Source organism: Nonomuraea salmonea (genome assembly GCF_042428605.1).
Classification (GTDB): domain Bacteria; phylum Actinomycetota; class Actinomycetes; order Streptosporangiales; family Streptosporangiaceae; genus Nonomuraea; species Nonomuraea salmonea.
This window is the reverse complement of sequence record NZ_JBHMCF010000040.1, coordinates 388,348-441,928: the sequence shown is the minus strand read 5'-3', so window position 1 is coordinate 441,928 and position 53,581 is coordinate 388,348. Positions and strand designations below refer to the sequence as shown.

Here is a 53,581-nt window from a genome sequence, read left to right as displayed (position 1 = left end):
AGGTCGTCCACCACCTCGTCGGGGATGGCCTTGAGCGCGGCCTGCCGGTCGCCCGCGGCCCACGCCTCGTGCATCGGGCGCAGCACCTCGCCGCGGCCCAGCCAGTCGTGGAAGGCCGCGTAGACGGGGACGGTGAGGTAGCTCGCGAGCATCCATCTGGCGGTCTCGCGGACCCGCTCGGTGTCCTCGTCCACGCAGACGAACAGGCGGGCGATCAGCTCGGTGTCGGGGCCGATCTCGGCGCGGACCTTCTGGACGTCGGCGGGCGCGAGCCAGTTCGTGATCGCGCCGTCGGCCTCCTCGGCGGCCAGCCGCAGCATCCGCGGCCGCAGCGCGGCCAGCACGATTTTCGGTGGCGTCTTGGGCGCGCGTTCCAGCTTGAAGCCCTTGACCTCGAACGTCTCGTACGCCTCCGAGACCTTCTCCCCCGCCAGCGCCCGCTTCAGGAAGCGCAGGGTGTCACGGGTGCGCGCGTACGGCTTGGCGAACGTGCCCGCGTTCCACCGCTCGACGATCGCCGGCGACGACGCCCCGATGCCCAGCACGAACCGGCCGGGCGCGAGGTCGGCCAGCGTCGCGGCCGACATCGCGAGCAGCCCGGGGCCGCGCGTCGAGACGGGCACGATCGCGCTGCCCAGCCGCACCTGCGGCGCCCACTGCGCGGCCAGCGCCAGCGGCACGAACCCGTCGGTGCCGTTGACCTCGGCGGACCACACGTCGGTGTAGCCGAGCGCGGGCAGCTCGGCTATGAGGTCCTGCGCCTTGGACAGCGAGCGATCGTAGAAGGGGATCGTCATGCCCCAGTTCTGCGTCATACACGGCCTCCCAGATGCCACATCAGGAGGACCATACCAACCGCTCGGTATGTCGCCCTAGGCCCGCAGCTCGTGCACCGCCGCGATGAAGTCCTTCGTGATGCCCCGCAACCCCGGCAGGTGCGACAGCCCGACCAGCCGGTCCACCAGCGGCACCGTCACCTCGATCAGCCGGTACGTCCGCGCGCACCCCTCCGAGGTGTCGTGCACCCAGAACAGCACCATGCCCATCGACAGCAGCCACAGCAGCTCGGGCAGCTCCTCGCGCAGCTCGGCGTTCATGCGGTCGCGCGAGCCCTCGACGACCTCCCGGTAGATGGCGATCGACGCCTCACGCGCGGGCGAGGACTGCTTGCTGAACGGGCTGAGCGGATTGGTCGGCTCGGCCGCGTGCTTGAAGAACTTCACGGCGAACTCGTGGTAGGGCTCGGAAACCCGCACCCACTCCCGCAGCACCCCGCTCAACCTGGCCGCGAACGACTCCTCCGTGGCGAGGAACTCCCGGCACGCGGCTTCGTGCTCGGCCTGCGCCCGGTCGTAATAAGCCTGGATCAACGCCTCCTTGCTGTCGAAGTAGTAGTAAGCGTTGCCCACGGACACACCGGCCTCGGCCGCGATGGCCCGCATGGTGGTCGCGTCGAAGCCGCGCTCCCTGAACAGTCGCAAGGCCGTCTCGACGATGACCTCTCGAGTGCTCTCCGCTCCTCTGTTTCGGGCTTCGGACACGCACGTCACTTTACGTCGTCGAACACGGTTAGGTCATGGAGCCGCACGGTGATCACCGCCACAAGGCAAAGTTGCACTCGCGGTGCGAGTTATCTCCAGTGAATGGTGGGATTGTCGTTTCAGGCGGAAGGGCTATTTCCGCGAAAAGGCATCGACATGTGGATACGTGGAACAGTGCGGCTCCTGATAGTCGCGCTCCTCGGCATTCAGATCACCATAATCGCGCTGGCCACCGCTGCCGCGGCCGCCACCTACCCCGAAAAGGTGCCGGCACCGAGCGGCCTGCACGGGCCCGGCGGCTGGGAGCACAGCCCGGCCGTGCTGAGCGCGGTCTTCTCCGACGCGTACCAGATCGGGCCGCGCATCGCCTGGGCGCACCGGCGGCTGATCGAGGCCCGCGCGGAGCTCGGCGCGATGAGCGAGTGGCCGTCGTGGGACGAGAGCGACGACACCCAGGAACCCGCGTGGGAAGAGGCGTCCGACCTCGTGGAGCCGGCCAGGCCGGCCGCCGTCGAGGCGGTCAGGACCGGCGTCGCGGAGACCAAGGCCAAGCCGGTCAAGCCCAAGGCGCGCCCCAAGGCGCTGCCAGGGGCCAGGAAGGCGCACAAGCAGCGCGTCCACACCAGGGCCGCCACGATGCCTCGTATGCGGGCACACGCCGCGCAGCGGCACGCTCAGGTCGATCTGACCCGGGTCCTGCCCAGGACGGCCGCGGTGACGATGTCCCACACGACCGCCGCCCACTGGCTCAGGCACGCCGGGCTGAAGACGAAGTCCACCGGCCGCTGCACCAGCAAGCACATGCGCCACTGTACGTCGCTGGAGCGCGTACGGACCGGCACGATCGCTGAGATCATCCGGCTGAAGCACAAGAGCGGCTGCCCGATCCTGGTGACCGGCGGCACCGAGCACGGCCACGCGCCCGGCCACTACAGCCACGGCAACGGCTACAAGCTGGACATCGCCCACAACGCCTGCATCGACCGGCACATCCACAAGCACTACGACAAGGCCGGCGTACGCAGCGACGGAGCCCGGCTCTACAAGGGCTCAGGCAAGGTCTTCGCCGACGAGGGCGACCACTGGGACATCCTCTTCCGGTGACAGGGCCGCGGCTCACGCAGCCGCCGGAAAAGAAAGTGACGCCGCACGAAGACGTACGGCGCCACCTCGAAGAACGGCTTACCGGAACACGGCTTACCGGAACTCGGCCGCCACCAGCTCGGCGATCTCCGCCGCGTTGAGCGCCGCGCCCTTGCGCAGGTTGTCACCGCAGACGAACAGGTCGAGCGTGTTGGGGAAGTCGATCGCCTGACGGACACGACCGACGTAGGTCGGATCGGTGCCCACCACGTCGACGGGCGTCGGCCAGACACCGTTGGCCGGGTCGTCCATCAGCACCACCGTCGGCGCCGCCTCAAGCACGCGGTGCGCCTCGGCGACCGTGATCTCGCGCTCGAAGCGCGCGTGCACGGCCAGCGAGTGGGTGGTGATCACCGGCACGCGCACGCAGGTCGCGGAGACCTTCAGGTCGGGGATGCCGAGGATCTTGCGGGACTCGTTGCGGAGCTTGAGCTCCTCGGAGGCCCAGCCGTCACCCTTGTCGGAGCCCGCCCACGGCACCACGTTGAACGCGATGGGTGCGGGGAACGGCGAGTCGGCCGGCAGCTTGTCGACCAGCGCCTTGCGGACGTCGCCCGCGCTCTGCCCCACCGTACGGTCACCGGCCAGCGCCTCGATCTCGTCGTAGAGCCGCGCGGAACCCGCCACGCCGGCCCCGGACACCGCCTGGTAGGAGGCGACGACCAGCTCCTTGAGCGTGAACTCGGCGTGCAGCGCCCCCATGGCCGCCATCATCGACAGCGTCGTGCAGTTGGGGGTCGAGACGATGCCCCGGGGCCGCTCACGCGCGTCGAGCGGGTTGACCTCGGGCACCACCAGCGGAACGTCGGGCTCCATGCGGAACGTGCCCGACTTGTCGATGGCGATCGCGCCGCGCTCGGCCGCGATCGGCACCCACACGGCCGACACCTCGTCGGGGACGTCGAAGATGGCGATGTCGATGCCGTCGAACACCTCGGGGGCCAGCGCCTGCACCACGACGTCCTCGCCGCGTACGGACAGCACCTTGCCCGCCGAACGGGCCGAGGCGACGAGACGGATCTCGCCCCAGATGTCCTCGCGCGTCGACACGATGTCGCGCATGACGGTGCCCACGGCGCCGGTCGCGCCGATCAGGGCCAGATTGGGCCTCTTGCTCATCGTCCTGAACCTCCGTACACCACGGCTTCGACCTGGTCGGCGTCGAGGTCGAAGGCGCGGTGGGCGGCCGCCACGGCCGCGTCGACACCGTCCTGCCCGACCACAACAGAGATGCGGATCTCCGAGGTGGAGATCATCTCGATGTTGACCCCCGCGTCGGCGAGGGCCGCGAAGAACGTCGCGGTGACGCCCGGGTGCGAGCGCATGCCCGCGCCGATCAGCGACACCTTCCCGATCTGGTCGTCGAACAGCAGCGACTCGAAACCGATCCGGGGCTGGATCTTCTTCAGCGACCCCAGCGCCGTCTGGCTGTCGGCCGTAGGAAGCGTGAAGGAGATGTCGGTGCGGCCCGTGGCCGCGGCCGAGACGTTCTGCACGATCATGTCAATGTTGATCTCGGCGTCGGCCAGCGTTTTGAAGATCGTCGCAGCCTCGCCGACCTTGTCGGGCACCCCGACAACAGTGATCTTGGCCTCGCTCCGGTCGTGCGCCACGCCGGAGATGATCGGCTGCTCCATCTCGGTTCCTTCGGTGTAAGGGTCGGCTACGACCCACGTGCCTTCCTTGGTGCTGAACGAACTACGTACGTGGATCGGCAGGGAGAAGCGGCGCGCGTATTCGACGCACCGCAGGTGCAGGATCTTCGCGCCGCAGGCCGCCATCTCCATCATCTCGTCGTACGAGATCCGCGGAATCTGGCGAGCCGCGGGCACGATGCGCGGATCGGCGGTGAAGATGCCGTCGACGTCGGTGTAGATCTCGCAGACGTCGGCCTCGAGCGCCGCCGCCAGGGCGACCGCCGTGGTGTCGGAGCCGCCCCTGCCGAGCGTCGTGATGTCTTTGGTGTCCTGCGAGACGCCCTGGAACCCGGCCACGATCGCGATGTGGCCCTGGTCGATCGCCTCCTTGATGCGGCTCGGCGTCACGTCGATGATGCGCGCCTTGCCGTGCGTGGAGTCGGTGATCACGCCCGCCTGCGAACCGGTGAACGAGCGGGCCTCGTGGCCGAGGTTGGCGATCGCCATCGCCAGCAGCGCCATCGAGATGCGCTCGCCCGAGGTCAGCAGCATGTCGAGCTCGCGTGCAGGAGGCAGCGGCGACACCTGCTCGGCCAGGTCGAGCAGCTCGTCCGTCGTGTCGCCCATCGCGGAGACGATCACGACCACGTCGTTGCCGGCTTTTTTCGTCGCGACGATCCGCTGCGCGACCCGCTTGATGCAGGACGCGTCGGCGACGGACGAACCACCGTACTTTTGCACAACGAGCGCCACGAGAGTCTCCCGGTTTGGACTGTGAGCTGCCAGTCTATCCGGGGCGTCTCGTGCGGCTGGTGGGTCGTACCAGTATGTGGATACTCAGACCGAGGTCGTTTCCTCCGCCACGTCGAGACGGGAATGCGCCGCGAGGGCCTGCAGCGCGCGCATCGCGGCGCCCGCGTGGTTGCCCCACGTGTTGAAGTAGGAGTATTGCCACCACCACAGCGCCTCGTGCGGCCGGCCCGCGTGATAGTGGCGCAGCCCGTGGATGAGGTCGGCGGCGACCGCGGTCAGGTCGTCGGAGAGCCGGTACGGCGTGACGGCCGTGTCCTTGTACGGGTCGAACACCTCGACGTAGTCGTCGACCGCCTCCAGCCGCTCGGCCAGCGCCGTGCGCACCCCGTCGATGTCGGGGTCCTCGCTCATCGGCGGCTCGTAGTTTCCCGACAGGATCACGTCGCGGTTCGCGCCCAGCTTGGCGCCCGCGAGGCTCACCTGGGCGACCTCCACCAGCAGGATCGACCAGATGGCGTCGCCGCCCTCGCCGCCCGCCATCCTGGTCAGACCGTCCACGTAGTTCTGCGCGTGCCCGGAGATCTCTTCCGCCAGAGCACTCCACTGGTCAGACATCCAGCAGCCTCCGTCCTTCGAACGCGCGGCCCAAGGTGACCTCGTCGGCGTACTCGAGATCACCGCCCACAGGCAGACCGCTGGCCAGTCGTGTCACTTTGACGCCCATCGGCTTGACCAGACGGGCGAGGTAGGTAGCCGTCGCCTCGCCCTCGAGGTTGGGGTCGGTGGCGAGAATGAGCTCGGTGACCCGGCCGTCGGCCAGGCGCGTCATGAGCTCACGGATGCGCAGGTCGTCGGGGCCGACCCCGTCGATGGGGCTGATGGCGCCGCCCAGCACGTGGTAGGTGCCGCGGAACTCGCGCGTCTTCTCGATCGCCACGACGTCCTTCGACTCCTCGACGACGCAGATGACGTGGGTGTCGCGGCGGGCGTCGCGGCAGATGCGGCACTCCTCCTCGGAGGCCACGTTGCCGCACACGCGGCAGAAGCGCACCTTCTCCTTGACCTCCAGCAACGCGTGCGCCAGCCGCTTGACGTCGGCTGGATCGGCCGCCAGCAGGTGGAACGCGATCCGCTGCGCGCTCTTGGGACCGACGCCGGGCAGCAGCCCCAGCTCGTCGATCAGGTTCTGGACGACCCCTTCGTACATGCCTAGAACCCTGGCAACTGTCCGAGGCCGCCGCCGCCCAGCCCCTGCGCGAGCGGGCCGAGCTTTTCCTGCTGCAGGTCGGCGGCCGCGCGTACGGCGTCGCGGACGGCCGCGATCACCAGGTCGGCGATCGTGTCGGCGGTGTCCTGCGCGTCGCTCGCGTCGATCACACTCGGGTCGATCTTGAGCTCCAGCAGCTCGCCCGAGCCGTTGACGACGGCCGTGACCAGGCCGCCGCCGGCCGAGCCCTCGATCTGCGCGTCGTTGAGCTCCTGCTGGGCGCTCACGAGCTGCTGCTGCATGAGCTGGGCCTGCTCCAGCAGCTGCTGCAGGTTGACATCCCCTGGGTTCACCGTCGTGCGCTCCTCGTGGCTCCGCGTTCTTGACTGCCACGAGCCTACGGTGTTTGGGCGGCGTCATGTACTGGGGTGTCCCCTTGTTTCGTGGCCTTTTCCCCGTACGAGATGCGAATTGCGCTCCTCGATGCCCCTCATGGCGGGCTTTTCCGGTGTAGAAGCGCCGTCCTGACCAGGCCCTCATGACCATGTTCTGTCGTGTGTCGGCGTGTTCTGGCCGGATCTCGGCCCCCCTCCAGCGTCCGAGACCCGGCCACCACGTCGGCGGAGCGGCCGCACCACGCCGACGCGTTGGTCAAGAAGGCTAGCGGGGGCAACGTTGCACACACGTTGCGTTCATTCAATCACCCTCCGCAATCCCCCGAACGACTTGCGCTTATGGCTCATAAGACGGATGCTCTACTTGACTACTTGGAGTGACCGATGAGTTACCCCCATCTCGACGCGTACTCCCGCCTGCTGCGCGGGGCCTACGAAGCCGTCGCCGCCGGCCAGAGCTGGCCGCACGCGCCCCGCCGCCTGATCAAGGCATCCTGGCTCCGCTCGCTCGACGCCGGCATCGATCTCGAAGGCACGAGCGCGCCGCTCGTCATCGACCCCTCCCACATCAGGGACCTGCGCGACGACCACCCGCTGCGCCCGCTGCTCCCGCTGCTCGCCCAGACCCTGGCCGGGCTCGCCGACGCCAGCGGCCACGTCATGATCGTCACCGACGGTGACGGGCACGTGCTGTGGCGCGAGGGAAACCACACCACGCTGTCGCGCGCCGACGGCATCGGCCTGGCCGACGGTCACCAGTGGAGCGAGCAGCACGTCGGCACCAACGGCATCGGCACCGCGCTCGCCACCGGCCGGCCCGTCCACGTCTTCTCCGAAGAGCACCTCATGCGGGTGCTGCACGTCTGGTCCTGCAGCGCCGCCCCCATCACCGACCCCGACTCCGGCCGGGTCATCGGCTGCGTCGACATCAGCGGCACCTCCCGCAGCCTCCACCCCGCCACCGTCGCCCTCGTCGCCACCACGGCCAAGCTCGCCGAGACGCAGCTCGCGCTGCGCATGCACGAGCGCGACGAACGCCTGCGCCGCCGCTACGAGTCGCTGCGCAGCCGGCCAGGGGTCCTGCTGTCGGCCACCGGCCGCGTCATCTCCGGCGACCCGGCCGGCGACCTCGGCGAGCGCGTCCACCTCGACGAGCGCACCCACTTCGCCGGGCGGCGCATGATCCTCAGGGACGGCAGCGTCGCCCTGCTCGAGCCCTTCTCCGACGGCTACCTCCTGCGGCCCGCTCTGCCCACCGCCCCACCCCTGCTCACGCTGTCCTTCCTCGGCGAGCGCCCGCCCTCCGCCTCCTACGGCGACCGCGACCGCCCCCTGTCGCTGCGGCACGCCGAGATCCTCACGCTCCTCGCCCTCCACCCCCACGGCCTGACCGCCGAGCAGCTCTCCTTCCACCTCTACGGCGACGACGGCAACCCCGTCACCATCCGGGCCGAGATCCACCGGCTCCGCGCCCAGCTCGGCGACGCCATCGCGGCGAAGCCGTACCGGCTGACCTGCCCCGTCGAGGCCGACTTCCTCGCGCTGCGCCGCATGCTGCCCGCCGGCGACCCCGCCAGCCTCGCCCGCTCCTACCCCGGCCCACTGCTGCCCCGCTCGGAGTCACCGGAGATCCGCCGCGAACGCGACGAACTCGAAGCCCAGGTCCGCGCCTGCCTCCTGCGGCACGGGACACCCGAGGACTTGTGGACGTACGCACAGACCTGCAACGGCCGCGACGACTACGAGATCTTGGAACGCCTCGCCGCCCTCCCCCCGACCGACCCCCGCAGCGCCGCCGCCCGCTCCCGCCTGCTCTCCTGACCCCGCCCACCACCGGCTACGCGAAACCCCGCCGCGCTCAGCCGACCCGCCTCCGGCCTAGGAGCCACTCCTCTATACGGCAGCCACCTGCGGCCCCGGCCGCCCGACCGAGCTACCAGACGGACCGCGCCCCTCCTACCGGGCAGTCGCCTGCCGGCTCGGCCGCCCGCTGCGGCCCGCAGTCACCCTCCCCCTCTTCTCAAGACGCCCGCCGAAGCGCCCGGCGAGGGTCAGGGGTGATCGATCTCGCCGATGACCTTGGCGCCCAGTTCGCGTTCGAGGAGGGCCATGCCTGAGAGGGCGACCGTGTCGGCGTCGGCGTCGTTGAGTGGGTCGACGTCGTCGGAGTCGGTGGCCTTGGTGCCGCGGCCGGGGATCGCGCTCGGCCACGCGGACGTCGACATGGACGTGGACGCGCCGCCCCTGGCGCCCGGGGCACGGGGACCGGCCGCGGCCGCGGCCTTGGCGGCCGAACGGGCGGCGGCGAGACCGCTGCCCGGACCGCTGGAGACGCGCTGCCCGGCGGGGACGGTCTGCGTCAGGTCAGGCCCGGGTGGGGAGCCGGGGCCCGGGTCGTCGTCGGGGGCGTCGGGCCAGGACTCGTCGGTGGTCGCGGGGGCCGCCGCCGATGGGCCGGCCGGAGGCTGGTCGGCGTCTTGCCCGCCGCCGTCGTCGGAGGACCCGTGTGAGGCCGTACGTCCCTGAGAGCCGGACGCGCCCTGCCCGCCGCCCTGAGCGGCGTCCGAGGCCCCGGGCGAACCGGCGGACCCCTGCGCGCTCTGGACGTTCGGCCCGTGCCCGCCGGAGGGCCCGTGACCACCCTGAGCACCGTTCGCCTGACCGCCCGGCGCACCCTGATGACCGCTCGCCTGACCACCGGACGCACCCTGATGGCCGTTCGCCTGACCGCCGGGCGTGCCCTGAGGACCCCCTTGCGCAGGGGGACGGGCGGGGCCACGGGACGCCTGCGGCATCGGGGAGCCCCCGACCACGGCCTCGACCCGCCACGTGCCGCCGAGCACGTCGCCCAGCGCGGCGGCCACGACGGCGTCCTTGCCACCGCCGGTGAAGTTCTTCATCGCACCGACCTGGGTGAAGCCGAGCGTGACGAGGTTGCCCTCCACGCCGACCACCTGAGCGTTGGTGCTCACGTTGGCCCAGACGACGATGCTGCGCTGCTTGAGCGCGGCCAGCACGGCGGGCCACTGCGACTGGAGACCACCGGCTCCGCCGGCGCTCGGGGCCGCGGCCGGAGGCGTACCGCCGGAAGGAGCCGCACTGGCGGCGGCGCTCGATGGAGCGGTCCCTGCGGACGCCGCACCGGCCCCCGGACGAACCGCCTCGGGCCAGTCATCACCGGAAGCCTGCCCGGCGCCCTTCGCGTCTCCGTCCGACCCGCCGGGACCCGCCACCTGAGCCCGCGCACCCGCCCCCGGCCCCTGCGCACCGGCAGCGACGGGAGCGTGCGCAGCGGAGGCGCCAGGCGTGGCAGAGGGGGCGGAGGAGGCAGGAGCCGTCGCGGCCGCCGCGGGGGCGTGAGCCACGGGCGCGGCGGAAGGAGCGGGGACGGCCGGGGCGGCTGCGGCGCGGGCCGCCATCTGGGCCACGGTGCCACCGCGTTCGAGCCGCTCGAGCCGCGCGAGCAACGCCCCTTCACCCTGCTCGGCGCCGGGCAGCAGCACGCGCGCGCACATCAGCTCGAGCAGCAGCCGCGGCGAGGTGGCGCCGCGCATCTCGGTGAGGCCCGCGTTGAAGACCTCGGCCGCGCGGGTCAGCTCGGCCGGGCCCATGGAGGACGCCTGCTGGACCAGGCGTTCGAGCTCGTCGGCCGGCCGGTCGAGCAGCCCGCTGGTGGCCGCCTCTGGGACGTTCGCCAGGATCACCAGGTCGCGGAAGCGTTCGAGCAGGTCGGAGGCGAAGCGGCGGGGGTCGTGGCCGCCCTCGATGACCCGGTTGACCGTGTGGAAGACCCGTCCGCCGTCACGGGCCGCGAACGCGCCGACGACCTCGTCGAGCAGGTCGCCGTCGGTGTAGCCGAGCAGGGAGACGGCCTTGGCGTAGGTGATGCCGTCGTCGTCGGCCCCGGCGAGCAGCTGGTCGAGGATCGACAGGGAGTCGCGGGCCGAGCCGGCGCCGGCGCGTACGACGAGGGGCAGCGCGGTGGGCTCGAAGGGCACGTTCTCGGAGGTGAGGATCTCCTCCAGCAGCCCCCGGAGCGTCGCGGGCGGCATGAGCCTGAACGGATAGTGGTGGGTACGCGACTTGATGGTGCCGATGACCTTTTCCGGCTCCGTCGTCGCGAAGATGAACTTCAGGTGCGGCGGGGGCTCCTCGACGAGCTTGAGCAGCGCGTTGAAACCCTCGCGGGTCACCATGTGCGCCTCGTCGATGATGTAGATCTTGTAGCGCGCGGACACGGGGGCGAAGAAGGCCCGCTCACGCAGGTCGCGCGCGTCGTCGACGCCACCGTGCGATGCGGCGTCGATCTCGATGACGTCGAGGTGGCCGGGGCCGGTGGGGGCGAGCGCGACGCACGACTCGCACTCGCCGCAGGGGTCGGGCGTCGGGCCCTGCTCGCAGTTGAGCGAACGCGCCAGGATGCGCGCGCTGGAGGTCTTGCCACACCCTCGGGGGCCGCTGAAGAGGAAAGCGTGGTTGATGCGGCCCGTACGCAACGCCTGCCGCAGCGGGTCGGTGACGTGTTCCTGACCCTTGACCTCGGCGAAGGTCCCGGGTCGGTACTTGCGGTAAAGCGCAAGGCTCATGCGACCATCCCGCCTGCGAGGGGGCTCTCAACGAAGAGACCCCCCGCACACCCGCCAGAGCCCGCTTATCCTTGCTGCCTTCCGGCCCTGGGGAGGTTCACAGGATGACGCCGCGCGAGGGGTCCCTGGACAGTCTAGCCGGATGCCGCAGTGCTCGCTCCACCCCGCGCGAACCCGCCCGGCCGGAAATTCATGGTCTTGGCACCCCTGGAAGTCCGGTAAGCTCGTCGGCGGAGGATTCGCCTAGTGGCCGAGGGCGCACGCTTGGAAAGCGTGTATAGGGCAACCTATCGGGGGTTCAAATCCCCCATCCTCCGCGCCTGGTTGAGGCAGTAACGCGAAGGGGCCGACCCCATCCAAGTCGGCCCCTTCGTCGTTCCCGGCCTCGGCCGCATGCAGCGGAGCCGGCGCTCGATCCGCTCGGCGCCGACCACTTCACCGACGGCTCCCGGCCGTGAACGATCTGCCGGCGAACTCCAGCTGAAGTACCGCGTGACGAACTGCAGGACCGCCCCCCGGGGGGTGGTGTCATGATCTCGGTGGCGCCTCGTCGATGGGATCCCCGATGCCTGCTCGCTCGCTCGTGCTGCTGATCGCCGCGCTCTTATTGGGCGGCCTCGCGGCCTTCGTATACGTCCAGGACTCGAGCCTGGTGCTCCTGCGGGAGCATCTCAATCATCCGTTCGCGTTCAGCGTGCTGGCCTGCACGCTGGTCGTGCTGGCCGCGCTCGGGCTCCGGTGGAAGTGGCTACGGGCACTGGTCATCATCCTCGCCGGGCTGGCCGGGAGTGGGGCGCTGCTCATCGGCCTGTTCCTCGCCGCACTCGGCTCGCAGGAGGACATCGGCTTCGTGGACGGCCCTGACCCGTACCGGGTCCGGCTCCAGCAGTCGATGGCCGGGCTCGGGCCGGACAGCATCACGTGGCTCAGCCTGCGCAGGGACGACGGGCTCCTCAGCAGGGAGTGGCACGTCGCCTGCTTCAACGGTGACGACCCGGCCGACGCCTACGAGTCGGTCAGGTGGACGGGGACGAGTTCATTCGAGATCAGGGTGAACGATGAGCGGACGTTCCCCGTGTCCCTGGATCCCGCATCCGGCCGACCCAAGACCACGGTCGCGGTCAACTGCTGACAGCGGGCCGGACGACGCCGTCCGCTGAGCCCCTGACACCATGATCCGCAGCCGAGACGAACGCCACTGGGAGGTGCCCCCGTGCACAACCACGCACCCGCCGACTACGACTGCCCGTTCTGCGACCTCCCCTCGGAGCGCGAGCCCGACGTGGTCTACCGCGACGAGCGGGTCTTCGCGATGATCTGTCCGCGCTGGTGGCCGCGGAACCCGGGGCACCTGCTGATCATCCCCGTCGCCCACCACGAGAATCTGTACGACCTCCCCGCCGCCGACGGCCACGCCATCTTCGACGCCACTCAGCTGCTGGCCCGCGCCATGCGCACCGCGTACGACTGTGCCGGCGTCTCCACCCGCCAGCACAACGAGCCCGCGGGCAACCAGGACGTCTGGCACTTCCACCAGCACCTCTTCCCCCGCTACCCGGGCGACGACCTCTACCGCACACCCCCGCAGCCCGGCTGGCTCCCCGCCGACCGCCGCCGCGCCTACGCCGACCTGCTGCGCGCGGCACTCGCCTCGTGAGCGTTCAGGAGGCCACGATGGCCTTGGAGCGGTCGGTGGCCATGGTGACGGCGAAGACGCCGAGCACCGTGCCGGTGAGGTAGCGCTGGACGCGGACCCAGACGGGGCGGCGGGCGAGGAACGCGGCGAGGCTGCCGGCCGTGATCACGATCAGGCCGTTGACCAGGGTGCCGATGGCCACCTGGACCGAGCCGAGCGCGATGCTCTGCAGCAGGACGTGTCCCATCGACGGGTCGACGAACTGCGGGAGCAACGACAGGTACAGGATGGCGATCTTGGGGTTGAGCAGGCAGGTCAGCAGGCCCATCGTGAACAGCTTGCCGGGGCGTTCGACGGGCAGCTCGCGCGGCTCGAAGGCGGAGGCGCCGCCCGGGCGGACGGCGTTCCAGGCCAGCCAGAGCAGGTACGCGGCGCCGGCGAGCTTGAGCGCGGTGTAGGCGGCCGGTACGTACGCGAAGACCGCCGTCAGTCCGAGGCAGGTCGCGATGAGGTACGTCGTGAACCCGAGGAACACCCCGACCAGCGAGATGAACCCCGATTTGCGGCCCTGGGTGATCGAGCGCGACACCAGGTAGATCATGTTGGGCCCGGGCGTCAGCACCATGCCCAATGAGACCAGCGCGATCCCGATCATGCCAGCAGTCATAGCGGCAGAGTAACTGACATATCGGGAAAAATCGCATCCGTACAGATTGCTCTGCGTAATCATTCCACTACGGGGCAGGACTGCGGCCGGAGGCTTCGATGCAGTTCGACGACGACAAACCGCTCGACCCGTCGCAGGTCGAGGACGCCCGCGCGTCGGGCCCCCGGCCCGGCGGCGGGTTCGGCAGGATGCCCGGCGGCTGCATGTTGCCGATCAGCGGCCGGGGCGGCGGGTGCCTGCTGCTCATCCTGGCGGTGGGGGCGATGTTCCTGTTCGGCATCATCCCGACGTCCTTCACCGGAGATCCTGGCGAGCAGGGCGATCCGGGCGGGCAGGGCGGCGGGCAGGCGCCGAGCGCCCCCGCCACCGGCAACCTGGCCGAGCGCTGCAAGACCGGCGCCGACGCCGACCAGTCGGAGGACTGCCGGGTGGTCGGGACGGTCAACAGCATCCAGACGTACTGGCGGCGGGCGCTGCGCGACGGCGGGGAGACGTACCGGCCGGCCAAGACCGTGCTGTTCACCAGGGCCATCGAGACGGGCTGCGGCGCGGCGGACTCGGCGGTGGGGCCGTTCTACTGCCCGGCCGACCGCCGGGTCTACCTCGACCTGACCTTCTTCGACACGCTCCAGCGCGACTTCGGGGCCGAGGGCGGGCCTTTCGCGCAGGCGTACGTGATCGCCCATGAGTACGGACACCACGTACAGAACCTGCTCGGCACCATGGACCAGCGGGGCCGCGACAGCCGGCCCGGCGCCGACAGCCCTTCCGTACGTCTGGAGCTCCAGGCCGACTGCTACGCCGGCGTCTGGGCCCGCAACGCGGTCAAGACCGGCTTCTACGAGCAGCCGTTCTCGCAGAACGACATCCAGCAGGCGCTCAGCGCGGCGGCGGCCGTCGGCGACGACAGCATCCAGCGGCGCTCCCAGGGCCGCGTGACGCCGGACGCGTTCACGCACGGCACGTCGGAGCAGCGCGAGAAGTGGTTCAGCACCGGGTACGACAGCGGCGACCCCCAGCGGTGCGACACGTTCTCCGGGCGGATCTGAGCCTGGCTCGATAGAGAGGTCCTGGTTCGGGGCAGTCTGTCCTGCGGGCAATACCCCAGAAAGGGATGTCAGCATGGACTTCAGGGACCAGGCGGACCTCGACGCCTCGCAGGTGGAGGACGCGGGAGGAGGCGGCGGCTTCTCCGGCTTCTCCGGTTTCCCCGGGGGTGTGGTGGTCGGCGGTGGCGGGATCGTCGGCCTGATCGTGCTGGTGCTGGTGTTCGTCCTCAACAACGTGAGCGCCGAGCCGGGGCAGGGCAGGCCGCCCGCCGATCTGTCGGCGCGGTGTCAGAAGGGCAAGGACGCGGACCAGTCGGAGAAGTGCCGGGTGGTGGGCGTGGTCAACAGCATCCAGGACTACTGGAAGCAGGACATTTCGGAATATCGGGCGGCGAAGACCGTCCTCTACTCGGGACGGTTAAGGACCGCCTGCGGCTCCGCGAGTTCCTCCGCCGGCCCCTTCTACTGCCCCGGCGACCAGCGCGTCTACCTCGACCTCAGCTTCTTCGACCAGCTCCGATCCCAGTTCGGCGCCAAGGGCGGGCCCTTCGCGCAGGCGTACGTGATCGCCCACGAGTACGGACACCACGTACAGAATCTCCTCGGCGCCCTCGACGGCGGGAGCTCGGTCGCGGTCGAGCTGCAGGCCGACTGCTACGCCGGCGTCTGGGCCCGCAACGCGGTCAGCACCGGCTTCTACGAGCAGCCCTTCACCTCCGCCGAGATCTCCGAGGCGCTCGACGCCGCCGCGGCGGTCGGCGACGACAGCATCCAGCGGCGCACGACCGGAAGAATCGATCCTGAATCGTTCACCCACGGCAGCTCAGGGCAGCGCGTGGCCGCGTTCAAGCGCGGATACGAAAACGGCGCCCCCACCGACTGCGATCTCCAGAACCCGGCCTGACGCGACCGGACAACGCGAGGAATCGGATTCTCTCCTAAAATCGGGGGGGTGATCTTCAAGCTGGTCGGCGACGGACGCCCTTATCCCAACCACGGTCTGACGAACCGCGATTGGGCCCAAATCCCTCCACGGCAGGTCCGGCTCGACTCGTTGATCACCACGAAGGCCATGCTGGACCTGCACTCGCTGCTCGCGGCCGACTCCACGTTCTACGGGGATCTCTTCCCGCACGTGGTGCAGTGGCAGGGCGAGCTCTATCTGGAGGACGGCCTGCACCGAGCGTTGCGGGCCGCGCTGCACCAACGATCGATCCTGCACGCCAGGGTCCTCGAACTGCCCAACTGAGAAAGGGGGGCGCCGCGAATCTCGCGGCGCCCCCTTTGATTTTTTTTCCGCCAACATCATTTTCCGGCCGTGAACGACCGGTGAACACGATTACGGTTGTCGCCCGCCGCATGGTCCTCGGACATGCGAAAGGGCCCCCGAGATCTCGGAGGCCCTTCGGCGTGGCGGTGGTGGTGGGATTTGAACCCACGGATGAGTTGCCCCATCACACGCTTTCGAGGCGTGCGCCCTCGGCCACTAGGCGACACCACCGCGGAAGAGCTTACCGGATCCTGCGCGTAGCGAAGAACCGCTTTAGGGCCGCACCGCACTCTTCTGCGAGCACGCCCATGACGACCTCGGGCCGATGATTGAGCCTGCGGTCGCGTACGACGTCCCAGAGCGAGCCCACGGCGCCGCCCTTCTCGTCCGTGGCGCCGTACACGATCCGCTCCACCCTGGCCAGCACCGCGGCGCCCGCGCACATCGTGCACGGCTCCAGCGTCACCACGAGCGTGCAGCCCCCGAGCCGCCACTCGCCGCGCCGTGCGGCGGCCGCGCGCAGCGCGAGCACCTCGGCGTGGGCCGTCGGGTCCGCCGTGGACTCGCGATCGTTGCCCGCCCTGGCCAGCACCTCGCCGTGCTCGTCGAGCACGACCGCGCCGACGGGGATCTCACCCCTCGCGGCGGCCGAACCGGCCTCCGCCAGGGCCAGACGCATGGCGTCCTCGTACGTCACCGCAACCGGTCGAGCTCGTCCGCGAACGACAGCCGCTCGGCGATCACCGACAGGATGTCGGCCGGCAGCATGCCCTCCTCCATGCTCAGCTCAAGCAGCTCCTCGGAGCTCACTCCCAGGTCGCTGAGCAGCTCGAAGTCGCCCGCCGGGCGTACGCCGAGCCCGTTGCCCTCCTTGTCGGGCGCCACCCCGGCGAACTCGGCGAACAGCTCGCCGAGATTGTCGGCCACGACGGCGTGCACGTCGGACAGGAAGACCCGCGGCTCCTCGATGCCGTGATAGCGGGCGATCGCGAACCACTCGTCCTCGACCTCGACGCACAGCAGGGCTAGCTCGTCGCCGGAGAGTCCCAGCGTCTCCGTGACGGCGTCACCGAAGTCGTCGACGATCTCGGCGTCCCCGAGATCGACCTCGGCACCGTTCCAGCCGTCAGAGGTCCTGACGAAGGCCGCAGAGAAGGTGTTGGACGCCATGTCCGCGCTCCAGGGGGGTCAGCCGAAGACCGATTCGATGGCACGCTCGAACGGCTCGGAGAACCCCAGCCGCGCGGCGATGCTGGACAGCACATCTTCGGGAAGCAGGTCAATGTCGCCGGAGAGGATGCCCAGCTCCATCTCGTCCAACCCGAGATCGGCGAAGATCGACAGATCTCCTGCGGGGAGCACGGTCTCCTCGTCCTGGAGGATCTCGTCGAGCTCCTCCTCGTCCGGCACGGGGACGTCGAGGTAGTGAAGGACCTGACGGGCCAGCGGGAAGTCCCACGAGGCGGCGATGTCGGACAGGAACACGTCGACCCGGTCGCCGATGACCCTGAGCGCCACGAAGAACTCGTCGCCGACCGCGATCAGCCCGATCGTGCCGCTCTCGCTCGGCTGCTGCTTCAGGGCATGGATGAGCCCGTGCAGGTCGGACGTGAGCGTGACCGGCAGGAGCTCGGCCTGCCAGCACTCGTCCTCGCGATAAACCACGATGGCGAAGTCGAGAGCGTCTTCGTCTGTCATCGCCATCCCCACCCGACCTCTGACACGGCAGATATCACCAGGACCCAATCGTTCCAGAACCGGCCACCGGGCGTGTGCCTCTCCGACCAAATTGTGATCAAAACCAAAGATGTGATGCCCCCGCACCCCTCCCGTCACGTTCGACCCTCCCCGCCGCGCCGGTTCCCGGCCTTCGGGGGGAGGGAGGAGGAAGCGCAGCCCAGCGCCCCCACCCGCACGCCCGCCACTCCCCGGCCGCGAGACTTCCCGTCCTTTGAGAAGGAGAGGAGGTGACCGTCGCTCCCCCGGGCACGCGGCTCTCCGTCCCTTGGAGAGGAGGGCCACTCTCCCGGACGCGGGCCTTCCGTCCTCTAGGAAGGAGAGGAGGCCGCTCCCCAGATGCGGGGCTCTCCGTCCCTTGGAAGGAGAGGTGACCGCTCCCCCCCCGGACATGGGGCTCTCCATCCCTTGGGGAGGAGAGCCGCTCTCGCGGACGCAGGACTTCCGTCCTCTAGGAGGGAGAGGAGGCCGCTCCCCCGAACACGGGACTCTCCGTCCCTTGAAGGGAGGGCCGCTCGTCCGGACGTAGGACTTCCGTCCTTTGGGCAGAAGAGGAGGCCGCTCCCCCGAACACGGGACTCTCCGTCCCTTGAAGGGAGGGCCGCTTGTCCGGACGTAGGACTTCCGTTCTCTAGGGAGGAGAGGCAGGCCGCTTCCCCGGAACGGGGGACCTTCCGGCCTCCAAGGAGGGGCGGAGGCTGGTCTTTCCCGTGCTGCTGGCATGGCGGGTTGAGGGGCTGGTGGGGGGTCGATAGCAGGGTTGGGCAGGAGATAGCGTTGGGTGCCATGGAGACCCTCGTCGTCGATCATCCGCTCGTGGCCCACAAACTCACCACGTTGCGTGATGTCCGCACCGACTCGCCCACCTTCCGCAGGCTCGCGGACGAGCTGGTGACGTTGCTCGCCTACGAGGCCACGCGCGACGTCCGGGTCAGCGAGGTCACCGTGCAGACGCCGGTGGCGCAGGCCGAGGGGGTGCGGATGGCGAAGCCGTACCCGCTGGTGGTGCCCATCCTGCGGGCCGGGCTGGGCATGCTCGACGGCATGATGCGGCTGCTGCCGACGGCCGAGGTCGGGTTCCTCGGCATGATCCGCAACGAGTCGACGCTGCAGGCCGAGACGTACGCGACGCGCCTGCCCGACGACCTGTCCGGGCGCCAGTGCTACGTCGTCGACCCCATGCTGGCCACCGGTGGCACGCTGGCGGCGGCGGTGCAGTTCCTGTTCGACCGGGGCGCGGTCGACGTCACGGCCCTGTGCCTGCTGGCGGCCCCCGAGGGGCTGGCGCACATGGACAAGGTGTTCGCCAACTCCGGCAAGCCGATCCGGGTGGTCACGGCGGCCCTGGACGAGCGGCTCAACGAGAACGGTTACATCGTTCCCGGGCTCGGTGACGCCGGCGACCGGCTCTACGGCGTCGTCTGACGTACTCTCCGAGCCTCACCCCCACGTCCGAACCCCCGCCCCCACGAGCCTCCCCACGCGCCGCCCTCTCCGGAGCGGCGCCCATCCGCCCCGGGAAAGTTCTCTCGGAAAAGTCCACGACCCGTCACGACACGTCATCACTTCGTTACATACTGTGGTTGGGTGGGTACGAAGAGACTGGAAGACATCTTCCGCATGCGCGTGGGGGCACGATGAGCGAGCACACCGAGGCGGACCCGACTCCGTACGCCGACGTGGAGACGGTGCTGTGCGACGAGTTCGCCGGCATCCACTCCGCGACCACGGTAACGCGCTGCGTGGAGGCGGCGCACTACGGCGCGCTGGAGGTCACCGGCTACGCCCATCCGAGCCTCGTGGAGCGCATCGCGCGTAAACATCTACACGTCCTGGCTCTGGTGGCCAGCGACCGCGGCTAAGCAAGATCAGAACTTACCTGCCAAGTTACCTTTACCCCGGCATCCGGGTGGGTAATGTATAGGGCGGGTGGAGTGGGTAAGTGGGTACGGAGGCGACGGTGCAGGTCAAAAAGGTCCTCACATACGGTGGTATCGCATTTGTTGCGTACTACCTGTTCGCGCGACCAGCTGACGCCGCAGACGCGGTGAAGGGAGCGTTCGACACGGTGTTCAACGCGGCCGACTCGCTGGCCCAATTCGTGAACAGCCTCTCATGAGACTTGTGACCCACGGGGACTCTGCTCCATCGTCGGTCAACCGCTACCTCCTCCCCCAGGAACAACAGGTCATCATGGTGCGGCGGCATCCCGCCATTCTGCTGCGCCCGGTCGCCGAGGTGCTCGGCGGCCTCATCGTCGCCGGGCTCCTCAGCAGATTCTTCGGCGGTGGCGAGGCGGGCGGCACGGCCCTGGTCGTCGTCTGGTGGTTGTGGCTGCTGTTGCTGATCCGTTTCGTGTGGAAAGTCGCGGAGTGGTCGGTCGATTACTTTGTGGTGACATCCAAGCGAATGCTGCTCACCACCGGCCTCATCACGCGCAAGGTCGCGATGATGCCATTGGGCAAGGTCACCGACATGAGCTTCCAGAGATCTCTGCTTGGGCGCATGCTCGGTTACGGTGAGTTCATCCTCGAATCGGCCGGTCAGGATCAGGCTCTGTCAACGGTCGAATACATTCCGTATCCGGAGACGCTCTACCTAGAGGTCTGCCAGATGCTTTTCCCCGGCAAGGACGACGGGGACGATTAATCTCGACGTGGCAAATTCTTCACGCGGGGATACCAGATTCGGGTACTTCATGCAATCATTGCGTGTTGTTGACCCTTCCCCGCCTTGAGAGATGAGATGCCGAGTCAGGGAACCATCGGTGACCGCGTCCGTGGATTGCGGCTGAACAGGCGGATGTCTCAGGCCCAGCTGGCCGGACCCGACCTGTCGGACAGTTATGTCTCGCTCATTGAGTCGGGTAAGCGTACGCCGACTCCTGTGGTTGCCCGGCTCCTGGCCGAGCGGCTCGGATGCACGACGGAGTTCCTCCTTCACGGGATCGAGCCTCGCCAGCGCATCGACACCGAGCTCGGCCTGCGCCATGCCGAGCTAGAACTCCAGCACGGCGACCCCGCCACCGCCGCGGACCGGTTCACGGAGATCGTGAAGGCCGCGGACGAGGAGAACGCGATGCTGACCGCGCAGGCGCGGTTCGGCAGGGCGCGTGCCCTTGAGGCCCAGGGGCGGCTCGGGCAGGCGGTGGAGGCGTTCGAGAGGCTGCGCAGAGAGGCGGCGGCTCATCCTGAGCGGCTGGCCGACCTGCCGCTCACGATCGCGTTGAGCCGCTGCTACCAGCAGGCCGGCGACCGGCTGCGGGCCCGCGACCTCGCGGCCACGGCGCTGGCGCAGGCCGAACGGCTGCGGATCACCCAGGGCGAGCTGGCCGTCGAGCTGGCCGCGGCCCTTGTCGAGGCGCGTGGTGAGAGCGAGACCGACTCCCCCGCGCTGGCCTACGTCAAGCAGGTGCTCGACACGGCGGGCGTGCCTCAGGTTGTGGACCGTTCCGCCGAGATCCGGGCTCTGTGGCACGCGAGTGCCGCCGCCGCGGCGGGCGAGGACTCCGCGCTGGCCGTCGCGCTGGCCGACGACGCCATCATGGCCGGGCGGCCGACCCGGCTCGCGCTGGTGCTGGCCGGGGCCGCCATGCACTGGGCCAGGATGGGCGTGGGACCGATCGAAGAGGCCGAGCGGCTGGCCGGCGAGGCCGTCAGCGCGTTCTCCGTCTTCCCCGCCACGGCGCGCGAATACGGCGAGAGCCTGATCGTCCACGCGCGGGTGAGGCTGCGTGCCGGCGACCTGGTGGGCGCGGGCGAGCTGGCCGTCAAGGCGTCCGGGCTCGACCACGACGGCAGCGGCACCACCGCGGCCGAGGCGCACCTGGTGCTGGCCACCGTCGCCTTCGAGCAGGCGGGCGACGCCTCCGGTCAGCTGCGCGACGCGTACGAGCTGCTCGACACCCTCGACCGGCCGGTGTTCGGCTCCGATCGGCAGGCCGCGCGGTGCTGGCGTGAGCTGGGCGACCTTTATGGCAGGGGCGAGTCCAGGGCACTTCAGACGGCGGCATATCGTAAAGCCCTCGAAGCTGCCGGAGTTCGCTCCGCCATGGCAGGGGTGACGATTGACGCCACAGTTTCTCGCTGACCCTCCGGGAGCTCCAGATTTGGCCTATTGAGTCTGGAATAATTAGGGTCTACCAGTCATTGACTCATAGGATGATTGGCTTTCCCGGAGGAGGCGGACTGTGAGTCTGCGTACGGCGCAGCGGGCTTCGCTCGTCGACCAGGTGATCGATCAGCTCAAAGAGCAGATCACCTCAGGGTCGTGGCCGATGAACGGCAAGATCCCGACCGAGACCGCGCTCGCCGAGCAGCTCGGAGTGGGTCGCAACACCGTTCGGGAGGCCGTGCGCGCGCTCACGCACGCCGGATTGCTCGAGTGCCGTCAGGGGGACGGCACTTACGTCCGCGCGACGAGCGAGCTGTCCGGCGCGATGCTGCGGCGGCTGCGCCAGGCGGAGCAGCTGGAGATCCTCGAAGTACGCCGTGCGCTGGAGGTCGAGTCCGCCCGGCTGGCCGCCACCCGGCGTACGGATGAGGACATCCGGCGCATCGAGGCGGCGCTGGCCGAGCGGGAGCGGGCCTGGGAGCTCGACGACCCCGACTTCTTCGTGGAGGCCGACCTGGCCTTCCACATGGCGGTCGCGCACGCGACCCACAACCTCGTGCTGATCGACCTCTACGAGGACTTCTCGGCGGCCCTGCGGGCCAGCATCACGGCCGCGGGGACGTCGCTGAACAAGAACTACATCCCCCACGAGGCCATCGCCAGGGCCATCGCGGCCGGCGACGCCGCGGCGGCGGAGCGGGCCGGTCACGCCTGCATGGAGCACATCCTCATCGCGCTCACCGAGTCCTGAGCCGCTCGCGGGGAGCGCGGGGAGCATGGACAGGAGCCGGCGCACCCAGGAGGACCCCGATCTGGGGATGCTGAGCGGGCGCACGTTGTTCGGGCTGCAGCGGGAGCTGTTCGCCGCGCTGGCCGAGCAGGGGCATCCGGGGCTGCGGCCGCGCCACGGCGCCGTGCTGGCCTATCTCGACGACGACGGCAGCCGCGCGACGGACCTCGCCGCGCGCTCGGGCCGGCACAAGCAGGTGATCGGCACGCTGGTGGACGAGCTGGTCGAGCTCGGCTACGTGGAGCGCCGGCGCGACCCCGCCGACCGGCGCGCCAAGCTGATCGTGCCCACCGAGAGGGGGCGCGACTTCATCGCGCGCTCCGACGCCATCCTGGCCGAGCTGGAGGCGGCCCACGCGCGGGCCGTGGGCGAGCAGGCGTACGCGGAGTTCAAGCGGGTCTTCAGGCTGGTCGCCGCCCGTCAGGCGGCGCTCACGTCTGACGCAGGGACATGACGAGGTAGCGGAAGGCCGGCTGGGCGTCGCCCGGCACGTCTTGGATGAGCGCGGGCCTGGTGGGCGACTCGAGGTTGATGCGGGCCAGCTCGGTCTCGATGCCGGTGAGCCCGTCGAGCAGGAACTGCGACTGGAAGGCGATCTGGATGTCGTCGCCGCGCAGCTCGCACGGCACGACTTCGGTGCCGCGGCCGATGTCGCCGCCGCCCGCCTGGATCAGCACCTGCCCCTGGCTGAACGACAGCCGCACCGCGGTGTTGCGCTCGGCCACGAGGGCCACCCGCTTGATCGCGTTGACGAACGGCGCCACCGCGATGTCGGCCCTGATCGACCACTCGGACGTGAGCCGCGCGCGGTAGTCGATGAACTGCTCGTCGAGCAGCCGCACGGTGGTGCTGCGGCCGACGCTCTCGAACCCGGCGACCCCGTCGCCCATGGCCACGGAGACCTCGCCGCCGCGCAGCGACTTGGCCACCTCGACGAGCACCCGGGCGGGCACCATGGCGGAGACGGCGACGTCGGGGGCGGCCGGACGCCAGGTGAAGTCGCGGGCGGCGATGCGGTAGCGGTCGGTGGCGGCCATGGCCACCGACTCGCCCTCGATGTCGACCCTGATGCCGGTGAGCATGGGCAGCGTGTCGTCGCGGCTGGCGGCCGGCGCGACCTGGCCGACCGCGGAGGCGAACACGCCGCCGCCGATGGCGCCGATGGCCGGCGGCATGGCGGGCAGGGCGGGGAAGTCTTCGACCGGCATGGTGATGAGGCCGAACTCGGCGCTGCCGCAGGTGAGCACCGCCTCGGCGCCCTCGGTGACCAGCTCGACGTCGTCGGCGGGCAGGCTGCGGCTGATCTCGGCGAGCAGCTTGCCGGGGATGAGCACGCGGCCCTCCTCGGACACCTCGGCCTCGATCGCGGCGCGCGCGGAGACGTCGTAGTCGAACGCCGACAGGGTGAGCTCGTCGGTCGCCTCCAGCAGCAGCCCGGACAGCACGGGCACCACGGGACGGCTGGGCAGGACTCGGGCAGCCCATGCCACCGCATCTGCCAGAACATCGCGGTTAACCCGGATTTTCACCTCATACCACCTTCTCGTCGCCGCCTGCCCTATGAAAATAGCCGGTGCCACCGACAACTCAGCGCAGTTCGGGGACAGGCGGTCAGCGGCTGTTGAGGTAGGCGAGCACGGCGAGCACCCGCCGGTTGTCGTCGTCGGACGGCGCCAGGCCGAGCTTGGCGAAGATGGAGGCCGTGTGCTTGGCCACGGCGCTCTCGCTCAGATAGAGGCGCTGGGAGATCGCCGCGTTCGAGCGTCCCTCTGCCATGGCCTCCAGGACCTCGCGCTCGCGTGGGGTGAGGCCGCCGAGCGGCTCCCGCTTGGCGTTGCTGGCCAGCAGCTTCGCGATCACCTCCGGGTCCATGGCGGTGCCGCCTGCGGCGACCCGGCGTACGGCGTCGATGAACTGCTCGGCGTTGAAGACGCGGTCCTTCAGCAGGTAGCCGATGCCGCCTGAGCCGTCGGCCAGCAGCTCGCGGGCGTAGAGCTGCTCGACGTGCTGGGACAGCACGAGGATGGGCAGCCCGGGTACCTGCCGCCTGGCCGTGAGCGAGGCCTGCAGGCCCTCGTCGGTGAGGGTGGGCGGCAGCCGTACGTCGACGATGGAGACGTCGGGGCGCAGCTCCAGCAGGCCCTTGAGCAGCTCGGGCCCGCTCTCGACGGCGGCGACGACGGTGAATCCGTGGGCCTGCAGCAGGTGGACGAGGCCGTCACGGAGCAGGTAGAGGTCTTCTGCGACGAGGACGCGGTTCATGGTTTCCAGGGCTTGACGAGCGTGAGCGGGGAGAAGTCTTGCATGAGACGCCCGTGGTCGTGGGTCGCCGGGATGCGGATGGCCATGACGTGCATGAAGACACCTACCGCGATCATGCCGATGATCGTCGGCCACTGCCAGGGCAGCGGCAGGTGCAGGGCGAGGAACCAGGTCTTCTCCTCGACGCCGAAGATCTTGAAGACGGCCGCCACGATCCCCTGGGGGAAGGTGGGGCACCAGGCCGTGGCCCAGAGGGCCGTCACGACGACCATCTTCCAGCGCGGCATCTTGCGGGCCGCGGCCTCGGGCACCGGCAGCACGCGAGGCAGCTCCATGGTGACCGTGGTCGGGCCGCCCGGCGGGCTGTGCAGGGCGAGCACGCCGTCGAAGGCCGCGATCCGCCGCTCGATGCCGGACAGGCCGCTGCCCTTGGACGGGTCGGCGCCGCCCATGCCGTCGTCCATGACCGTGACGCGCAGGTCGGCGCCGTGGGCGCTGATGTCCACGCTGACCTTCTGGGCGTCGCCGTGCCTGGCGGCGTTGGTCAGCAGCTCGCTGATCGCGAAGTAGACCGCCGCCTCCACCGGCGCCTCCGCCCGTTTCGGCAGGTCGGCGTCCACGGTGACGTGCATCGGGTGGTCCATGGCGAGGGCGCGTACGGCGTCGATCAGGCCGCGCTCGGCCAGCACCGGCGGGTGGATGCCGCGGATGACCCTGCGCAGCTCGGTGAGCGTCTCCGACGAGGCGTCCCTGGCTCTGGCCAGCAGCGCCTTGGCCGCGGCCGGGTCCTTTTCCACGAGCTCCTCGACCGCGCCCAGCGTCATGCCGATGGCGACGAGCCTGGCCTGCGTGCCGTCGTGCAGGTCGCGCTCGATCCTGCGCATCTCGGCCGCCTGGGAGTCGGCGGCCAGGTTGCGGGTGCGCGTGAGATGGCTGACCTGGCCGGCCAGGCGGCTGGCGGCGGTGGCGTCCAGCAGCAGCCGGCACCAGCGGGCGTAGATCGCCAGGCCGCGCCTCGGCACCAGCAGGAGCGCCGGGAGGAGCAGCAGCTTGACCAGCGGGTCGAGCAGCATCCAGCTCTGGTCGCGCCAGGTGCCCGGGTCGCCGAGCAGCCACTTGAACCGGTTGTTCCACTCGGGCACGCGGGGCGTCTTGTAGAGCGTACGGTCGGCGCGGTAGAAGCCGTCGGGCTGCGGCACGGGAGGCGGGGGCGCGGGCAGGTAGGGCGACTCGATGGTGACGCCGAGCCGTTCGGTGACCAGCCTGCGGTGCAGCTCGGCCATCCGCCTGACCAGCATCACCTGCGTCGGATACAGGAACACCATGCCGAGCGCGAACGACAGCATCAGCAGGAAACCGCTCACGACGATCATGGGCACCTGCAGGACACCGAGTGCCAGCAGCGTGACGACGTGACCGTACCTCTTGAGCATGACATCAGTCTGCGGCACCAGGAGGGGTCAGGTCACTGCACCTAAGTACACCCTTGCCGGGCATCTAGCGAGATTCCGCCCTCTTGTCCGCGTCCCTAGCGTCAATGGCATGAAAATCATCGAGGTCAGGAACCTGCGCAAGCAGTACCCCGATCACCTCGCGGTGGACGACGTGTCGTTCGAGGTGGCGGAGGGCGAGATCTTCGGCATCCTCGGGCCCAACGGGGCCGGCAAGACGACGACCGTCGAGTGCGTCGCCGGTCTGCGGCAGCGCGACGGCGGTACCGTACGCGTGGCCGGCCTCGACCCGGCGACCGACCGCGACGAGCTGCGCCGCGTGATCGGCATGCAGCTCCAGAGCGCCGCGCTGCCGGAGAAGATCAAAGTACGCGAGGCGCTCGACCTGTACGCCTCCTTCTACCCCGACCCCGCCGACTGGCACGAGCTGATCGACCGGGTGGGACTCGGCGGCAAGCGCGATACCACGTTCAGGAACCTGTCGGGCGGGCAGCGGCAGCGGCTCTCCGTGGCGCTGGCCCTGGTGGGCAGGCCGCGCGTGGCCGTGCTCGACGAGCTGACCACCGGGCTCGACCCGCAGGCCCGCAGGGACACCTGGGAGCTGATCGAGCAGGTACGCGCATCCGGCGTGACCATCGTGCTGGTCACCCACTTCATGGAGGAGGCCGAGCGGCTCTGCGACCGTCTCGCCCTCATCGACGCCGGCCGCGTCGTCGCCACCGACACCCCCGAGGGGCTCATCGCCCAGGTGGGCGGCGACCAGCGGCTGCGCTTCCGCCCGTCCGCGCCGGTGGACGACGCCGTCCTGCTGGCGCTGCCCGAGGTGCGCGAGGTCACGCGGAGCGGCGAACAGGTCATCGTCAGCGGCTCGGGCAACCTCGCGCCCGCCGTCACCCTCGCCCTGGCCCACCACCAGATCGTCCCGGGAGACCTGCGCATCGAGCAGGCCACGCTGGACGACGCGTTCCTCGCGCTGACCGGAAGGAAGCTGTCATGAAGCTGCTCGTCACGGAGACCAGGCTGCACCTGAGGGAGTGGCCGCTGCTGTTCTTCACCATCGGGCTGCCGCTCGGGCTGCTGATCGTGCTGGGGCTCAGCATCCCGTTCTTCACCGAGGCGGGCGCGGGCGGTGAGCGGTACGTGGACGCGCAGTGGCCCAGCATGATGGTGCTGCTCGCGCTGCTGACGCTGGCCTGCAGCGTGCTGCCCGCGACGCTGTCCACGTACCGGGAGCAGGGGGTGCTCAGGCGGATGTCCACCACCCCGGTCGGTCCCGCCCGGATGCTGGGGGTGCAGCTGCTGATCAACCTGGGCATCGGCGTGGTCACCACGGCGCTGCTGATCGTCGCGGGGGCGGCGGTGTTCGGCTCGGCGCCGCCGCGGCAGCTCGCCTGGTTCGTGCTGGTGTTCCTGCTCGGCACCGCGGCGCTGCTCGCCATGGGGCTGGTCATCGCCTCCCTGGCGCCCAACGCCAAGGTCGCGCCCGGCATCGGGTCCGCGGTGATGTTCCCGCTGATGTTCCTCGCCGGGATGTGGGTGCCGCGCGACGTCATGCCGGACGTGCTGCGCACGATCAGCGACTACTCGGTGGCCGGGCCGTTCGCCGCGGCGCTCAGGGACACCTGGGCCGGGCACCCGCCGCAGGTCCTCCACCTGGTGGTGGTGACGGCAGGGCTGGTCGTCTTCGGCGGTCTCGCCGTACGGCTCTTCCGATGGGAGTGAGCCGCGCACCCGCCGTCGCGGGGGCGCGGCGGGAGGAGTCAGCGCCCGGTGGCCCACACCGGGCGCGCTCCTGTGACGTTGGTCAGCAGGGAGTACAGCGAGGTCGCGGACGCGATGAACAGCCGGTTGCGCTTGGGGCCGCCGAACACCAGGTTCGCGGTCGGCTCGGGCAGGCGCAGGCGGCCGAGCAGCGTGCCGTCGGGGTCGTAGCAGAGCAGGGCCTTGCCGGCCGCGGCCCACACCCGGCCCTTGTCGTCGAGGCGCAGGCCGTCGTACGCGTCCGGCTCGCCGCCCGTCGCGAACACCTTGCCGCCGGCGAGGCTGCCGTCGTCCTGGACCTCGAACACGCGGATGTGCCTGGCCCGCGTGTCGGCCACGTAGAGGTGCCGCTCGTCCAGCGAGAACGCCAGGCCGTTGGGGCGGTCGAAGTCGTCGGCCACCCGCCGCACCTCGCCCGTCACCGGGTCGGCGCGGTAGACGTGGCAACCGCCGATCTCCTGCTCGGCGGCCACGCCCTCGTAGTCGCTGAGGATCCCGTACGGGGGGTCGGTGAACCAGATGGAGCCGTCGGAGCGTACGACGACGTCGTTGGGGCTGTTGAAGCGCTTCCCCTGCCAGCGGTCGGCGATCACGGTGATGGAGCCGTCGTGCTCGGTGCGGGTGACCCGGCGCGGGCCCTGCTCGCAGGAGATCAGCCGGCCTTCGCGGTCGAGGGTGTTGCCGTTGACGTAGCCGGACGGCAGGCGGAACGGGCCCACCGCGCCGGTCATCTCGTCCCAGCGGAGCATGCGCTCGTTCGGGATGTCGCTCCAGACCAGGAACCGGCCGGCCGGGAAGTAGACCGGCCCCTCGCCCCAGCGGGTGCCGGTGTACAGGATCTCGATTCTCGTGTCGCCGCCGATCGCGGCCATGCGCTCGTCGAGGACCTCGAACTCAGTGGGGATCGTGTCCGTCATGGCGACCACCCTACGATCCTGAAGTAATGTCGAGGTATGACGAAGGTCGCCTGGAACACCAAGGAGCTCACCGTCGGGCAGCTCGCCGAGCGCAGCGGCGTCGCCGTCTCCGCCCTGCACTTCTACGAGGCCAAGGGCCTGCTCACCAGCCGGCGTACGGCGGGCAACCAGCGCCGCTACCCCCGCGACAGCCTGCGCAGGGTCGCCTTCATCAGGCTGGCCCAGCGCATCGGCATCCCCCTCAAGGTCATCAAGGACGCCCTCAGCGAACTCCCCGACGAGCGCACCCCCACCCGCGAGGACTGGGCCCGGCTGTCGGCGGCCTGGCGCGGCGAGCTGGACGACCGGATCGAGCAGTTGCAGCGCCTGCGTGACGACCTCACCGACTGCATCGGGTGCGGCTGCCTGTCGCTCGACCGGTGCCCTGTCGCGAACCCGTACGACCGGCTGGGCGAAGAAGGGCCCGGCGCGCGCCGCATCGACACCCGCCTGTGCCCGCCCCAGCAGTGCTGCGCCTCCTGACCCTCAGTTCTTGGGGGCGGGCGGGACGATGAGGGTCGGGCGGTGGGCGTGGTGCAGCACGTGGTTGGAGACGCTGCCGAGCAGCACCGACCGTACGCCGGCCAGCCCCCGCGAGCCGGTCACGATCAGCGAGGCGTCGATCTCGTCGGCCACGTCCACGATCGTCTTCCAGATCGACTCGTTGTCGGCCACCGCCCGGTAGGTCACCTCGGAGAGCCCTGACGCGACGGCCAGCTCAGCGCCCTCCTTGGCGTGCTGCTCCGCCTGGGCGTGCGCCTCGTCCTCGGTGCCGGGGTCGATGGCCCCCGCGGCCAGCGGATACTTCTTGAGCTGGACGAGCAGCGGCTCCCAGACCGTGACGATGACCGCGGGCTCGGCCGTGAGGTGCTTGGCGGCGAACTCGATCGCGGCGCGCGCGTCGGCCGAGCCGTCGTAGGCGACGAGGATGGTCATGGTGTTTCCCTTCGCTTCAGTCCTCTCGTAGAGCACTGAGGCGATCAACCGCCATTCCGTGGCGACTTGTCTGTTAGGTCACAGCCTCGTAGTCGGGAAGGTCGACGCCGTTGATCGCGCGCTCGATCAGGTCGGCGAACCAGGCGCCGGAGAAATCGGGGCCCGGCTCGGCGTCCCCGAGGCTGTGGACGTGCAGCCGGCCCATCTCCTGGTTCGCCTCCACGTACGGGCGCATCCTCGCCTCATACCCGGCGAACCCAACCTTCGGGTCCCACCCGGCGGCGGCCAGCTCTCCGGCCAACAGGTAGGCGCCCACCAGGGCCAGCCCGGTGCCCGCCCCCGACATCGGCGACGCGCAGAACGCCGCGTCGCCGAGCAGCCCCACCCGACCGCTCGACCAGCGGTCCATCACCACCTGAGCGACCTGGTCCAGATAGAAGTCAGGGGCGTCGTCCACGTGCGCCAGCATGCGCCGGGTCAGCCAGCCGAAACCGTCCATCCGCTCGCGCAGCAGGCGCTTCTGCGCCGCGACGTCGCGGTGATCGACGTCGAAGTCGGCCGCGGGGAAGGAGAACATGGCCATCGCCCGGGTCGCGTCAGGGACGGGCCGCAGACCGGCGGACCGTCCGCCCTCCTGGTGGTCGATCATCCAGCGGTCCACGCCGAACTCGTTGGGCACGCTGTAGAAGGCCAGCACGAGCCCAAGGTGGCGGACGAACTGCTCGCGCGGCCCGAACACCATCCCGCGCAACTGCGAGTGCAGCCCGTCGGCCCCGATCACCAGGTCGAAACGCCGCCGGTCACCGCCTTCGAAGACCACGTCGACCCCGTCCGCGTCCTGGCCGAGCTCGGCGATCCGGTCGCCGAAGACGTACTCGACGCCGTCCCTGGTGTCGTCGTAGAGCACGCGGGACAGGTCCCCGCGCAGGATCTCGATGTCCGCGATGAACCCGTCGCCGCCGTGGTCGTCCGCGCGGTGGGTCTCCAGCACGTTCCCGTCCGCGTCCACGATGTACGCGCCCGCGGTGTCGGTACGGGCCGCGCGCACCGCCGTGTCCAGCCCCATGCGCCCGATGACCTCCTTGGCGACCCCGCGCGCGTCCACCGCCTGCCCGCCGGGACGCAGCTCAGGAGCCCGCTCCACCACGGTCACCTCGGCTCCCCGCCGGCGCAGCCAGTGGGCCAGCGCCGGCCCCGCGACACTCGCCCCCGCCACCAGCACCCTGGGACCCTGCTCGGAGCCGCCAACGCTCATCACTGCCTCCATGCGCTTCCCGCCCCTGTCGATTCACCCGTATCGACCACGGACGCGCACAGAACTCATCGGTGGGAGGCGTCCCCGCGTCCGAGCGGACTGTAGGGTCTCAGTCTCTGTGTCACCCGCCGAGCGTCTGACCTGCGGAGCATGGTGGTGTCTCAGGGGCTTGGCACGGTTGTTCGTCTCACGGTGATGTCACTCTCCTCAGGTGTGAGCTCCTCTGGGGTGTGACCCAGATAGGCTCCGAACCCGCCACGAGATGATCTTGGGCCAGGCCGTCGCGACGTCGTGCCGCCCCGGACCATTGCCCGGCCTCCGCTCAGCGCTTCCGCCAGTGCCTCCGCTCAGCTCTTCCGCTCGCTCAGGACGCAGAACTCGTTGCCCTCCGGGTCGAGGAGGGTCACCCAGTGCTGCTCGTCCTGCACGGTGTCGGCGCGCCGGGCACCGAGGGAGAGCAGCCGGGCGACCTCGGCCTCCTGGTCGTCGGGGCGGAAGTCGGGGTGGAGCCGGTTCTTCGACGTCTTGCCCTCGGGAACAGGCACGAAGAGCAGCCCCGGCATCTGGTCCGGCTCAGGCCGGATCTCGATGATCTCCTCGGTTTCGTCGACCACTACCCAGCCGAGAGCCTCGGCCCACCAGCGCCCGAGAGCGACGGGGTCGGCGGAGTCGACGATGATCTGTTCCCATTCCAGTGCCATGGGCCTGAGCATAGACCGCACCGGCGGCCCACCCGTCTCTCCGTCGAGGGGGGCCGCCCGGCGGTCCTGGCTCATCATCTCTCGGCGGTGACAGGAGAGCGGTACGGTCGGACGGCTCAGTGCTGGGCCATGTCCACGAACCGGCTGTAGTGACCCTGGAAGGCGACCGTCACCGTGGCCGTGGGGCCGTTACGGTGCTTGGCCACGATCAGGTCGGCCTCACCGGCCCGCGGGGACTCCGGCTCGTACGCGTCCTCCCGGTGCAAAAGGATGACCATGTCGGCATCTTGCTCGATGCTGCCCGATTCACGTAGATCGCTCACCTGTGGGCGCTTGTCGGTGCGTTGTTCCGGGCCTCGGTTGAGCTGGGAGATCGCGATGACCGGGACCTCCAGCTCCTTCGCCAGGAGCTTGATGGCTCGGGAGATCTCCGAGACCTCGTTCTGGCGGCTTTCGACCTTCTTCGGGGAGCTCATCAGCTGGAGGTAGTCGATGACCACGAAGCGCAGGTCGTTGCGTTGCTTGAGGCGGCGGCACTTGGCGCGGATCTCCATCATCGACATGTTGGGCGAGTCGTCGATGAACAGCGGGGCCTCGGCCACCTCGCTCATGCGGCGGGCCAGGCGGGTCCAGTCGTCGTCGCCCATCATGCCGGAGCGCATGTGGTGGAGGGCGACGCGGGCCTCGGCGGACAGCAGGCGCATGGTGATCTCGTTGCGGGACATCTCCAGGGAGAAGATGACCGTGGTCATGCCGTGCTTGATCGCCGCGGACCTGGCGAAGTCGAGGCCGAGCGTGGAGTTGTGGGTGGGGATCAGGGTGCGGCCGGCGAGGTAGAGGTGGTCGGCGTTGTCCACCTCCACGCAGCGCACCGGCACCGAGGGCACCGGGCGGACCTCCGTGATCGTGCGGTGGAGGGGGGCGGCGGCGGTGTCGATGCGGGCGTTGGCGTCGGTGCGGCGCTGGAAGACCTTGTCGGGCGGGGTGAACGTGACCGCCGTCTCCGCGATGGCCGCCGTGTGGCCGAGGCTGTGGATCAGCTCGCGGACCTCCTCGGCCAGGCCGGGGTCCGTGAGGTCGAGGTGCACCGTTCCTGCGGCGTCGATGGTGGCCGCCGTGTCGAGCAGGCCCGCCAGGAGGTCTCTGCGCTGGTCTTCGGACGCGCGCAGGTAGGCCGTGGGGATGCGCAGCGAGCCGCCGTCCGGGCCCGCGGTGACCAGGCGGGTGCCCAGGGTGTAGGGGGGCTCAGGGAGGTCGCGCTCGGGGAGGGCCAGGGGGCTCGTGTTGGTGATCGTGTGGCCTCGGGCGAGCTCTTCCGTCGTACGGATCCGCGCCTCTCCCCCGTCGTGCCTGGTGAGCCACTGGTGATGGGCGTCGGCCACGATCACCGTGCCGTCGGCGAACTCCACCTCGTAGCAGGGCCGCCCGCGCAGCACCCCGGTGGCCGCGACCACGCGGGTGGGCCGGCCGTCGGCGCCGATGAGCAGGTCGCCCACCTGGACCTCGCCCATCGTCGTCCAGCCCGAGGGCGTGGGCAGCGGGGTGTCGAGCGCGAGGGCCTTGCCGATGGCGGGACGCGCGGCCACGACGATCATCTGGCCGGGGTGCAGGCCGTTGGTGAGCTGGTCGAGGTCGGCGAAGCCGGTGGGGACGCCGACCATCTGGCCGCCGCGGCTGCCGATGGCCTCGAGCTCGTCGAGCGCGCCGGGCATGATGTCGGCGAGCGGCGCGTAGTCTTCGGACGTGCGGCGCTCGGTGACCTGGTAGATCTCCGCCTGGGCGCGGTCGACCAGCTCGTCGACCTCTTCGTTCTGGCCGCCGTAGCCGAAGGAGACGATGCGGGTGCCGGCCTCGATGAGGCGGCGCAGGATGGCCTGCTCGCGGACGATCTTGGCGTAGTAGCCGGCGTTGGCGGCGGTGGGGACGACGGCGGTCAGCGTGTGGAGGTAGGCGGCGCCGCCCACGCGGGCCATCTCGCCGCGCTTTTGCAGCTCGTCGAAGACGGTGACGGCGTCGGCCGGCTCGCCCCTGCCGTAGAGGTCGGTGATGACGTCGTAGACCATCTGGTGGGCGGGGCGGTAGAAGTCGTCGGAGCGCAGGATCTCGACGACGTCGGCGATGGCGTCCTTCGACAGCAGCATGCCGCCGAGGACCGACTGCTCCGCCTCGATGTTGTGCGGAGGGGTGCGCTCGAACCCCGGACTGCCGACGGCCTCTTGGTCAATGCTCACCGCGCCCCCTCGTGCACCTCGCAGATGGTCGCACCACCCCCACTTGTAGTCGACCGGTGTGACAGTTTCGCGGAGTCCTGGCCACTCGGCAACGTGGCCTGTGGACAACCCTGTGGTCAACCTGTGCACGAGTGCCCCGAGGGTGTGAACGGCCTGTGGACGGGGCTGGGGATAACTCTTTCTGATATCCCCCGAAGCTCGGCTGAGCAGGGCGAACGGTATCCACCGGCTGTGGAGGAAAGAAAGTTGGCGCGACACGCCGTGTAATGTCCATAATGGACAAATGCCCATTACATCCAGAGACCGGGAGATTCTGCGGCTTGCCGTGCCCGCGTTCGGGGCGCTCGTGGCCGAGCCGCTGTTCCTGCTCGCCGACTACGCCATCGTCGGGCACGGGCTCGGCACCACGGCGGTCGGCGCTCTGGGCGTGGCGGGCACGGTCCTGACGGCACTGGTGAACCTGTGCGTCTTCCTCGCGTACGGCACCACCGCCCAGGTCGCGCGGCAGACCGGCGCGGGCGAGCACGGCCGGGCCATGCGCAGCGGCGTGGACGGCCTCTGGCTGGCCATCTGCCTCGGCGTGGCGCTGATCGCGGTGATCTGGCCGCTGGCCCCGGAGATCGTGAGCTGGCTGGGCGCGAGCGGCACGCAGGCCGGGCAGGCGGTGACGTACCTGCGGATCAGTCTGCTCGGCACGCCCGGGATGCTGGTCGTGCTGGCCGGCACCGGCGTGCTGCGCGGGCTGCAGGACACGGTGACCCCGCTGGCGGTGGCGGTCGGGTCGTTCGCCGCGAACGCCGCGCTGAACGCCTGGTTCGTGCTGGGGCTGGGCTGGGGCATCGCGGGGTCGGCGTGGGGCACGGTGATCGCGCAGACCCTGGGCGCGGCCGTCTACCTGGTCGTCGTCGCGCGCGGCGCGCGCCGGCACGGCACCCCGCTCACCCCCTCCCTGTACGGCGTCAGGCAGGCCGGTACGGCGGGCATCGCCCTGTTCGTCCGCACCCTGTGCCTTCGCATCGTGCTGCTGGCCGCCACCGCGATCGCCACCAGGATGGGCGAGGCGGAGCTGGCCGCCTACGCGCTGGCCACGCAGGTCTGGACGCTGCTCGCGTTCGCGCTCGACGCCATCGCGATCGCCGGCCAGGCCATCACAGGACGCTCGCTCGGCGCCGGCGACGTGCCCGCCACCAGGGACGCCACCCGCCGCATGGTCACGTGGGGCCTGTGGTCGGGCGCGCTGCTCGGCCTGCTGGTGCTGGCGGCCAGGCCGCTGGTGCCCGGCCTGTTCGACGCCGAGCCCGCGGTGGCCGGGATGCTGCTCGACCTGCTGTGGCCGGTGGCGCTCTTCCAGCCGATCTGCGGGATCGTGTTCGTGCTCGACGGGGTGCTCATCGGCGCCGGCGACCAGCGCTACCTGGCGTGGGCCGGGGTGTGGACGACGCTCGCGTACCTGCCGGCCGCGCTGCTCGCGTCGGGGCTCGGCGTGGTCGCCCTGTGGTGTGCGCTCGGCGTGTGGATGGTGGCGCGCCTGGTCACCCTCGTACGCCGCGCCGCCGGCACCGCTTGGCTGGTGACCGGCGCGTAACCGTATTGTGCTTGCCGTTGTCCAAGAGGTGGGACAGAGTGGGCGCGTTCCCTGAGCGGGGTGTGCTTTGTCCACGATTCTGCGAAGACTGCCGCCTTCGGAGGCCACCGGGCTGCGTACGGGCGCCCGGCACAGTCTGGCCGAGGTCTACCGGCCGGCCGATCTGGTGGTGCTCGGTCTCGGCGCGATGATCGGCGCCGGCATCTTCAGCATCGCCGGCGAGCAGGCCGCCACCACGGCGGGCCCCGGTGTGATCCTGTCCTTCATGATCGCCGGCATCGCGTGCCTGCTGGCCTGCCTGTGCTACGCGGAGCTGGCGTCCACGATGCCGACCTCGGGCAGCGCCTACACCTTCACGTACGTCATCTTCGGCGAGGTCTGGGCGTGGATCATCGGCTGGGCGCTGATCCTCGAGCTGCAGTTCGCCGCCGCGCTGGTGGCCAGGGCGTGGGGCGCGATCACGGTCGGCGCGCTCGCCAACTTCGGGGTACGCGTCCCGGACGAGCGGCCGGCCCAGGACTTCCTCGTGCTCGTCATCCTCGTGCTGCTCACCGGCGTCGTCTCGCTCGGCGCCAGGGTCGGGCTGCGCGCCCTGTGGATCATGGTGTCGGCCAAGCTGCTGGCCGTCGGCGCGGTCATCGTCGTCGGCCTGCCGCACATCGACGCGGCCAACTTCGGCGACTTCTTCGTCCCGCCGCAGACGCTCGACACCCCGCCCGCGACCGTGCTGGAGACGCTCATCGGGGAGGGGCAGGCGTTCGGCTGGTTCGGCATCTTCGCGGCGGCCTCGGCGATCGCGTTCGCGTACATCGGGTTCGACATCGTCGCGACCTCGGCCGAGGAGACCGTGAACGCCCGCAGGGCCATCCCCCAGGGCATGATCCGCAGCCTGGTGATCGCCACCGTCATCTACATCGCGGTGGGCCTGGTCATGGTCGGCATGGTCCCCTACACGCGGATCTCCGAGCAGGCGCCGCTGGCCAGCGCTTTCCAGGCCGCCGACCTCGGGTGGATGGCGCACGTCATCGACGTCGGCGCGGTGCTCGGGCTCACCACCGTGATCCTGGTGCTGATCGTGGGGCAGACGCGGGTGCTGTTCTCGATGGCGCGCGACGGGCTGATCCCGCGCGGGCTGGCCACGGTCAGCCGGCGCTACCACACGCCGACGCGGGTGACGCTGGTGATCGGGGCCGTGGCGATCGTGCTGGCGGAGTTCGTCCCTGTGGTGCCGCTGCGCGAGCTGGTGGTGATCGGGACGTTGTTCGCCTTCGCGTTCGTGGCGGCCGGAGTGATCGTGATGCGGCGCCGCATGCCCGATCTGGAGCGGGGGTTCCGGGTGCCGCTCTCGCCGCTGCTGCCCGCGCTTTCGCTGGTCGCCACGTTCTGGCTGATGATCAACCTGCGGATGCTCACCTGGGCGTGGTTCGTCCTGTGGATGGCCTTCGGCCTGCTCGTCTACCTCGTGTACGGCCGCCGCCACAGCCTCCTCGCCCGCCCGCGTACCGAACCGGCGCGGCCCGCCCAGGGCGGCCGGCACCGCCGCTAGAGCCGGCCCGAGTCCAGCACGCTGCGCAGGAACTCGCGCGTGCGGGGATGCTCGGGCTCGCTGAAGATCTTCTCCGGCGGCCCCTTCTCGACGAGCACGCCGCCGTCCAGGAAGCACACGGTGTCGGAGATGTCCCGGCAGAAGCTCATCTCGTGCGTGGTCAGGATCATCGTCATGCCCGACTCCTTGAGCTCCCTGATGATCCCCAGCACCTCCACCACGAGCTGCGGGTCGAGCGCCGAGGTCACCTCGTCGAGCAGCATCAGCCTGGGCTGCGTGGCCAGTGCCCTGATGATGGCCACGCGCTGCTGCTGGCCGCCGGAGAGCTGGTCGGGGTAGGCCCGCACCTTGTCGGCCAGCCCGAACGTGGTGAGCAGCTCGTGCGCCTGCTCCTCCGCCTGCGCCCTGGCCACGCCGTGCACCCGCCGGGGCGCGAGCGTGATGTTGTCCAGCACGGTCATGTGCGGGAACAGGTTGAACGCCTGGAAGACGATGCCGAGCCGCTTGCGCACCTGGTCGACGTTCACCCTGGGATCGGTGATCTCGTCGCCGTCGAGGTAGATGGCGCCGTCGTCCACCGTCTCCAGCAGGTTGACGCAGCGCAGCAGCGTGGACTTGCCGGAACCGGACGCGCCGATGAGGCTCACCACCTCGTGCGGGGCCACGTCGAGGTCGATGCCGCGCAGCACGCTGTGGCCGTGGAAGTTCTTCCACACGCCCTCGATGGTCAGGACGCTCATGCGCCGCGCCTCCTGCGGGTGCGTGCGGCCAGGTGGTCGGTGAGCCTGGCCATCGGGATGGTGAGCAGGATGAACAGCAGCGCCGCCGCCAGGTAGGGGGTGTAGTTGAAGGTGTCGGCAGTGTGAATGTACGCCTGCCTGAGCGCCTCGAGCGGCCCGATCGTGGCCACCAGCGCCGTGTCCTTCTGCAGCGAGGCGAAGTCGTTCAGCAGCGGCGGTACGACCCGGCGCACGGCCTGCGGCACGACCACGTGCCTCATGGTCTTGACGTGGCTGAGGCCCAGCGACCGCGCCGCCGCGATCTGGCTGGGGTGCACGGACTCGATGCCCGCCCTGAACACCTCGGCGACGTACGCGCCGTACGAGAGCGTCAGCGCGATGATGCCCAGCGTCGCGAGATCGGACGGGATGCCCTGCAGCCGCAGCGCGGGCAGCCCGAAACCGACCAGGTAGATGACCAGGATCGTCGGCACGCCTCTGAACAGGTCGGTGTAGAGCGTCGCGAGCGCCCTGATCGGGAAGAACGCCGGCGCGGTGATGCCCCTGGCCAGCGCCACCAGCAGCCCGATCACCAGGACCAGCACCTCGGCGATCAGGAAGATCTTGACGTTGAGCAGGAACCCGCTCAGCACGTCGGGCAGCGCAGCGACGAACTGCTCACCGTCGAAGAACGTCGCGCGCACCGCCGGCCAGCCCGGGGAGCTGGTGACTCCCCAGACGACGAGGACGAGGAAGACGACCGTCGAGGCCGTCGCGATCGAGGCCGAGCGGCGGCCACGCGACCTGCGGACGCGCTCCCGCTCGATCTGCCGCTCTGACTTGACCCACTCGCTCATTTCAGCTCGGGCGCGCCCGCCGCCGATCCCAGCCACTGCTCCTCGATCTTGGCCAGCTCGCCCTTGGACTTGAGCGCGTCGACGGCCTTGTCCACGCACGGCTTGATCGGGCTGCCCTTGCCCATGACCAGCCCGAACTCCTCAGGGGTGCCGCCGGTCGAGCTGAACTGGCCGACGATCGTGGAGTTCTCGACCTGCGCGGCCGTGACGTAGAACGCCGTCGGCAGGTCCACCACCGCCGCGTCGATCTGCTTGTTCTTCAGCGCGTTCACGACGTCGATCTGGTCGTTGTAGACGTTGGGGTCGGACGACGGCTTGATGACGTCCCTGACCGCGTTGAACGAGGTCGTCCCGGCCTGTACGCCGATCTTCGCATCCTTCAGCTCGGCCAGGCTCTTCGCGTCCGCGACCTTGCCGCCCTCGGCCGCCACCACGGCCTGCTTGACCGTGTAGTAGCCGTTGCTGAAGTCGACCGCCTTGGCCCGCGCCGGGGTGATCGAAATCTGGTTGATGTCGAAGTCGAACTTCTTGTCACCCGGCGCGAAGGCGACGTCGAACTTGACCGTCGTCCACTGCACCTCGCTGCGGTCGAAGCCCAGCTCCCCCGCCACCGCGAACGCGACCGCGCTCTCGAAGCCCTGCCCGTTGCTCGGGTCGTCGTCCTTGAACCACGGCTCGTAGGCGGGCTTGTCGGTGCCGATGGTGAGCTTGCCCGGCGTGATCAGCTTGAGCTGGTCTTTCGTGCACGCGGTGGAGGTGGTGGGAGCGGCCGCGATGCTCGCCGGGTCGTCGACCGGTGCGCAGGCGACGCTCGCCACCGCCAGGGCTCCGATGGCGAGCAGCATCGAGGGACGGGCCATGGCCTCTGCCTCCAGGGGGACGTGCGAAAGAACGAGGCGATTCTACGCGGTTGATGTCGGAAATATGCCGCCAGGGTGCCCTGGCCTGGACATACAGAAGGCCCCCTCGAAGAGGGGGCCCGCTGCTGCTGAGGTCAGCCTGCGACGACCTCGACGTCGACCGAGGCGGAGACCTCCGGGTGGAGCTTGACGGTCACCCGGTGGGAGCCGACGCTCTTGATCGGGTTGACGATCTCGATGCGCCGCCGGTCGAGGAGCGGCCCGCCGGCGGCCTTGACGGCCTCGGCGATGTCGCCCGTGGTGATCGAGCCGAACAGCCGGCCCGACTCGCCCGCGCGGGTGGACAGCCGCACGCGCAGGGCGCCCAGCTGGCCCGCGACCTCCTTGGCGGTGCCGAGGTCACGGATCTCGCGGGCGTCGCGCGCCTTGCGGATGGTCTCGATCTGCTTCTCGGCGCCGCGCGTCCAGCGCATGGCGTAGCCGCGCGGGATGAGGTAGTTACGGCCGTAGCCGTCCTTGACCTCGACGACGTCGCCGGGGGTGCCGAGGCCGGAGACCTCGTTGGTGAGGATGAGCTTCATGTCGACGAACCTCCCTTAGCGCGCCGTGCTCGTGTAAGGCAGCAGAGCCACCTCACGGGCATTCTTGATCGCCGTCGCCACGTCGCGCTGGTGCTGGGTGCAGTTGCCCGTCACCCGGCGCGCACGGATCTTGCCGCGGTCGGAGATGAACTTCCGCAGCAGCGCCGTGTCCTTGTAGTCGACGTAGGAGATCTTGTCGTGGCAGAACAGGCAAACCTTCTTCTTCGGCTTGCGCAGTGCCGGCTTTGCCATCGTGGTGCTCCTTTCAGAGCCCCGCCGTCAGAGCGGGAATGGACTCGGGCTTGTGGACAGGATTTAGAAAGGCGGTTCGTCGCTGAAGTCGTTGCCGCCGCCGCCGCCGAAGCCGCCGCCGCCACCCTGCTGGCCACCGCCACCGAAGCCGCCGCCACCGCCGCCGCCCTGGAAGCCGCCGCCCTGAGGCGGGGCGGGCGTCGCGGAGGCCCACGGGTCGTCGGCGGGACCGCCGCCGAAGCCGCCGCCGCCACCCTGACGGGAGGTGCGGTTGACCTTGGCGGTCGCGTTACGCAGGGACGGGCCGACCTCGTCGACCTCGACCTCGTAGACCGTGCGCTTCTCGCCTTCCTTGGTCTCGTAAGACCGTTGCTTGAGCCGCCCCTGCACGATGACCCGCATGCCGCGCTGGAGGCTCTCGGCGGCGTTCTCCGCCGCCTGCCGCCAGACGTTGCAGGTCAGGAAGAGGCTTTCGCCGTCTTTCCACTCGTTGGTCTGTCGATCCATGTACCGCGGAGTGGACGCGATGCGGAATCGAGCCACCGCTTGCCCCGTCGGGGTGAAGCGCAGCTCCGGGTCGTCGACCAGGTTGCCGACGATGGTGATTACGGTGTCGCCTGCTGCCATGGCTAGCGCTCGCCTTCCTGCACGCCTTCGCTTGGGTTACGGCTCAGAGTACGGGGCTTCCCCGACAAAAGCCGGAGGTTAGTGCACGTCCGGACGCAGGACCTTGGTGCGCAGAATGCCCTCGTTGAGGTTCATCTGGCGGTCGAGCTCCTTGACCGTCGCGGGCTCCGCGGACAGGTCGATGACGGCGTAGATGCCCTCGGACTTCTTGTCGATGTCGTAGGCGAGCCGGCGACGGCCCCAGACGTCGACCTTCTCGACCGTGCCGCCGTCGTTGCGGACGACGGTGAGGAACTGGTCGAGGGACGGAGCGACGGTGCGCTCATCGAGCGAAGGGTCCAGGATGACCATTACTTCGTAACGACGCATGCGGACTCCAACCTCCTCTGGACTCTTGCGGTCACGACACTCTGCCGTGACAGGAGGACGCTGACGCTTGAACCCGGGCGGGCCCCTTTCGGCACCCCGGGGCGATGGATCACCCATCACAACGCAGCGTGCCCCAGGTTACCAGCCACAGGTAGGTGGGAAGGCCCTTAGGAAACCAAGGGGGTGGTGGCTGTGCCACATGTGCTTCAGCCCTCCGAGAGGGAGCGGTTCAGGTTCACGCTCAACACTGACGGACGCCCGCACCGGGCCGAGAACGCCCTGGCCGTCATCACGCTCGTGTGCGGGGTGGTGGCGTTCGTCGCGACCTTCTGGACCTCGGCGCACATGATCGCGTCGTGGGCCGGCACGCTCGGCTTCGGCGTGGGTCTCTATTCGCAGTACATCTCGGCGACCACGCCGCAGCGCTCGCTCAACGTGGTGGGCCTGGTCGGGTCGTTCGTGGGGGCCGCGCTCGGCATCGCGCACGGCGGTTTCCTCCCGCACCCGTGATCCCCCCGTGCATGAGCGACGGCCCCGGCGCATGGTCCGGGGCCGTTGTATATGTGGATCACCCGATGTGCAGGTCGATGCCGAGCAGGACCAGGAACCACAGGAACACCGCGAGCAGCGCCTCCGCGAGATCCCTGAGCAGTCCCGGCGTGATGTAGTCGTAGACCCAGGCGACGTAGATGCCGACGACGACGTAGACAAGAACGATCAGCGCCCGTAAGCGCCAGCGGCTCATGGCGGTTTCTCCTCGGGTAGGGGGTGCCTCCCGACTGCCCTGGAGCCCGCCGGGCAAACCCGGCCGTACCCTGCTCGGGCGGCGGATAGCCTTACCTGCATGGTGCGAATCGGAGCTCATGTCGACCAGGACGACCCCGCCGCCAGGGGCGCCGAGGTGGGGGCCGAGGTGGTGCAGTTCTTCCTCGGAGATCCGCAGGGCTACGCCAAGCCGGTGCTGCCGGACAAGCCGGTCGAGGGCGTCGACGTCTACATCCACGCCCCCTATCTGATCAACGTGGCGACCACCAACAACCGCATCAGGATCCCCAGCCGCAAGCTGCTGGAGCAGCACCTCAAGGCGGCGGCGGGGCTCGGCGCCAAGGGCCTGGTCGTGCACGGCGGCCACGTCAACAAGAGCGACGACCCGCAGGCCGGCTTCGACAACTGGCGCAAGGTGTTCGAGCGCATGGAGTGCCCGATCCCCGTGCTGATCGAGAACACCGCGGGCGGCGGCAACGCGATGGCGCGCAAGCTCGACCGCATCGCGCGGCTGTGGGACGCGCTCGACGGGTTCGACGTGGGCTTCTGCCTCGACACCTGCCACGCCCACGCGGGCGGGGAAGAGCTGATCGACCTGGTCGAGCGGGTCAAGGCCATCACCGGCCGGATCGACCTCGTCCACTGCAACGACTCGCGCGACGAGTTCGACTCGGGCGCCGACCGGCACGCGAACCTCGGTCAGGGGAAGATCGACCCCGAGCTGATCCTCGCGGTGTGCCGGGCGGCGGGCGCGCCGATCGTGGTGGAGACGCCGGGCGCGGGCCAGGCGGACGACATCGCGTTCCTGAGGAAGAACCTCTAGCGTTTACACACAGCCTGTGGATAACTTCCCTGGATTACCAGGAGAAGGAAGCGGGTAGAAAGATCAGCCCGCCCAGGCGCCGCTGAGGAACCGGGCCGTGTTGACCAGCATCAACGGGCCCGAGATCAGCAGATAGAGCACGAAAAGCCACGGCCGCCTGGTCGCCACCCGAGCCACCAGCACCCACAGCGGAAACCACAGCAGCAGCGAGCGCGGGATCGACAGGTAATAGGCCGACGTCATCAGCGCCGCCGCCTGCAGGCCCGTGTAGACGGCCTCGCTCCACCGCCGCAGCACCAGCAGCCAGACGAGCGCGGCCACGACCACCACGGCGCCGGCGATCTCCATCCTGAACGCCACCGCGAAGTCGTCGGAGCCCATCGCCGAGCGCCAGGTCGTCCGCCACGCCTCCCACGGCCAGGCGAAGTCGCGCCCCCACCCGGCCTCCTGCGCGTGCTTCCACGCCAGCCAGTCGCCGGTCCTGCGGAAGTGGTAGAACGCGTACGCCACCAGCGGCACGAACGGCACCACCAGCCACCCGGCCCGCCGCACCGGCTCCCCGCGCATGACGAACTCCACGAGCAGCGCGGCGGCCAGGAACAACCCGGTGATCCGCACGCACGACGCCCCCGCGGCCAGCACCACCGCGAGCGGCCAGCGTCCCTGCCTGGCGGCCAGCCACGCGGGGATCGCGAAGGCCAGGAAGAGCGACTCGCTGTAGCCCGCGGCCAGGAACACCGCCATGGGGAAGGCCAGCAGCCCCAGCACCGCCGCCCACCCGTGGGCGCCCTCGGTCTCGGCCAGCCGGGCCAGCGCCACCATGGCGACCGCGCCGGAGACCAGCGAGACCACCAGCCCGGCCGCCGCCCAGTCGGGGACGACCAGGTGCACCAGGCGCAGCGCGAGAGGCAGCCCGGGGAAGAACGCCGGCAGGCCGTCGTCGGCGGGCTGTCCCGGCTCGCCGTCGTAGCCGTACTCGGCGATCGTGACGAACAGCGTGGTGTCCCACTTGCTCCACCGGTGCGGGTAGCCGGCCAGCGTCGCGCCGAGCAGGGTGGCGACCAGCAACCCGGCACGCGAGCCGAACCAGAGCAGCAGCGCGTCCCGGGTGGCCGAGCGGGTGATCATCTGTTCAGTGACGCCAGCGTGAACCGGTCAGGGGCGCCGTCGAACACGCCGCCCGTCTGGTCGTCGACGCCGGTCGCGCGGACGACGTCCTTCTCGGGCCGCAGGATGTCGCGCACCACGAACGCCATCATGATGCCGATCGTGATGATCCGTCCCCAGACGGCGGTGAAGTAGGTGTCGTCGCCGATGCCCAGGTCGTCGCGCTCCAGCGGCGGCTGCGAGAGCAGGTAGAGCCAGATCGCGACGAAGTACCACACCTCGGCGAGCTGCCACAGCGCGAGCGGCCTCCAGTTGGGCCTGGCCAGCACCGCGAACGGCACCAGCCACAGCACGAACTGCGGCGACCACACCTTGTTCGTCATCATGAACGCGGCCAGCGCGAGGAAGCAGATCTGCGCCAGCCGGGGCCGCTGCGGCGCGCCCAGCGTCAGCACCGCGATGCCGAGGCACATGATGGCCAGCGACACCATGCCGAGCGTGCTCACGTCGGTCTCGCCGAGTATCGGCCAGCCCTTGTTCTGGAAGAACAGCCACGGCGAGCCCCAGTCGACGCCGCGCTCCTGGGAGAAGACGTAGAAGCGGCGCCAGCCGTCCCACGCGAAGACCATGAACGGCACGTTGACGAGGATCCACGCCGCCACCGCGGCGCCCATCGTCTCCAGGAACGGCCGCCACCGCCCGGTGCGCCAGGTCAGCAGGAACAGCGCGCCGACGAACATCAGCGGATAGAACTTGGTCGCGATCGCGAGGCCGAGCAGCACGCCCGCGGCCACCTGCCGCTCGCGCTTCCAGGCCAGCAGCATGCCCATGGACAGCGCGCCGGCGACGAGGTCCCAGTTGATGTACGCGGCCAGCACGACGGCCGGCGAGATCGCGTACCAGAGGGGGTCCCAGCGCCTGGCGGGGCCGGCCACCGCGGCCATCAGCAGCACCCCGGCCACCAGGCACAGGCCGAGCAGGATCACCGTCAGGTCGTAGAAGCGCACCGCCTGCACGACCTTGTCGGGGCTGAGCGCGCGGGCGATCCAGGCGAACACCTGCATGACCTCGCCCAGCACCACCGGGTACTCGACCTGCTTGTCGAACGGCACCGCCGCGAAGTAGGGGTTCTGGGTGTCGAGGGCGCGGTCGAAGTAGAGGGGGTAGATGTCGGTGTAGCAGAAGTTGGTGTACGTGGTGACCTGGTCGTTCCACCCGCCGGTACGGCACGGCAGCCGCACCACGTACGCGAGGCTCGCCCCCAGGGCCGCGATGAGCCCCAGGGGCAGATACGGCACGGCACGCGCCACCCAGGGGGCGCGTGCCTCGGTGCTCGTCACTGGTTCCGTCACTGATCCTCGGGCCTGCCTGGCATCGGCCGGCTGCCGCTGGGTCTGGCGTTGGGCGCCGATCCGCCTCCCGCGACGTCCACATCGCTGTCCGGCAGGCCGAGCTGGTCGGTCTCGGTGCCGGCGTCGTCGTTCACGTCACCCTCGGGGATGCCGGGGTCGTCGTTGTCGCAGTTGATGAAGCAGTCGTCACCCTGGTCGAACGGGTCGCCGGTGCCGAGCGGGTTGTCGTCGGCTTCGGGCGTCGGGGTCGGCGTGGGCGTCGGGCTCGGCACGATGTTCTCCGCCGTGCCGACCTCGGCCCGGTCGGGGAACTGCTCGACCGGCATGCCCTCGTGGGCGAGCTGCATGAACCTCTGCCAGACGATCGTGGGCGGGCCCGCGCCCTCGAAGCCCAGGGAGACCTCCCTGACCGTGGTGTAGGGGTTGTTCGGACCGTACTTCTTGCTGCCCTTGCGGAACACCGGGCAGTTGGAGTGCTGGGGCGGGACGACCTTGCCGGTCTTCGTCACGCACTGCTCGCGGTAGAAGCCGACCGCCGTGGAGATCTGCGGCGTGTAGCCGACGAACCAGGCTTCCTTCTCGTCGTTGTTGGTGCCGGTCTTGCCGGCCGCCGGACGGGAGCCGAGGCCCTTGCCCGCCGCGGTGCCCGACTTGAGCACCTCCTGCATGGCGATCGTCGAGTCCGCGGCGACCCCCTCGTCGATGACCCGCTTGGCGGCCGCCATCTCGGGGTAGACCACCCGGCCGTCACGCGCCTTGACCTGGCGTACGACGTGGTAGCGGGTGTACTTGCCGCCGTTGGCGAAGATCGAGTAGCCGGCCGCCTGCTCCACCGGCGTCACCAGGGCGCTGCCGATGGCGAACTGGTAGTGGTGCTCCTTGACGTCGTCCTCCATGCGCTTCTGGTTGAAGCCGGCCTCCTCGACCAGGTTCTTGACGTCGTCGAGCTGGTTGGGCAGCGCGTAGGCCATCGACACGTACGCGGTGTTCACCGACTGCGCCGTGGCCTTGACCACGTCGACGGCGACGCCCACGTTGTGGCTGTTCCTGATGCCGCCCTCCTGCTGGCCCGGCAGTTCCTTCGGCACGGTCTCGTTGCCCGGCACGTAGCTCTTGAGCGAGTAGCCGGCCTGCAGCCAGGCGGCCAGCACGTACGGCTTGAACGCCGAAGCGGCCTGCTTGGTGGACTGGAAGGGCTCGTTCCACGGGTCGGTGAGGTAGTTGTCGCCGCCGTAGAAGGCCAGCACCCGTCCGTTCCTCGGGTCCACGGCGGCCAGGCCGGCGTGGTACTCCGTGGACATGTTGTAGGCCTTCATCGTCTCCTTGACCGCGGTCTTCGCGTGCTGCATCATCTTGCGGTCGAAGGTCGAGATGATCTTGTAGCCGCCGCTCCTGACCTTGTCGCGGGTCAGCCCGCGGCCCTCGAGCTCCTGCAGCACCTGCTCGACCATGTAGCCCCTGATCCCGCCGAGCTCGTTGTCGGTCGCGCTCGCCTTGGTCTTGGGGAACTTCGCGGTCTTCGGCAGGTCGCCGTACTTGTCGGGCCACTGCCTCGCCATGTAGTCGACGACGGTCTTCCAGCGATCCTTCAGCGCGGGCGAGTCGTGGTCCCAGTTGGGCTGCTGGATGCGCGCGGCGAGGTAGGCGCCCTGTTCGGGAGTGAGGTTCTTCGCGTGGACGTTCTTGCCGGGGAAGTACGCCTTGGCCGCGGCCTCGACGCCGTACGCGCGGCCGAAGTTGATGGTGTTGAGGTAGTTCGCGAGGATCTGGTCCTTGGTCAGCTCGTCATCGAGCTTGACCGCGACGAAGATCTCCATGACCTTGCGCTTGATCGACACTTCCTGGCTGAGGCCGTCGTAGTAGTTACGGGCCATCTGCTGGGTGATGGTCGAGGCACCCTGGAGCTGCTGGCCGGTCGCGGTCATCCAGACCGAGCGGGCCATGCCGGAGATGGAGATGCCGGAGTCTTCGTAGAACGTGTCGTTCTCGATCGCGACGGCGGCGTCCTTCACGCTGTCGGCCATCGCGGTGATCGGCACGCTCTCGCGCTTGAAGCCGAGCGTGGCGATCGGGGTCTTGCCGTCGCGGTAGTAGATGGTGCTCTGCTCGGCCAGCGCCTCGGCCTGGGCCTCGGTCGGGACGGGCGTGTTGGCGTACGCGACCATGATCATGCCGAACAGGCCGGCCGCGAGCACCACGACGCCGGCCACGACGATCTTCCAGCTAGGTATGAACCTGCGCCAGCCGCCGCGGCCGCCGCCTCGTTTGACCGGCGGCTCCGGAGGTTCTGACGGCGGGCCAGAGCCGCGCCGGCGCGAGCGGCGCGGCGCGTCGCTGACGATCGTCTCCTGGTTGCTCACCGCCCGCGTGTCGGGGCGGGCGTGCGAGCGTGACGGCGGCTGGTCGCCGCGCTCCTGCGGGTACGCGGCGGTTCGCCGCTCGCGCGGCGGTTGGTCGCCGCGCTCCTGCGGATGCTCGGCACGCGCGCGGCGGCGTGGCGGCGGCTCGTCGTACGGCTGCGCCGCCATGGCGCCGGTCTGCTCGTATGCGGCTTCAGGACGACGCGGCGGCTGAGCCGCGCCCCAAGCCGGATCGCCGGTTTGAGGAGGAGAACCCTGGGGCACAGAACGGGATGAGCTGGAGCGACGGCGCCTCCCCGGGCGTGCCGTCCCCTCATTCATGCTGTTACTCACACGTCCTCGCATCGTCGTCGGAACATAAACGGCGGTCGGGCGTGAGGCTGCTCGCCGCCCTCGGTCTTCACGCTTGATCGACGAGGTCAGGCGGTCCGTTCCCGAGGACGTACGAAACCGTCAGGTGATTCCAGGAACAACCTTGGCAGACCTCGACAACGTACACCCGGAACTCATCGTAATCATGAGCCATGGCGACGAGTTCTGATGTGACCTTTGCCTGACCGGCATGCCGCCCGAGGGCGTCGCCGTAGACATAGGTCACGTTGGTGACGTTCTCCTGTTCGCAGACCGGGCAGAGGCGTTCGGTCGGCTCGCCGAAGTGGCGGGCCGCGCGAAGGAGGTAGGGCTGTGCGTCACAGACGTCGCGGCGCGACGATCGCCCCGCCCGCAGGGAGCGGACCACCGCCCTTTTCGCCAGGCCGTAATCCACCACCCTTCTCTGTGACCACATGAGCGCCAGACTACGGCGTTTCGGAGGTTGATCCCAACGACTTGCCGGATTCGCAGATTGCGGCCATATAGCGCCCCGACGTATCCTCAGGATGTATCGGCTCGATACATCGACGCGAGAGGGGGCGGTTCCAGTGGCCAGCGGACAGGGCAGGGTTCTGGAGCTGGCCGTGCTCGGGTCGCTGCACGAGACGCCGCTCCATGGCTACGAGCTGCGCAAACGGCTCAACGCCTTGCTGGGGATGTTCCGTGCGTTCTCCTACGGGTCGCTGTACCCCTGTCTGCGATCACTGCTGGCTCAGGGCCTCATCGCCGAGGAGCAGCCGGCCCCGTCCACGATCGTCGGCGGCCGGTCGAAGATCGTCTACAAGCTGACCGCCGAGGGCAAGGAAAGGCTGCAGGAGCTGCTCACCCAGGCGGGCCCGTCCGCCTGGGAGGACGAGAGCTTCGGCGTGCACTTCGCGTTCTTCCGGCACACGGAGGCCGAGGTGCGCCTGCGCATCCTCGAAGGCCGCCGCAGCCGGCTCGAGGAGCGGCTCGACGCGGTGCGCACCGCGCTGGCACGCACCAGGGAGCGGCTCGACAGCTACACGCTCGAGCTGCAGCGCCACGGGCTCGAATCCGTCGAGCGCGAGGTGCGCTGGCTGAACGAGCTGATCGCAACTGAGCGTCGGGCCTCGTCCGAGGACAGGCCCGAGAGAGATACCACGTCAACTGATGAGTAAGGGAGCGAGTGCGATGGGTTCGGTTCGCGTCGCCATTGTCGGTGTCGGCAACTGCGCGTCGTCGCTGGTCCAGGGGGTTCACTACTACAGGGACGCGGATCCCGACGTACGGGTCCCTGGCCTGATGCACGTGAAGTTCGGCGACTACCACGTGGGCGACGTCGAGTTCGTCGCCGCGTTCGACGTGGACGCCAAGAAGGTCGGCCGCGACCTGTCCGAGGCGATCGTCGCCAGCGAGAACAACACGATCAAGATCTGCGACGTGCCCCCGACCGGGGTCACCGTGCAGCGTGGGCACACCTTCGACGGCCTTGGCGAGTACTACCGCGAGATCATCGAGGAGTCCGACGAGGACCCCGTGGACGTGGTCCAGGTGTTGCGTGACAACCAGGTGGACGTGCTGGTGTCGTACCTGCCGGTGGGCTCGGAAGAGGCCGACCGCTTCTACGCGCAGTGCGCCATCGAGGCCAAGGTGGCGTTCGTGAACGCGCTGCCGGTCTTCATCGCCTCCGACCCCGTGTGGGCCGAGAAGTTCACCGAGGCGGGCGTGCCGATCGTGGGCGACGACATCAAGTCGCAGGTGGGCGCCACCATCACGCACCGCGTGCTGGCCAAGCTGTTCGAGGACCGCGGGGTCGAGCTGCTGCGCACGTACCAGCTCAACTTCGGCGGCAACATGGACTTCATGAACATGCTGGAGCGCACCCGCCTCCAGTCGAAGAAGATCTCCAAGACGCAGTCGGTCACCTCGCAGATCCCGCACGAGATGGGCAAGGCCGACGTGCACATCGGCCCGTCCGACCACGTGCCGTGGCTCGACGACCGCAAGTGGGCCTACGTCCGCCTGGAGGGGCGCTCGTTCGGTGACACGCCGCTCAACCTGGAGTACAAGCTCGAGGTGTGGGACTCGCCGAACTCGGCCGGCATCATCATCGACGCCGTGCGGGCCGCCAAGATCGCCCTCGACCGGGGCATCGGCGGGCCGATCCTGTCGGCGTCGTCCTACTTCATGAAGTCGCCGCCGGAGCAGTACTCCGACGACCAGGCGCGCGAGTACGTCGAGAAGTTCATCAGGGGCGAGGTCGAGCGCTGACCTTCATCGGCGCCGCGACTCCTCATCGAGGGGCGCGGCGCCGTTCGTCTGTCAGGGACGTGCGGCGGGCGGCAGCGCGTCGGCGCCGGCCGGCTGCCAGGACAGCGGGTCGGCGCCCAGCTCGGTCAGCAGCGGCACCTGCTCCCTGCACCACGGCGAGATCGCCAGCAGGCCGTTCTGGGCCCCCTCGGCGAACTCCTTCCACGGCATCCACAGCGTCTCCCCCACCTCGTCGGGGTTCGGCGTGACGGGCGCGTCGACCGTGACGCGATAGACCGGGCACAGCTCGTGCTCCACGATGCCGTTGGCCATCACCGCGCGGTAGGCGAACGAGGGCAGCATCAGATCGACGCTCTCGACGGCCAGGCCCAGCTCGTAGGACAGGCGGCGCACCACCGCCCGGTCGAGCGCCTCGCCAGGAAGGGGGTGGCCGCAGCAGCTGTTGGTCCACACGCTCGGCCAGGTCAGCTTGTGATCGGCTCTCCTGGTGAGCAGCACGCGGCCGTCGGAGTCGAAGACGTAGCTGGAGAAAGCCAGATGGAGGGGGGTCTCGCGACCGTGCACCGACGTCTTGGGCGCGGTGCCCAGCGCCCGGCCGTCGCGATCTACCAGCACAACGTGTTCGTCGCTCGTCACGCTTTGAAGCGTACGAGATCATGGCCACCACTTGGAACCCCGGCGTGGCAGCCGACCAGCGCGGGCTAGGCTGACGGCGTGTCTTTCGTCGCCGATCTCCGCACGGTTCTGCGGGGCAGGGACTTCAGGCGGCTGTTCGGCACCCGGCTGGTCTCGCAGTTCTCCGACGGCATCTTCCAGTTCGGGGTGACCGGGTTCGCCTTCTTCAGCCCCGAGAACCAGACGACCGCCGTCGAGGTGGCGGCCGGGCTGGCGGTGCTGCTGCTGCCGTACAGCGTGCTCGGGCCCTTCGTCGGCGTCTTCATCGACCGCTGGTCGCGGCGGCAGATCCTCATGGTGGCGCCGTTCATCCGCGGCGGGCTGCTGCTCGTCGCCGCCGCGCTCGTGGCGGCCGACGTGCCCGATCCCGCGTTCTACGCGGCGGCGCTGGCCGTGCTCGGCGTCAACCGGTTCTTCCTGGCCGCCCTCGGCGCCTCGCTGCCCCACGTGGTGCCGCCCGAGCGGCTGATCTCGGCCAACGCGGTCGTGCCCACCTCGGGCACGGTGGCCACGTTCCTCGGCGCCGGCGTGGGCTTCCTGCTGCGCGAGCTGTTCGGCGGCGACGACCTGGGCGTGGCGCTGCTGCTGGTGACGTCCGGCGTGGTGTTCACGATGAGCGCGCTGGTGGCGCGCACCATGGAGCGGCAGCTGCTCGGCCCGTGGCCCGACCCCGACCGGCCGCAGGCCCGCCAGGAGCTGCGCAACGTCGTCACCGGGCTCCTCGACGGCGCCCGCCACCTCCTGCACCACCGCGTGGCCGCCGCGACGCTGGGCGCGATGGCCACCCACCGCTTCCTGTTCGGCATGTGCACCGCGCTCGGCATCATCCTCTACCGCTACTACTTCGCCCACGGCGACGCCGAGGCCGCGCTGCGCGGCATCGGCCTGGTGGTGATCGCCGCCGGGCTCGGCACCGCGCTGGCCGTCGTCATCACGCCGTACGCGACCGAGTGGTTCGGCATCGAGCGGTGGGTGCAGATCGCGCTGGTCGCGGCCGGGGCACTGACCGCGGTGCTGGTGCTGCCCTTCCAGGAGTGGGGGCTGCCGGTCGCCGGGTTCGTGCTGGGGGTGGCCGGGCAGAGCGTGAAGATCTGCGCCGACACCACCGTCCAGCGCGACGTGGAGGACATCTACAGGGGCCGCGCCTTCTCCATCTACGACATGCTCTTCAACGGCATGTACGTGCTGGCCGCGGCCCTGTCGGCGGCGATCCTGCCGGCCGACGGCAAGTCGTACGCCGCCGTCGCCATCATCTCGCTCGGCTACCCGCTGGCCGCCCTCGGCTACCGCCTGATCACCGCGCCCTCACGCACCGAGGTCGGTTGACCTCGCCCACTCCAGCAGCGCCTCGGTGGCGGCCTCCTTACCGATGACGCCCTTGTCGAGCCTGAGGTCGAGCAGGAACTTGTAGGCCCGCCCCACGACCGGCCCCGGGCCGACGCCGAGCACTTGCTGGATCTCGTTGCCGTCGAGCTCGGGCCTCATCTTGGCCAGCTCCTCCTCCTCGGCCAGCCTGGCGATGCGCTCCTCCAGGTGGTCGTAGGTGCGCGACAGCGCCGCCGCCTTGCGCTTGTTGCGGGTGGTGCAGTCGGCCCTGGTCAGCTTGTGCAGCCGGTCGAGCAGGTGGCCGGCGTCGCGGACGTAGCGGCGTACGGCGCTGTCGGTCCACTCCCCCGTGCCGTAGCCGTGGAAGCGCAGGTGGAGCTCCACCAGCCGCGACACGTCGGCGACGACGTCCTTCGGGAAGCGCAGCTCCGTCATGCGCTTCTTCGTCATCTGCGCCCCGACCACCTCGTGGTGGTGGAACGAGACCCGGCCGCCCGCCTCGTGGCGGCGCGTCTTGGGCTTGCCGATGTCGTGCATGATCGCCGCCCAGCGCAGGACGCGGTCGGGGCCGTCCTCCTCCTGCGCGATGGCCTGGTCGAGCACGGTCAGCGTGTGCTCGTAGACGTCCTTGTGCCGGTGGTGCTCGTCGATCTCCAGCCGCAGCTTGGGCAGCTCGGGCAGCACGTGGGCGGCCAGCCCCGTCTCGACCAGCAGCCGCAGGCCCTCACGCGGGCGGGCGCCGCAGATCAGCTTGTCGAGCTCGTCGCGGATGCGCTCGGCCGAGACGATCTCGATGCGGTCGGCCATCTCGGTCATCGCCGTCACCGCCGCCGGATCGACCCTGAAGCCGAGCTGCGCGGCGAACCTGGCCGCGCGCAGCATGCGCAGCGGGTCGTCGCCGAACGACTGCTCGGGGGTGCCCGGCGTGCGCAGCAGCCCCGCCCGCAGGTCGGACAGGCCGCCGTAGGGGTCGACGAACTCGTGCGCGGGCAGCCGCACCGCCATCGCGTTGACCGCGAAGTCGCGCCGCTCCAGGTCGCCCTCAAGGGTGTCGCCGTAGACGACCTCGGGCTTGCGCGACTTGGGGTCGTAGGAC

At 69.8% G+C, this 53,581-nt stretch carries 58 protein-coding genes, 2 tRNA genes and 1 other RNA gene (2 of these 61 running past the window's edge); 25 read left to right on the top strand and 36 right to left on the bottom strand.

Annotated elements, in window-relative coordinates; all coding sequences use genetic code 11:
- Positions 1–815: the 5' portion of an LLM class F420-dependent oxidoreductase gene (locus ACFFR3_RS37200; RefSeq protein ID WP_364368848.1), read on the bottom strand. It extends 142 nt beyond the left edge of the window; the window shows 815 of its 957 coding nt (coding positions 1–815); it begins with the start codon at positions 813–815; its stop codon lies off the left edge, out of view.
- 57 nt (positions 816–872) lie between these two features.
- Positions 873–1,541: a TetR/AcrR family transcriptional regulator gene (locus tag ACFFR3_RS37195; protein WP_364368845.1), complete on the bottom strand. Its 669-nt coding sequence runs from the start codon at positions 1,539–1,541 to the stop codon at positions 873–875.
- Positions 1,542–1,715: 174 nt separating this feature from the next.
- Between ACFFR3_RS37195 and ACFFR3_RS37190 the strand changes: the two genes are divergently transcribed.
- Positions 1,716–2,645 (top strand): hypothetical protein, encoded by a 930-nt coding sequence (locus ACFFR3_RS37190; RefSeq protein WP_345392985.1) that lies wholly within the window; start codon positions 1,716–1,718, stop codon positions 2,643–2,645.
- Between the two features lie 93 nt (positions 2,646–2,738).
- Here the strand turns inward: ACFFR3_RS37190 and ACFFR3_RS37185 are convergent, their stop codons facing one another.
- From ACFFR3_RS37185 to ACFFR3_RS37165, 5 genes are all read right to left on the bottom strand, one after another.
- Positions 2,739–3,803 (bottom strand): aspartate-semialdehyde dehydrogenase, encoded by a 1,065-nt coding sequence (locus ACFFR3_RS37185; RefSeq protein WP_364368842.1) that lies wholly within the window; start codon positions 3,801–3,803, stop codon positions 2,739–2,741.
- Positions 3,800–5,074, bottom strand: a complete 1,275-nt coding sequence (locus tag ACFFR3_RS37180; protein WP_364368839.1) for an aspartate kinase — start codon at positions 5,072–5,074, stop codon at positions 3,800–3,802. Before ACFFR3_RS37180 ends, ACFFR3_RS37185 begins: the two co-directional genes overlap by 4 nt.
- 84 nt (positions 5,075–5,158) lie before the next feature.
- The gene (locus ACFFR3_RS37175; RefSeq protein WP_345392988.1) at positions 5,159–5,689 is read right to left on the bottom strand and encodes a DUF5063 domain-containing protein; all 531 of its coding nucleotides are present in this window, start codon (positions 5,687–5,689) and stop codon (positions 5,159–5,161) included.
- Positions 5,682–6,281 (bottom strand): recombination mediator RecR, encoded by a 600-nt coding sequence (gene recR / locus ACFFR3_RS37170; RefSeq protein WP_219508192.1) that lies wholly within the window; start codon positions 6,279–6,281, stop codon positions 5,682–5,684. Before recR ends, ACFFR3_RS37175 begins: the two co-directional genes overlap by 8 nt.
- Positions 6,282–6,283: 2 nt before the next feature.
- Entirely contained in the window at positions 6,284–6,634 is a 351-nt protein-coding gene (locus ACFFR3_RS37165) for a YbaB/EbfC family nucleoid-associated protein (RefSeq protein ID WP_345392995.1), read from the bottom strand.
- 426 nt (positions 6,635–7,060) lie between these two features.
- Between ACFFR3_RS37165 and ACFFR3_RS37160 the strand changes: the two genes are divergently transcribed.
- Positions 7,061–8,497, top strand: coding sequence for a helix-turn-helix domain-containing protein (locus tag ACFFR3_RS37160; protein WP_379484646.1), 1,437 nt, complete (start codon positions 7,061–7,063; stop codon positions 8,495–8,497).
- A gap of 230 nt (positions 8,498–8,727) precedes the next feature.
- Here ACFFR3_RS37160 and ACFFR3_RS37155 read toward each other — a convergent pair whose 3' ends face one another.
- Both ACFFR3_RS37155 and ffs read right to left on the bottom strand, forming a co-directional pair.
- A complete protein-coding gene (locus ACFFR3_RS37155) occupies positions 8,728–11,262 on the bottom strand; it encodes a DNA polymerase III subunit gamma and tau (protein ID WP_364368832.1) in 2,535 nt (844 codons plus the stop codon).
- A gap of 31 nt (positions 11,263–11,293) precedes the next feature.
- An RNA gene (ffs, locus tag ACFFR3_RS37150) (signal recognition particle sRNA small type) lies at positions 11,294–11,389 on the bottom strand.
- A gap of 105 nt (positions 11,390–11,494) precedes the next feature.
- Between ffs and ACFFR3_RS37145 the strand changes: the two genes are divergently transcribed.
- From ACFFR3_RS37145 to ACFFR3_RS37135, 3 genes are all read left to right on the top strand, one after another.
- Positions 11,495–11,579, top strand: a tRNA-Ser gene (locus ACFFR3_RS37145).
- Between the two features lie 248 nt (positions 11,580–11,827).
- A complete protein-coding gene (locus ACFFR3_RS37140) occupies positions 11,828–12,394 on the top strand; it encodes a hypothetical protein (RefSeq protein WP_379484645.1) in 567 nt (188 codons plus the stop codon).
- Between the two features lie 81 nt (positions 12,395–12,475).
- On the top strand, positions 12,476–12,919 hold the full coding sequence (locus tag ACFFR3_RS37135; protein ID WP_379484644.1) for an HIT family protein: 444 nt from the start codon (positions 12,476–12,478) through the stop codon (positions 12,917–12,919).
- A 4-nt stretch (positions 12,920–12,923) separates the two neighbouring features.
- On the opposite strand, the gene ACFFR3_RS37130 is transcribed toward ACFFR3_RS37135, so the two are convergent.
- On the bottom strand, positions 12,924–13,565 hold the full coding sequence (locus tag ACFFR3_RS37130) for a LysE family translocator (protein WP_379484643.1): 642 nt from the start codon (positions 13,563–13,565) through the stop codon (positions 12,924–12,926).
- Between the two features lie 98 nt (positions 13,566–13,663).
- Between ACFFR3_RS37130 and ypfJ (ACFFR3_RS37125) the strand changes: the two genes are divergently transcribed.
- The 3 genes from ypfJ (ACFFR3_RS37125) to ACFFR3_RS37115 all read left to right on the top strand — a co-directional run bounded on the left by ypfJ (ACFFR3_RS37125) (position 13,664) and on the right by ACFFR3_RS37115 (position 15,863).
- The gene (gene ypfJ, locus ACFFR3_RS37125) at positions 13,664–14,614 is read left to right on the top strand and encodes a KPN_02809 family neutral zinc metallopeptidase (RefSeq protein WP_364368820.1); all 951 of its coding nucleotides are present in this window, start codon (positions 13,664–13,666) and stop codon (positions 14,612–14,614) included.
- A 73-nt stretch (positions 14,615–14,687) separates the two neighbouring features.
- Entirely contained in the window at positions 14,688–15,518 is an 831-nt protein-coding gene (ypfJ, locus tag ACFFR3_RS37120; RefSeq protein ID WP_345393027.1) for a KPN_02809 family neutral zinc metallopeptidase, read from the top strand.
- 48 nt (positions 15,519–15,566) lie between these two features.
- Positions 15,567–15,863: a type II toxin-antitoxin system VapB family antitoxin gene (locus tag ACFFR3_RS37115; RefSeq protein WP_345393030.1), complete on the top strand. Its 297-nt coding sequence runs from the start codon at positions 15,567–15,569 to the stop codon at positions 15,861–15,863.
- Between the two features lie 162 nt (positions 15,864–16,025).
- Here ACFFR3_RS37115 and ACFFR3_RS37110 read toward each other — a convergent pair.
- The 4 genes from ACFFR3_RS37110 to ACFFR3_RS37095 form a co-directional block, all read right to left on the bottom strand.
- Positions 16,026–16,115, bottom strand: a tRNA-Ser gene (locus tag ACFFR3_RS37110).
- A gap of 10 nt (positions 16,116–16,125) precedes the next feature.
- Complete coding sequence (tadA, locus tag ACFFR3_RS37105) at positions 16,126–16,563, bottom strand: tRNA adenosine(34) deaminase TadA (protein WP_345393033.1); 438 nt, start codon at positions 16,561–16,563, stop codon at positions 16,126–16,128.
- A gap of 14 nt (positions 16,564–16,577) precedes the next feature.
- Positions 16,578–17,054 carry a tRNA adenosine deaminase-associated protein gene (locus ACFFR3_RS37100; protein ID WP_345393036.1) on the bottom strand — a complete coding sequence of 159 codons (477 nt, stop codon included), beginning with the start codon at positions 17,052–17,054 and terminating at the stop codon, positions 16,578–16,580.
- An 18-nt stretch (positions 17,055–17,072) separates the two neighbouring features.
- Positions 17,073–17,588, bottom strand: coding sequence for a tRNA adenosine deaminase-associated protein (locus ACFFR3_RS37095; protein ID WP_379484642.1), 516 nt, complete (start codon positions 17,586–17,588; stop codon positions 17,073–17,075).
- Positions 17,589–18,407: 819 nt separating this feature from the next.
- On the opposite strand from ACFFR3_RS37095, the gene upp reads away from it, so the two are divergent.
- The 7 genes from upp to ACFFR3_RS37060 all read left to right on the top strand — a co-directional run bounded on the left by upp (position 18,408) and on the right by ACFFR3_RS37060 (position 22,978).
- A complete protein-coding gene (gene upp / locus ACFFR3_RS37090) occupies positions 18,408–19,046 on the top strand; it encodes a uracil phosphoribosyltransferase (protein ID WP_364560037.1) in 639 nt (212 codons plus the stop codon).
- A 212-nt stretch (positions 19,047–19,258) separates the two neighbouring features.
- Complete coding sequence (locus ACFFR3_RS37085) at positions 19,259–19,483, top strand: hypothetical protein (protein ID WP_345393042.1); 225 nt, start codon at positions 19,259–19,261, stop codon at positions 19,481–19,483.
- Positions 19,484–19,563: 80 nt separating this feature from the next.
- The gene (locus tag ACFFR3_RS37080; protein WP_345393045.1) at positions 19,564–19,740 is read left to right on the top strand and encodes a hypothetical protein; all 177 of its coding nucleotides are present in this window, start codon (positions 19,564–19,566) and stop codon (positions 19,738–19,740) included.
- Complete coding sequence (locus ACFFR3_RS37075; protein WP_355417483.1) at positions 19,737–20,270, top strand: PH domain-containing protein; 534 nt, start codon at positions 19,737–19,739, stop codon at positions 20,268–20,270. Before ACFFR3_RS37080 ends, ACFFR3_RS37075 begins: the two co-directional genes overlap by 4 nt.
- Positions 20,271–20,366: 96 nt before the next feature.
- The gene (locus ACFFR3_RS37070; protein WP_345393048.1) at positions 20,367–21,710 is read left to right on the top strand and encodes a helix-turn-helix domain-containing protein; all 1,344 of its coding nucleotides are present in this window, start codon (positions 20,367–20,369) and stop codon (positions 21,708–21,710) included.
- A gap of 100 nt (positions 21,711–21,810) precedes the next feature.
- Positions 21,811–22,485 carry a FadR/GntR family transcriptional regulator gene (locus ACFFR3_RS37065; protein ID WP_355417489.1) on the top strand — a complete coding sequence of 225 codons (675 nt, stop codon included), beginning with the start codon at positions 21,811–21,813 and terminating at the stop codon, positions 22,483–22,485.
- A gap of 25 nt (positions 22,486–22,510) precedes the next feature.
- Positions 22,511–22,978 carry a MarR family winged helix-turn-helix transcriptional regulator gene (locus tag ACFFR3_RS37060; RefSeq protein WP_379484641.1) on the top strand — a complete coding sequence of 156 codons (468 nt, stop codon included), beginning with the start codon at positions 22,511–22,513 and terminating at the stop codon, positions 22,976–22,978.
- On the opposite strand, the gene dnaN is transcribed toward ACFFR3_RS37060, so the two are convergent.
- The 3 genes from dnaN to ACFFR3_RS37045 form a co-directional block, all read right to left on the bottom strand.
- Entirely contained in the window at positions 22,956–24,053 is a 1,098-nt protein-coding gene (gene dnaN / locus ACFFR3_RS37055) for a DNA polymerase III subunit beta (protein ID WP_364368800.1), read from the bottom strand. The two genes, ACFFR3_RS37060 and dnaN, sit on opposite strands and share 23 nt — an antisense overlap.
- 82 nt (positions 24,054–24,135) lie before the next feature.
- Positions 24,136–24,786 carry a response regulator transcription factor gene (locus tag ACFFR3_RS37050; RefSeq protein WP_345393051.1) on the bottom strand — a complete coding sequence of 217 codons (651 nt, stop codon included), beginning with the start codon at positions 24,784–24,786 and terminating at the stop codon, positions 24,136–24,138.
- A complete protein-coding gene (locus tag ACFFR3_RS37045; RefSeq protein WP_379484640.1) occupies positions 24,783–26,219 on the bottom strand; it encodes a sensor histidine kinase in 1,437 nt (478 codons plus the stop codon). Before ACFFR3_RS37045 ends, ACFFR3_RS37050 begins: the two co-directional genes overlap by 4 nt.
- A 109-nt stretch (positions 26,220–26,328) precedes the next feature.
- On the opposite strand from ACFFR3_RS37045, the gene ACFFR3_RS37040 reads away from it, so the two are divergent.
- Together ACFFR3_RS37040 and ACFFR3_RS37035 are read left to right on the top strand one after the other, a co-directional pair.
- Positions 26,329–27,234 (top strand): ABC transporter ATP-binding protein, encoded by a 906-nt coding sequence (locus tag ACFFR3_RS37040; protein WP_364368794.1) that lies wholly within the window; start codon positions 26,329–26,331, stop codon positions 27,232–27,234.
- On the top strand, positions 27,231–27,959 hold the full coding sequence (locus tag ACFFR3_RS37035; protein WP_379484639.1) for an ABC transporter permease: 729 nt from the start codon (positions 27,231–27,233) through the stop codon (positions 27,957–27,959). Before ACFFR3_RS37040 ends, ACFFR3_RS37035 begins: the two co-directional genes overlap by 4 nt.
- Before the next feature lie 38 nt (positions 27,960–27,997).
- Here ACFFR3_RS37035 and ACFFR3_RS37030 read toward each other — a convergent pair whose 3' ends face one another.
- Complete coding sequence (locus ACFFR3_RS37030) at positions 27,998–28,915, bottom strand: SMP-30/gluconolactonase/LRE family protein (RefSeq protein ID WP_345393057.1); 918 nt, start codon at positions 28,913–28,915, stop codon at positions 27,998–28,000.
- 36 nt (positions 28,916–28,951) lie between these two features.
- On the opposite strand from ACFFR3_RS37030, the gene soxR reads away from it, so the two are divergent.
- Positions 28,952–29,437: a redox-sensitive transcriptional activator SoxR gene (gene soxR / locus ACFFR3_RS37025; RefSeq protein ID WP_364368786.1), complete on the top strand. Its 486-nt coding sequence runs from the start codon at positions 28,952–28,954 to the stop codon at positions 29,435–29,437.
- A gap of 3 nt (positions 29,438–29,440) precedes the next feature.
- On the opposite strand, the gene ACFFR3_RS37020 is transcribed toward soxR, so the two are convergent.
- From ACFFR3_RS37020 to dnaB, 4 genes are all read right to left on the bottom strand, one after another.
- Positions 29,441–29,890: a universal stress protein gene (locus tag ACFFR3_RS37020; protein ID WP_364368783.1), complete on the bottom strand. Its 450-nt coding sequence runs from the start codon at positions 29,888–29,890 to the stop codon at positions 29,441–29,443.
- 73 nt (positions 29,891–29,963) lie between these two features.
- Positions 29,964–31,145 carry an FAD-dependent monooxygenase gene (locus tag ACFFR3_RS37015; protein ID WP_379484638.1) on the bottom strand — a complete coding sequence of 394 codons (1,182 nt, stop codon included), beginning with the start codon at positions 31,143–31,145 and terminating at the stop codon, positions 29,964–29,966.
- Between the two features lie 347 nt (positions 31,146–31,492).
- Positions 31,493–31,846 carry a VOC family protein gene (locus ACFFR3_RS37010; protein WP_345393065.1) on the bottom strand — a complete coding sequence of 118 codons (354 nt, stop codon included), beginning with the start codon at positions 31,844–31,846 and terminating at the stop codon, positions 31,493–31,495.
- A 116-nt stretch (positions 31,847–31,962) separates the two neighbouring features.
- Positions 31,963–34,077, bottom strand: coding sequence for a replicative DNA helicase (dnaB, locus tag ACFFR3_RS37005; protein ID WP_379484637.1), 2,115 nt, complete (start codon positions 34,075–34,077; stop codon positions 31,963–31,965).
- 283 nt (positions 34,078–34,360) lie between these two features.
- Here dnaB and ACFFR3_RS37000 point away from each other — a divergent pair, with 283 nt between their 5' ends.
- Together ACFFR3_RS37000 and ACFFR3_RS36995 are read left to right on the top strand one after the other, a co-directional pair.
- Positions 34,361–35,662 carry an MATE family efflux transporter gene (locus tag ACFFR3_RS37000; RefSeq protein ID WP_345393068.1) on the top strand — a complete coding sequence of 434 codons (1,302 nt, stop codon included), beginning with the start codon at positions 34,361–34,363 and terminating at the stop codon, positions 35,660–35,662.
- A gap of 67 nt (positions 35,663–35,729) precedes the next feature.
- Entirely contained in the window at positions 35,730–37,208 is a 1,479-nt protein-coding gene (locus tag ACFFR3_RS36995; RefSeq protein ID WP_345393071.1) for an APC family permease, read from the top strand.
- On the opposite strand, the gene ACFFR3_RS36990 is transcribed toward ACFFR3_RS36995, so the two are convergent.
- The 7 genes from ACFFR3_RS36990 to rpsF form a co-directional block, all read right to left on the bottom strand.
- Positions 37,205–37,948 (bottom strand): amino acid ABC transporter ATP-binding protein, encoded by a 744-nt coding sequence (locus tag ACFFR3_RS36990; RefSeq protein ID WP_345393074.1) that lies wholly within the window; start codon positions 37,946–37,948, stop codon positions 37,205–37,207. The genes ACFFR3_RS36995 and ACFFR3_RS36990 overlap by 4 nt on opposite strands.
- Positions 37,945–38,784 (bottom strand): amino acid ABC transporter permease, encoded by an 840-nt coding sequence (locus ACFFR3_RS36985; RefSeq protein ID WP_345393077.1) that lies wholly within the window; start codon positions 38,782–38,784, stop codon positions 37,945–37,947. Before ACFFR3_RS36985 ends, ACFFR3_RS36990 begins: the two co-directional genes overlap by 4 nt.
- On the bottom strand, positions 38,781–39,644 hold the full coding sequence (locus ACFFR3_RS36980; protein ID WP_364368764.1) for an ABC transporter substrate-binding protein: 864 nt from the start codon (positions 39,642–39,644) through the stop codon (positions 38,781–38,783). The genes ACFFR3_RS36985 and ACFFR3_RS36980 overlap by 4 nt, the downstream gene beginning before the upstream one ends.
- Before the next feature lie 134 nt (positions 39,645–39,778).
- Positions 39,779–40,225: a 50S ribosomal protein L9 gene (gene rplI, locus ACFFR3_RS36975; protein ID WP_345393083.1), complete on the bottom strand. Its 447-nt coding sequence runs from the start codon at positions 40,223–40,225 to the stop codon at positions 39,779–39,781.
- Positions 40,226–40,240: 15 nt separating this feature from the next.
- The gene (gene rpsR / locus ACFFR3_RS36970; protein WP_020543048.1) at positions 40,241–40,477 is read right to left on the bottom strand and encodes a 30S ribosomal protein S18; all 237 of its coding nucleotides are present in this window, start codon (positions 40,475–40,477) and stop codon (positions 40,241–40,243) included.
- Positions 40,478–40,540: 63 nt separating this feature from the next.
- On the bottom strand, positions 40,541–41,104 hold the full coding sequence (locus ACFFR3_RS36965) for a single-stranded DNA-binding protein (protein WP_345393087.1): 564 nt from the start codon (positions 41,102–41,104) through the stop codon (positions 40,541–40,543).
- Between the two features lie 78 nt (positions 41,105–41,182).
- A complete protein-coding gene (gene rpsF / locus ACFFR3_RS36960; RefSeq protein WP_026214314.1) occupies positions 41,183–41,473 on the bottom strand; it encodes a 30S ribosomal protein S6 in 291 nt (96 codons plus the stop codon).
- Between the two features lie 192 nt (positions 41,474–41,665).
- On the opposite strand from rpsF, the gene ACFFR3_RS36955 reads away from it, so the two are divergent.
- Entirely contained in the window at positions 41,666–41,983 is a 318-nt protein-coding gene (locus ACFFR3_RS36955) for a hypothetical protein (RefSeq protein WP_364368758.1), read from the top strand.
- Positions 41,984–42,041: 58 nt separating this feature from the next.
- On the opposite strand, the gene ACFFR3_RS36950 is transcribed toward ACFFR3_RS36955, so the two are convergent.
- Complete coding sequence (locus tag ACFFR3_RS36950; protein ID WP_345393090.1) at positions 42,042–42,218, bottom strand: hypothetical protein; 177 nt, start codon at positions 42,216–42,218, stop codon at positions 42,042–42,044.
- A 99-nt stretch (positions 42,219–42,317) separates the two neighbouring features.
- Between ACFFR3_RS36950 and ACFFR3_RS36945 the strand changes: the two genes are divergently transcribed.
- Positions 42,318–43,061 (top strand): deoxyribonuclease IV, encoded by a 744-nt coding sequence (locus ACFFR3_RS36945; protein WP_364368755.1) that lies wholly within the window; start codon positions 42,318–42,320, stop codon positions 43,059–43,061.
- Positions 43,062–43,124: 63 nt separating this feature from the next.
- Here the strand turns inward: ACFFR3_RS36945 and ACFFR3_RS36940 are convergent, their stop codons facing one another.
- From ACFFR3_RS36940 to ACFFR3_RS36925, 4 genes are all read right to left on the bottom strand, one after another.
- A complete protein-coding gene (locus ACFFR3_RS36940; RefSeq protein ID WP_364368752.1) occupies positions 43,125–44,189 on the bottom strand; it encodes a mannosyltransferase family protein in 1,065 nt (354 codons plus the stop codon).
- Complete coding sequence (locus ACFFR3_RS36935) at positions 44,186–45,520, bottom strand: glycosyltransferase family 87 protein (protein WP_379484636.1); 1,335 nt, start codon at positions 45,518–45,520, stop codon at positions 44,186–44,188. Before ACFFR3_RS36935 ends, ACFFR3_RS36940 begins: the two co-directional genes overlap by 4 nt.
- Positions 45,517–48,048 (bottom strand): transglycosylase domain-containing protein, encoded by a 2,532-nt coding sequence (locus tag ACFFR3_RS36930; protein ID WP_345393105.1) that lies wholly within the window; start codon positions 48,046–48,048, stop codon positions 45,517–45,519. The genes ACFFR3_RS36935 and ACFFR3_RS36930 overlap by 4 nt, the downstream gene beginning before the upstream one ends.
- 232 nt (positions 48,049–48,280) lie before the next feature.
- Positions 48,281–48,667: a DUF5318 family protein gene (locus ACFFR3_RS36925; protein WP_345393108.1), complete on the bottom strand. Its 387-nt coding sequence runs from the start codon at positions 48,665–48,667 to the stop codon at positions 48,281–48,283.
- Positions 48,668–48,800: 133 nt separating this feature from the next.
- Between ACFFR3_RS36925 and ACFFR3_RS36920 the strand changes: the two genes are divergently transcribed.
- Positions 48,801–49,391 (top strand): PadR family transcriptional regulator, encoded by a 591-nt coding sequence (locus tag ACFFR3_RS36920; RefSeq protein ID WP_345393111.1) that lies wholly within the window; start codon positions 48,801–48,803, stop codon positions 49,389–49,391.
- Positions 49,392–49,404: 13 nt separating this feature from the next.
- Complete coding sequence (locus tag ACFFR3_RS36915) at positions 49,405–50,484, top strand: inositol-3-phosphate synthase (protein ID WP_345393114.1); 1,080 nt, start codon at positions 49,405–49,407, stop codon at positions 50,482–50,484.
- A 51-nt stretch (positions 50,485–50,535) separates the two neighbouring features.
- Here ACFFR3_RS36915 and idi read toward each other — a convergent pair whose 3' ends face one another.
- Positions 50,536–51,120 carry an isopentenyl-diphosphate Delta-isomerase gene (gene idi, locus ACFFR3_RS36910; RefSeq protein ID WP_364368741.1) on the bottom strand — a complete coding sequence of 195 codons (585 nt, stop codon included), beginning with the start codon at positions 51,118–51,120 and terminating at the stop codon, positions 50,536–50,538.
- 78 nt (positions 51,121–51,198) lie between these two features.
- On the opposite strand from idi, the gene ACFFR3_RS36905 reads away from it, so the two are divergent.
- The gene (locus ACFFR3_RS36905; protein ID WP_345393116.1) at positions 51,199–52,485 is read left to right on the top strand and encodes an MFS transporter; all 1,287 of its coding nucleotides are present in this window, start codon (positions 51,199–51,201) and stop codon (positions 52,483–52,485) included.
- Here ACFFR3_RS36905 and ACFFR3_RS36900 read toward each other — a convergent pair.
- Positions 52,465–53,581: the 3' portion of a CCA tRNA nucleotidyltransferase gene (locus ACFFR3_RS36900; protein ID WP_345393119.1), read on the bottom strand. It continues 281 nt past the right edge of the window; only the last 1,117 of its 1,398 coding nucleotides appear in the window; its start codon lies beyond the right edge, outside the window; it ends in the stop codon at positions 52,465–52,467. The genes ACFFR3_RS36905 and ACFFR3_RS36900 overlap by 21 nt on opposite strands.

Coding starts and splice junctions, on each gene's coding strand:
- ACFFR3_RS37185 (WP_364368842.1), bottom strand. CDS start 3,803: ATGAGCAAGAGGCCCAATCTGGCCCTGATCGGCGCGACCGGCGCCGTG.
- ACFFR3_RS37175 (WP_345392988.1), bottom strand. CDS start 5,689: ATGTCTGACCAGTGGAGTGCTCTGGCGGAAGAGATCTCCGGGCACGCG.
- recR (WP_219508192.1), bottom strand. CDS start 6,281: ATGTACGAAGGGGTCGTCCAGAACCTGATCGACGAGCTGGGGCTGCTG.
- ACFFR3_RS37160 (WP_379484646.1), top strand. CDS start 7,061: ATGAGTTACCCCCATCTCGACGCGTACTCCCGCCTGCTGCGCGGGGCC.
- ACFFR3_RS37155 (WP_364368832.1), bottom strand. CDS start 11,262: ATGAGCCTTGCGCTTTACCGCAAGTACCGACCCGGGACCTTCGCCGAG.
- ACFFR3_RS37140 (WP_379484645.1), top strand. CDS start 11,828: ATGCCTGCTCGCTCGCTCGTGCTGCTGATCGCCGCGCTCTTATTGGGC.
- ACFFR3_RS37130 (WP_379484643.1), bottom strand. CDS start 13,565: ATGACTGCTGGCATGATCGGGATCGCGCTGGTCTCATTGGGCATGGTG.
- ypfJ (WP_364368820.1), top strand. CDS start 13,664: ATGCAGTTCGACGACGACAAACCGCTCGACCCGTCGCAGGTCGAGGAC.
- ypfJ (WP_345393027.1), top strand. CDS start 14,688: ATGGACTTCAGGGACCAGGCGGACCTCGACGCCTCGCAGGTGGAGGAC.
- tadA (WP_345393033.1), bottom strand. CDS start 16,563: ATGCGTCTGGCCCTGGCGGAGGCCGGTTCGGCCGCCGCGAGGGGTGAG.
- ACFFR3_RS37100 (WP_345393036.1), bottom strand. CDS start 17,054: ATGGCGTCCAACACCTTCTCTGCGGCCTTCGTCAGGACCTCTGACGGC.
- ACFFR3_RS37095 (WP_379484642.1), bottom strand. CDS start 17,588: ATGGCGATGACAGACGAAGACGCTCTCGACTTCGCCATCGTGGTTTAT.
- upp (WP_364560037.1), top strand. CDS start 18,408: ATGGAGACCCTCGTCGTCGATCATCCGCTCGTGGCCCACAAACTCACC.
- ACFFR3_RS37085 (WP_345393042.1), top strand. CDS start 19,259: ATGAGCGAGCACACCGAGGCGGACCCGACTCCGTACGCCGACGTGGAG.
- ACFFR3_RS37075 (WP_355417483.1), top strand. CDS start 19,737: ATGAGACTTGTGACCCACGGGGACTCTGCTCCATCGTCGGTCAACCGC.
- ACFFR3_RS37070 (WP_345393048.1), top strand. CDS start 20,367: ATGCCGAGTCAGGGAACCATCGGTGACCGCGTCCGTGGATTGCGGCTG.
- ACFFR3_RS37060 (WP_379484641.1), top strand. CDS start 22,511: ATGGACAGGAGCCGGCGCACCCAGGAGGACCCCGATCTGGGGATGCTG.
- ACFFR3_RS37050 (WP_345393051.1), bottom strand. CDS start 24,786: ATGAACCGCGTCCTCGTCGCAGAAGACCTCTACCTGCTCCGTGACGGC.
- ACFFR3_RS37045 (WP_379484640.1), bottom strand. CDS start 26,219: ATGCTCAAGAGGTACGGTCACGTCGTCACGCTGCTGGCACTCGGTGTC.
- ACFFR3_RS37040 (WP_364368794.1), top strand. CDS start 26,329: ATGAAAATCATCGAGGTCAGGAACCTGCGCAAGCAGTACCCCGATCAC.
- ACFFR3_RS37035 (WP_379484639.1), top strand. CDS start 27,231: ATGAAGCTGCTCGTCACGGAGACCAGGCTGCACCTGAGGGAGTGGCCG.
- ACFFR3_RS37030 (WP_345393057.1), bottom strand. CDS start 28,915: ATGACGGACACGATCCCCACTGAGTTCGAGGTCCTCGACGAGCGCATG.
- soxR (WP_364368786.1), top strand. CDS start 28,952: ATGACGAAGGTCGCCTGGAACACCAAGGAGCTCACCGTCGGGCAGCTC.
- ACFFR3_RS37020 (WP_364368783.1), bottom strand. CDS start 29,890: ATGACCATCCTCGTCGCCTACGACGGCTCGGCCGACGCGCGCGCCGCG.
- ACFFR3_RS37015 (WP_379484638.1), bottom strand. CDS start 31,145: ATGAGCGTTGGCGGCTCCGAGCAGGGTCCCAGGGTGCTGGTGGCGGGG.
- ACFFR3_RS37010 (WP_345393065.1), bottom strand. CDS start 31,846: ATGGCACTGGAATGGGAACAGATCATCGTCGACTCCGCCGACCCCGTC.
- ACFFR3_RS37000 (WP_345393068.1), top strand. CDS start 34,361: ATGCCCATTACATCCAGAGACCGGGAGATTCTGCGGCTTGCCGTGCCC.
- ACFFR3_RS36990 (WP_345393074.1), bottom strand. CDS start 37,948: ATGAGCGTCCTGACCATCGAGGGCGTGTGGAAGAACTTCCACGGCCAC.
- ACFFR3_RS36985 (WP_345393077.1), bottom strand. CDS start 38,784: ATGAGCGAGTGGGTCAAGTCAGAGCGGCAGATCGAGCGGGAGCGCGTC.
- ACFFR3_RS36980 (WP_364368764.1), bottom strand. CDS start 39,644: ATGGCCCGTCCCTCGATGCTGCTCGCCATCGGAGCCCTGGCGGTGGCG.
- rplI (WP_345393083.1), bottom strand. CDS start 40,225: ATGAAGCTCATCCTCACCAACGAGGTCTCCGGCCTCGGCACCCCCGGC.
- rpsR (WP_020543048.1), bottom strand. CDS start 40,477: ATGGCAAAGCCGGCACTGCGCAAGCCGAAGAAGAAGGTTTGCCTGTTC.
- ACFFR3_RS36965 (WP_345393087.1), bottom strand. CDS start 41,104: ATGGCAGCAGGCGACACCGTAATCACCATCGTCGGCAACCTGGTCGAC.
- rpsF (WP_026214314.1), bottom strand. CDS start 41,473: ATGCGTCGTTACGAAGTAATGGTCATCCTGGACCCTTCGCTCGATGAG.
- ACFFR3_RS36950 (WP_345393090.1), bottom strand. CDS start 42,218: ATGAGCCGCTGGCGCTTACGGGCGCTGATCGTTCTTGTCTACGTCGTC.
- ACFFR3_RS36945 (WP_364368755.1), top strand. CDS start 42,318: ATGGTGCGAATCGGAGCTCATGTCGACCAGGACGACCCCGCCGCCAGG.
- ACFFR3_RS36940 (WP_364368752.1), bottom strand. CDS start 44,189: ATGATCACCCGCTCGGCCACCCGGGACGCGCTGCTGCTCTGGTTCGGC.
- ACFFR3_RS36930 (WP_345393105.1), bottom strand. CDS start 48,048: ATGGCGGCGCAGCCGTACGACGAGCCGCCGCCACGCCGCCGCGCGCGT.
- ACFFR3_RS36925 (WP_345393108.1), bottom strand. CDS start 48,667: ATGTGGTCACAGAGAAGGGTGGTGGATTACGGCCTGGCGAAAAGGGCG.
- ACFFR3_RS36915 (WP_345393114.1), top strand. CDS start 49,405: ATGGGTTCGGTTCGCGTCGCCATTGTCGGTGTCGGCAACTGCGCGTCG.